The sequence below is a fragment of the Pseudomonas sp. L-22-4S-12 genome, from assembly GCF_009799935.1.
Taxonomy (GTDB): Bacteria; Pseudomonadota; Gammaproteobacteria; order Pseudomonadales; family Pseudomonadaceae; genus Aquipseudomonas.
On sequence record NZ_WELL01000011.1, the window covers coordinates 1 to 57,671 of the forward strand.

43 protein-coding genes and 1 tRNA gene (1 of these 44 running past the window's edge) are annotated in these 57,671 nt (G+C 61.5%); 21 read left to right on the forward strand and 23 right to left on the reverse strand.

Annotated features, from left to right (window positions below; all coding sequences use genetic code 11):
• A partial coding sequence (locus F3I16_RS19400) for a bifunctional aconitate hydratase 2/2-methylisocitrate dehydratase (RefSeq protein ID WP_160495175.1) occupies positions 1-1,660 on the reverse strand: 1,660 nt, incomplete at its 3' end.
• Positions 1,661-1,847: 187 nt separating this feature from the next.
• Positions 1,848-2,732, reverse strand: a complete 885-nt coding sequence (gene prpB, locus F3I16_RS19405) for a methylisocitrate lyase (RefSeq protein WP_160495176.1) — start codon at positions 2,730-2,732, stop codon at positions 1,848-1,850.
• A 511-nt stretch (positions 2,733-3,243) separates the two neighbouring features.
• Between prpB and F3I16_RS19410 the strand changes: the two genes are divergently transcribed.
• From F3I16_RS19410 to pcaD, 8 genes are all read left to right on the forward strand, one after another.
• A complete protein-coding gene (locus F3I16_RS19410) occupies positions 3,244-4,428 on the forward strand; it encodes an acetyl-CoA C-acyltransferase family protein (protein ID WP_160495177.1) in 1,185 nt (394 codons plus the stop codon).
• Between the two features lie 102 nt (positions 4,429-4,530).
• Positions 4,531-6,309 carry an acyl-CoA dehydrogenase C-terminal domain-containing protein gene (locus tag F3I16_RS19415; protein WP_160495178.1) on the forward strand — a complete coding sequence of 593 codons (1,779 nt, stop codon included), beginning with the start codon at positions 4,531-4,533 and terminating at the stop codon, positions 6,307-6,309.
• 41 nt (positions 6,310-6,350) lie between these two features.
• On the forward strand, positions 6,351-8,000 hold the full coding sequence (locus F3I16_RS19420; RefSeq protein WP_160495179.1) for a fatty acid--CoA ligase: 1,650 nt from the start codon (positions 6,351-6,353) through the stop codon (positions 7,998-8,000).
• Positions 8,001-8,152: 152 nt separating this feature from the next.
• Positions 8,153-8,995: an IclR family transcriptional regulator gene (locus tag F3I16_RS19425; RefSeq protein ID WP_160495180.1), complete on the forward strand. Its 843-nt coding sequence runs from the start codon at positions 8,153-8,155 to the stop codon at positions 8,993-8,995.
• 182 nt (positions 8,996-9,177) lie between these two features.
• Positions 9,178-10,041 (forward strand): CoA transferase subunit A, encoded by an 864-nt coding sequence (locus F3I16_RS19430; protein WP_160495181.1) that lies wholly within the window; start codon positions 9,178-9,180, stop codon positions 10,039-10,041.
• Positions 10,041-10,823: a CoA-transferase subunit beta gene (locus tag F3I16_RS19435; protein ID WP_160495182.1), complete on the forward strand. Its 783-nt coding sequence runs from the start codon at positions 10,041-10,043 to the stop codon at positions 10,821-10,823. Before F3I16_RS19430 ends, F3I16_RS19435 begins: the two co-directional genes overlap by 1 nt.
• Positions 10,820-12,025 carry a 3-oxoadipyl-CoA thiolase gene (gene pcaF / locus F3I16_RS19440; RefSeq protein ID WP_160495183.1) on the forward strand — a complete coding sequence of 402 codons (1,206 nt, stop codon included), beginning with the start codon at positions 10,820-10,822 and terminating at the stop codon, positions 12,023-12,025. Before F3I16_RS19435 ends, pcaF begins: the two co-directional genes overlap by 4 nt.
• 13 nt (positions 12,026-12,038) lie before the next feature.
• Positions 12,039-12,827 (forward strand): 3-oxoadipate enol-lactonase, encoded by a 789-nt coding sequence (gene pcaD / locus F3I16_RS19445; protein WP_160495184.1) that lies wholly within the window; start codon positions 12,039-12,041, stop codon positions 12,825-12,827.
• A 223-nt stretch (positions 12,828-13,050) separates the two neighbouring features.
• Here the strand turns inward: pcaD and F3I16_RS19450 are convergent, their stop codons facing one another.
• The 5 genes from F3I16_RS19450 to F3I16_RS19470 form a co-directional block, all read right to left on the reverse strand.
• On the reverse strand, positions 13,051-14,475 hold the full coding sequence (locus tag F3I16_RS19450; RefSeq protein WP_256670238.1) for a mechanosensitive ion channel family protein: 1,425 nt from the start codon (positions 14,473-14,475) through the stop codon (positions 13,051-13,053).
• 192 nt (positions 14,476-14,667) lie between these two features.
• Entirely contained in the window at positions 14,668-15,204 is a 537-nt protein-coding gene (locus tag F3I16_RS19455) for an AraC family transcriptional regulator (protein WP_256670239.1), read from the reverse strand.
• 86 nt (positions 15,205-15,290) lie between these two features.
• Entirely contained in the window at positions 15,291-20,768 is a 5,478-nt protein-coding gene (locus F3I16_RS19460) for an AAA family ATPase (RefSeq protein ID WP_160495185.1), read from the reverse strand.
• A complete protein-coding gene (locus F3I16_RS19465; RefSeq protein ID WP_160495186.1) occupies positions 20,765-21,130 on the reverse strand; it encodes a response regulator transcription factor in 366 nt (121 codons plus the stop codon). The genes F3I16_RS19460 and F3I16_RS19465 overlap by 4 nt, the downstream gene beginning before the upstream one ends.
• 42 nt (positions 21,131-21,172) lie before the next feature.
• Positions 21,173-22,162, reverse strand: coding sequence for a response regulator (locus F3I16_RS19470; RefSeq protein WP_160495187.1), 990 nt, complete (start codon positions 22,160-22,162; stop codon positions 21,173-21,175).
• 186 nt (positions 22,163-22,348) lie between these two features.
• Between F3I16_RS19470 and F3I16_RS19475 the strand changes: the two genes are divergently transcribed.
• From F3I16_RS19475 to ycaC, 3 genes are all read left to right on the forward strand, one after another.
• Positions 22,349-23,257 carry a LysR family transcriptional regulator gene (locus F3I16_RS19475; protein ID WP_160495188.1) on the forward strand — a complete coding sequence of 303 codons (909 nt, stop codon included), beginning with the start codon at positions 22,349-22,351 and terminating at the stop codon, positions 23,255-23,257.
• Between the two features lie 311 nt (positions 23,258-23,568).
• Entirely contained in the window at positions 23,569-25,134 is a 1,566-nt protein-coding gene (locus F3I16_RS19480) for an MFS transporter (protein ID WP_256670240.1), read from the forward strand.
• A 33-nt stretch (positions 25,135-25,167) separates the two neighbouring features.
• Positions 25,168-25,788, forward strand: coding sequence for an isochorismate family cysteine hydrolase YcaC (gene ycaC, locus F3I16_RS19485; RefSeq protein WP_160495189.1), 621 nt, complete (start codon positions 25,168-25,170; stop codon positions 25,786-25,788).
• Between the two features lie 45 nt (positions 25,789-25,833).
• Here the strand turns inward: ycaC and F3I16_RS19490 are convergent, their stop codons facing one another.
• From F3I16_RS19490 to F3I16_RS19520, 7 genes are all read right to left on the reverse strand, one after another.
• The gene (locus tag F3I16_RS19490; RefSeq protein ID WP_160495190.1) at positions 25,834-26,298 is read right to left on the reverse strand and encodes a helix-turn-helix domain-containing protein; all 465 of its coding nucleotides are present in this window, start codon (positions 26,296-26,298) and stop codon (positions 25,834-25,836) included.
• A gap of 228 nt (positions 26,299-26,526) precedes the next feature.
• Complete coding sequence (locus F3I16_RS19495) at positions 26,527-27,477, reverse strand: GlxA family transcriptional regulator (RefSeq protein WP_160495191.1); 951 nt, start codon at positions 27,475-27,477, stop codon at positions 26,527-26,529.
• A 122-nt stretch (positions 27,478-27,599) separates the two neighbouring features.
• The gene (locus tag F3I16_RS19500; RefSeq protein ID WP_160495192.1) at positions 27,600-29,552 is read right to left on the reverse strand and encodes an amidohydrolase; all 1,953 of its coding nucleotides are present in this window, start codon (positions 29,550-29,552) and stop codon (positions 27,600-27,602) included.
• Positions 29,553-29,566: 14 nt separating this feature from the next.
• Positions 29,567-30,130 (reverse strand): antibiotic biosynthesis monooxygenase, encoded by a 564-nt coding sequence (locus F3I16_RS19505; RefSeq protein ID WP_178116695.1) that lies wholly within the window; start codon positions 30,128-30,130, stop codon positions 29,567-29,569.
• Between the two features lie 28 nt (positions 30,131-30,158).
• Positions 30,159-31,175, reverse strand: a complete 1,017-nt coding sequence (locus tag F3I16_RS19510; protein WP_160495193.1) for an alpha/beta hydrolase — start codon at positions 31,173-31,175, stop codon at positions 30,159-30,161.
• A 14-nt stretch (positions 31,176-31,189) separates the two neighbouring features.
• A complete protein-coding gene (locus F3I16_RS19515; protein ID WP_160495194.1) occupies positions 31,190-31,618 on the reverse strand; it encodes an organic hydroperoxide resistance protein in 429 nt (142 codons plus the stop codon).
• A gap of 57 nt (positions 31,619-31,675) precedes the next feature.
• Complete coding sequence (locus F3I16_RS19520; RefSeq protein ID WP_160495195.1) at positions 31,676-32,329, reverse strand: hydrolase; 654 nt, start codon at positions 32,327-32,329, stop codon at positions 31,676-31,678.
• A gap of 559 nt (positions 32,330-32,888) precedes the next feature.
• On the opposite strand from F3I16_RS19520, the gene thrS reads away from it, so the two are divergent.
• The 10 genes from thrS to F3I16_RS21110 all read left to right on the forward strand — a co-directional run bounded on the left by thrS (position 32,889) and on the right by F3I16_RS21110 (position 42,575).
• A complete protein-coding gene (gene thrS, locus F3I16_RS19525) occupies positions 32,889-34,811 on the forward strand; it encodes a threonine--tRNA ligase (RefSeq protein WP_160495196.1) in 1,923 nt (640 codons plus the stop codon).
• Entirely contained in the window at positions 34,811-35,362 is a 552-nt protein-coding gene (gene infC, locus F3I16_RS19530) for a translation initiation factor IF-3 (protein WP_173211658.1), read from the forward strand. The genes thrS and infC overlap by 1 nt, the downstream gene beginning before the upstream one ends.
• Before the next feature lie 60 nt (positions 35,363-35,422).
• Positions 35,423-35,617, forward strand: a complete 195-nt coding sequence (rpmI, locus tag F3I16_RS19535) for a 50S ribosomal protein L35 (protein WP_042552869.1) — start codon at positions 35,423-35,425, stop codon at positions 35,615-35,617.
• A 25-nt stretch (positions 35,618-35,642) separates the two neighbouring features.
• Complete coding sequence (gene rplT / locus F3I16_RS19540) at positions 35,643-35,999, forward strand: 50S ribosomal protein L20 (RefSeq protein ID WP_160080018.1); 357 nt, start codon at positions 35,643-35,645, stop codon at positions 35,997-35,999.
• Between the two features lie 94 nt (positions 36,000-36,093).
• On the forward strand, positions 36,094-37,110 hold the full coding sequence (pheS, locus tag F3I16_RS19545) for a phenylalanine--tRNA ligase subunit alpha (RefSeq protein WP_160495198.1): 1,017 nt from the start codon (positions 36,094-36,096) through the stop codon (positions 37,108-37,110).
• A 42-nt stretch (positions 37,111-37,152) separates the two neighbouring features.
• On the forward strand, positions 37,153-39,531 hold the full coding sequence (gene pheT / locus F3I16_RS19550; protein ID WP_160495199.1) for a phenylalanine--tRNA ligase subunit beta: 2,379 nt from the start codon (positions 37,153-37,155) through the stop codon (positions 39,529-39,531).
• A 3-nt stretch (positions 39,532-39,534) separates the two neighbouring features.
• A complete protein-coding gene (gene ihfA, locus F3I16_RS19555) occupies positions 39,535-39,837 on the forward strand; it encodes an integration host factor subunit alpha (protein ID WP_002553164.1) in 303 nt (100 codons plus the stop codon).
• Positions 39,818-40,174, forward strand: coding sequence for a MerR family transcriptional regulator (locus tag F3I16_RS19560; protein ID WP_160491379.1), 357 nt, complete (start codon positions 39,818-39,820; stop codon positions 40,172-40,174). The genes ihfA and F3I16_RS19560 overlap by 20 nt, the downstream gene beginning before the upstream one ends.
• Positions 40,175-40,257: 83 nt before the next feature.
• Positions 40,258-40,334, forward strand: a tRNA-Pro gene (locus F3I16_RS19565).
• 429 nt (positions 40,335-40,763) lie between these two features.
• Positions 40,764-42,575 (forward strand): hypothetical protein, encoded by a 1,812-nt coding sequence (locus F3I16_RS21110; protein ID WP_218573337.1) that lies wholly within the window; start codon positions 40,764-40,766, stop codon positions 42,573-42,575.
• Between the two features lie 46 nt (positions 42,576-42,621).
• On the opposite strand, the gene F3I16_RS19575 is transcribed toward F3I16_RS21110, so the two are convergent.
• The 9 genes from F3I16_RS19575 to F3I16_RS19615 all read right to left on the reverse strand — a co-directional run.
• A complete protein-coding gene (locus tag F3I16_RS19575) occupies positions 42,622-44,766 on the reverse strand; it encodes a DEAD/DEAH box helicase (protein ID WP_160495200.1) in 2,145 nt (714 codons plus the stop codon).
• A gap of 1 nt (position 44,767) precedes the next feature.
• The gene (locus F3I16_RS19580) at positions 44,768-46,387 is read right to left on the reverse strand and encodes a dsDNA nuclease domain-containing protein (protein WP_160495201.1); all 1,620 of its coding nucleotides are present in this window, start codon (positions 46,385-46,387) and stop codon (positions 44,768-44,770) included.
• 216 nt (positions 46,388-46,603) lie between these two features.
• Positions 46,604-49,624, reverse strand: a complete 3,021-nt coding sequence (locus F3I16_RS19585; RefSeq protein ID WP_160495202.1) for a type III restriction-modification system endonuclease — start codon at positions 49,622-49,624, stop codon at positions 46,604-46,606.
• Between the two features lie 122 nt (positions 49,625-49,746).
• A complete protein-coding gene (locus F3I16_RS19590; protein WP_160495203.1) occupies positions 49,747-50,805 on the reverse strand; it encodes a macro domain-containing protein in 1,059 nt (352 codons plus the stop codon).
• Between the two features lie 14 nt (positions 50,806-50,819).
• The gene (locus F3I16_RS19595; RefSeq protein ID WP_160495204.1) at positions 50,820-51,455 is read right to left on the reverse strand and encodes a DUF4433 domain-containing protein; all 636 of its coding nucleotides are present in this window, start codon (positions 51,453-51,455) and stop codon (positions 50,820-50,822) included.
• Between the two features lies 1 nt (position 51,456).
• The gene (locus tag F3I16_RS19600; protein ID WP_256670241.1) at positions 51,457-53,487 is read right to left on the reverse strand and encodes a site-specific DNA-methyltransferase; all 2,031 of its coding nucleotides are present in this window, start codon (positions 53,485-53,487) and stop codon (positions 51,457-51,459) included.
• Between the two features lie 134 nt (positions 53,488-53,621).
• Positions 53,622-54,374, reverse strand: a complete 753-nt coding sequence (locus tag F3I16_RS19605; RefSeq protein ID WP_160495205.1) for a DUF4391 domain-containing protein — start codon at positions 54,372-54,374, stop codon at positions 53,622-53,624.
• Between the two features lie 3 nt (positions 54,375-54,377).
• Positions 54,378-57,566 carry a helicase-related protein gene (locus tag F3I16_RS19610; RefSeq protein ID WP_160495206.1) on the reverse strand — a complete coding sequence of 1,063 codons (3,189 nt, stop codon included), beginning with the start codon at positions 57,564-57,566 and terminating at the stop codon, positions 54,378-54,380.
• A gap of 104 nt (positions 57,567-57,670) precedes the next feature.
• Position 57,671, reverse strand: a 1-nt sliver of a protein-coding gene (locus F3I16_RS19615; protein ID WP_160495207.1) for a hypothetical protein. 1,145 nt of this gene lie beyond the right edge of the window; just 1 of its 1,146 coding nucleotides falls inside the window; the start codon falls outside the window, past its right edge — the gene reads right to left on this strand; its stop codon straddles the right edge of the window (only 1 of its three bases is visible, at position 57,671).

The window sequence follows — 57,671 nt, forward strand, 5'->3', positions numbered from 1 at the left end:
GGACCAGGTCACGCAGGGTGATGCCCGGTTGCAGCTTGCCCTTGAAGCGCACCAGGACCGACTCCGGCATATCCAGCGGCATGACGCCGGTGGCGGCGGCGAAGGCGACCAGGCCGGAACCGGCCGGGAAGGAGATGCCCAGCGGGAAGCGGGTGTGCGAGTCGCCACCGGTACCCACGGTATCCGGCAGCAGCATGCGGTTCAGCCAGCTGTGGATGATGCCGTCGCCCGGCTTGAGGGAAACCCCACCGCGATTGCGCATGAAGTCGGGCAGGCTGTGGTGGGTCTTCACATCCACCGGCTTGGGGTAGGCGGCGGTGTGGCAGAAGGACTGCATCACCAGGTCGGCGGAGAAGCCCAGGCAGGCCAGGTCCTTCAGCTCGTCGCGGGTCATGGGACCTGTGGTGTCTTGCGAACCCACGGTGGTCATCTTCGGTTCGCAGTAGGTGCCGGGGCGGATGCCTTGGCCTTCCTGCAGGCCGCAGGCGCGGCCGACCATTTTCTGTGCCAGGGTGAAGCCCTTGCCGCTGTCGGCCGGGGCTTGCGGCTTCTTGAACAGGGTGGACGGCGCCAGGCCCAGCTCGGCGCGGGCCTTCTCGGTCAGGCCGCGGCCGATGATCAGTGGAATGCGGCCGCCGGCGCGCACTTCGTCGAGCAAAACCTCGGTTTTCAGTTCGAAGCTGGCCAGCACTTCTTCGCTGCCATGCTTGCAGACCTTGCCGGCGTAAGGGTAGAGGTCGATCACGTCGCCCATGTGCAGGTTGGCCACGTCGAACTCGATCGGCAGGGCGCCGGCGTCTTCCATGGTGTTGTAGAAGATCGGCGCGATTTTGTTGCCGAAGCAGAAACCACCGGCGCGCTTGTTCGGCACATTCGGGATGTCGTCGCCGAAGAACCACTGCACCGAGTTGGTGGCGGACTTGCGCGAGGAGCCGGTGCCGACCACGTCACCGACATAGGCCACCGGGTAGCCCTTGGCCTTGACCGCGGCGATCTGCGCCAGCGGGCCGATGGCGCCGGGTTGCTGCGGCTCGATGCCGTCGCGGGCCATCTTCAGCATGGCCAGGGCGTGCTGCGGGATATCCGGGCGCGACCAGGCTTCGGTGGCCGGCGACAGGTCGTCGGTGTTGGTTTCGCCGGGTACCTTGAATACGGTCAGGGTGATCTTCTCGGCCAGCAGCGGGCGGTTCTGGAACCACTCGCCCTCGGCCCAGGAGGCCAGCACGGCCTTGGCCGCGGCATTGCCGTTCTTGGCGCGTTCGGCGACATCGTGGAAGGCGTCGAACATCAGCAATGTGTGCTTGAGCTGCTCGGCGGCCACATCGGCCAGCTCGGCGTCGTCCAGCAGCTCGACCAGGGTGGTGATGTTGTAGCCGCCCTGCATGGTGCCCAGCAGCTCGACGGCGCGGCTCTTGGACAGCAGCGGCGAGCTGGCTTCGCCCTTGGCCAGGGCAGCGAGGAAACCGGCCTTGACGTAGGCGGCTTCGTCCACGCCGGCCGGTACGCGGTTGCTGATCAGCTCGAGCAGGGTGGCTTCTTCGCCGGCTGCGGGGTTTTGCAGCAGCGCGACCAGGGCGGCGGTCTGTTCGGCGCTCAGCGCCAGGGGCGGCAGGCCCAGCGCGGCGCGCTCGGCTACATGGTTGCGATAGGCTTCAAGCACGGTGTGATTCCTCGGGTCGGAAGGCCCCCGTGGTGAGTTCTCGGGGCCGGTCGATGAGTCGGAGCGCCGGCTGGGTGTGCCGGGCGCCCGGTGCTGCTCTCCCTTCAGAGAGAGGGCTGGGGAGGGGCCGCCTTTCCGAGACAGTGATCCACCCTAACCCGCTCTCGGAAGGGAGAGCGACGGGCAGTTACTTCTTGGCGGCGAACAGCGCGTCGAGGCTCTGCTCGAAGGCGTGGTAGTTGATGCGCTCGTACAGCTCCATGCGGGTCTGCATGGTGTCGATCACGTTCTTCTGCGTGCCGTCGCGGCGCACGGCCATGTAGACGTTCTCGGCCGCCTTGTTCATGGCGCGGAAGGCCGACAGCGGGTAGAGCACCAGGGACACGTCGACCGCGGCCAGCTCCTCGGTGGTGTACAGCGGCGTGGCGCCGAATTCGGTGATGTTGGCCAGGATCGGCGCCTTCACCCGGTCGGCGAAGGTCTTGTACATCGCCAGCTCAGTGATCGCTTCCGGGAAGATCATGTCGGCACCGGCTTCGATGCAGGCGGCCGCGCGATCCAGCGCCGAGTTCAGGCCTTCCACGGCCAGGGCATCGGTACGCGCCATGATCACGAAGCTGTCGTCGGTACGCGCATCCACCGCCGCCTTGATGCGGTCGACCATTTCCTGCTGGGACACGATCTCTTTATTCGGGCGGTGGCCGCAGCGCTTGGCACCGACCTGGTCCTCGATATGGATGGCGGCGGCGCCGAACTTGATCATCGACTTGACGGTGCGCGCCACGTTGAAGGCCGAGGCGCCGAAGCCGGTGTCGACATCCACCAGCAGCGGCAGGTCGCACACATCGGTGATGCGGCGCACGTCGGTGAGCACGTCGTCCAGGCCGGTGATGCCCAGATCCGGCAGGCCCAGGGAGCCGGCGGCCACCCCGCCACCGGAGAGGTAGATGGCCTTGAAGCCGGCACGCTTGGCCAGCAGGGCATGGTTGGCGTTGATCGCGCCGATCACTTGCAGGGGATGTTCGCTGGCGACCGCATCGCGAAAGCGCTGGCCGGGAGTGTTCAAGCTCATGACTCACCTCTGGGTTCGGTTGTCTGCTGTTGAAGACCCGGCGCGCACTGCGTCGTGTCGACACATTCTTGGATTTGCTCGAAAAGTACCCAGCCAGAACCGGTTGGTCAATGGAAATGTTGAAAATTGTCGACAATGTTGATGGGCGGCATGTCACTGCGCGTCGCTCAGTTACTGCCGGAGGCCCTGCGGGCCGCGTGATCACTGAGGCTGGCTGGCAGTGCTGGTTGGTTTTGCGGATGGCGCGCACGGGCCGCGCAAGGTGGTAGTCGGTATTGTCGACAATTCATCGCTGCCAGCACGGTCGTCCGGGCGGCTGTTGCTGCGATTTATCGGGCTATTGGCGCCTAAAGCCTGTGGTCACAGCCTGCGTGTCATGAAATGGCTGATGTTTGTCATTAAATGAAAAGACGCTGGGGCGGGATGCCCCTAGATTGAGGCCGTTTTGCGCAAACGGTTGCGGGAATCTCACCGGACCGGGCGCAGCCACTGAATCTAAACGGAGCTCCCCATGTCTACCCCGGAAGTGTTTATCGTCAGCGCCGCACGAACTGCAATTGGCTCCTTCGGTGGTGCGCTCAAGGACACGCCGCTGGCGCAACTGGCCACCACGGCGGTGAGCGCGGCCCTGCAGCGCAGTGGTTGTGCGGCCGAGCGGGTGGGCCATGTGGTGCTGGGCAACGTCATCCCGACCGAGGCCCGCGACGCCTACCTGTCGCGGGTGGCGGCGATGGACGCCGGCATTGCCAAGGAAACCCCGGCATTCAACGTCAACCGCCTGTGCGGTTCCGGCCTGCAGGCCATCATCTCGGCGGCGCAGGGCCTGCTGCTCGGCGAAACCGAGGTGGCGATTGCCGGCGGTGCCGAATCCATGAGCCGCGGCGCCTACCTGCTGCCCGGTGCGCGCTGGGGCGCTCGCCTCGGTGACATGCAGGCCCAGGACTACATGCTCGGCATCCTGCACGACCCCTTCCAGCGCATCCACATGGGCATCACCGCCGAGAACGTGGCCGAGCAGCATGGCATCAGCCGCGAGGCGCAGGATGAGCTGGCCCTGGAGAGCCAGCGTCGCGCGGCCCGGGCGATTGCCGAAGGGCGCTTCGCCGGGCAGATCGTCCCGGTCGAGCTGAAAAGCCGCAAGGGCGTGCAGCTGTTCGAGGTCGACGAGCATGTGCGCGGCGATGTGTCCCTGGAACAGCTGGCGGCGATGAAGGCCGCCTTCAAGCAGGGTGGCACGGTCACCGCCGGCAACGCCTCGGGCCTCAACGACGGCGCGGCGGCCGTGCTGATGGCCAGTGGCGCGGCGGTCAAGAGCGACAACCTGCGTCCGCTGGCCCGCCTGGTCAGCTATGCCCATGCCGGCGTCGAGCCGCAGCTGATGGGCCTGGGGCCAATCCCGGCTACCCGCCTGGCGCTGCAGCGTGCCGGCCTCTCGGTGGCCGACCTGGATGTGATCGAGTCCAACGAAGCCTTTGCCGCCCAGGCCTGTGCCGTGGCCCGCGAGCTGGATTTCGACCCGGCCCGGCTCAACCCCAACGGTTCGGGCATCTCCCTCGGCCATCCGGTCGGCGCGACCGGGGCGATCATCGTCACCAAGGCCATCCACGAGCTGCAGCGCATCCAGGGCCGCTATGCCCTGGTGACCATGTGCATCGGCGGCGGCCAGGGCATTGCCGCCATTTTCGAGCGCGCCTGACCCGCGCTTGCGGCCTGACTCTCACAGGCGCTGCGCCAGCGCCTTCCTTATATGACCGGGGGCGATTCGTCGCCCCGGCACTCTGTTGTGGGTAATTCCAGCATGGCTGACTACAAAGCTCCCCTGCGCGACATGCGCTTCGTGCTCAATGAGGTCTTCGAGGTGTCCAGGCTCTGGGCCCAGCTGCCGGGCCTGGCCGAGGTGGTGGATGAAGACACCGCCGCCGCCATTCTCGAAGAAGCCGGCAAGGTCAGTGCCGGGGTGATTGCCCCGCTGAACCGCAGCGGCGACGAGGAAGGTTGCTCCTGGGAAGGCGGCGCGGTGACAACCCCGGCCGGCTTCCCCGAGGCCTGGCGCACCTATGCCGAAGGCGGCTGGGTCGGTGTGGTCGGCGCGCCGGAGTTCGGCGGCATGGGCATGCCCAAGGTGATCGGCGCCCAGGTCGAGGAGATGGTCAACTCGGCCAACCTGTCGTTCGGCCTGTACCCGATGCTGACCGCCGGCGCCTGCCTGTCGATCCTCAACCACGCCAGCGACGAGCTGAAGGCGCAGTACCTGCCGGCCATGTACGAAGGCCGCTGGGCTGGCTCCATGTGCCTGACCGAGCCGCATGCCGGCACCGACTTAGGGATAATCCGCACCAAGGCCGAACCGCAGGCCGATGGCAGCTATAGGGTCACCGGCACCAAGATATTCATCACCGGCGGCGAGCAGGATCTCTCCGAGAACATCGTCCACCTGGTGCTGGCCAAGCTGCCGGACGCCCCGGCCGGGCCCAAAGGCATCTCGTTGTTCCTGGTGCCCAAGGTGATGGTGGCTGCCGACGGCTCCCTGGGCGAGCGCAATGCGGTGAGCTGCGGCTCCATCGAGCACAAGATGGGCATCAAGGCCTCGGCTACCTGCGTGATGAACTTCGACGGCGCCACCGGCTGGATAGTCGATGCGCCGAACAAGGGCCTCAACGCCATGTTCACCATGATGAACTACGAGCGCCTGGGCGTTGGCATCCAGGGCCTGGCCCTGGGCGAGCGCAGCTACCAGAACGCCGTGGAATACGCCCGCGACCGCATCCAGAGCCGCGCGCCGAGCGGCCCGCAGGCCAGGGACAAGGCTGCCGACCCGATCATCGTGCACCCGGACGTGCGCCGCATGCTGCTGACCATGAAGGCGCTGAACGAGGGCGGTCGCGCCTTCTCCAGCTACGTCGCCATGCAGCTGGACACCGCCAAGTACAGCGAGGATGCCGCCACCGGCAAGCGCGCCGAAGAGCTGGTGGCCCTGCTCACTCCCGTCGCTAAAGCCTTCCTTACCGACATGGGTCTGGAAACCACCATTCACGGCCAGCAGATCTTCGGCGGCCACGGCTTCGTCCGCGAGTGGGGCCAGGAGCAGCTGATCCGCGACTGCCGCATCACCCAGATCTACGAAGGCACCAATGGCATCCAGTCCCTGGACCTGATGGGCCGCAAGGTCGTCGGCAGCGGCGGCAGCTTCTACAAGCACTTCGCCGACGAGGTCAAAGCCTTTATCGCCGGCGCCGATGCTGGCCTGGCCGAGTTCACCCAGCCGCTGGCTGCCGCCGTGGCCAACCTCGACCAGCTGACCGCCTGGGTCATCGAGCAGGCCAAGAGCAACCCCAACGAAGTGGGCGCCGCCTCGGTCGAGTACCTGCAGGTGTTCGGCTACACCGCCTACGCCTACATGTGGGCGTTGATGGCGCGCGCCGCCCTGGGCAAGGAAGGTCAGGACGAGTTCTACGCCAGCAAGCTGGGCACCGCGCGTTTCTACTTCGCCCGCCTGCTGCCACGCATCCACTCGCTGAGCGCCTCGGTCAAGGCCGGCAGTGCGTCGCTGTTCCTGCTCGATGCCGCGCAGTTCTGATCACCACTGCCCTTAACCGCCAACGCCTGGGAGATACGACCATGCTGAAAACAAAAATAATGCCACCGGCACCGGGTGCTTACAGTTACCCCCTGCTGATCAAGCGCCTGCTGCTGTCCGGCGTGCGCTACCAGCCGGACCAGGAAATCGTCTACGCCGACAAGCTGCGCTACAGCTATCGCACCCTAGGCGAGCGCATCCAGCGCCTGGCCAATGCGCTGACGACTGCCGGGGTGAAGGCCGGCGACACCGTGGCCCTGCTGGACTGGGACAGCCACCGCAGTCTGGAATGCTTCTTCGCCGTGCCGATGCTCGGCGCCGTGCTGCATACGGTGAATATCCGCCTGTCGCCGGAGCAGGTCGCCTACACCATGAACCACGCCGAGGACGACATCGTCCTGGTGCATGACGACTTCCTGCCGCTGATGGAGCAGGTGCATGGCGAGCTGAAAACCGTCAGAGGCTACGTGCAGCTGACCGAGAGCAGCGCCAAGCCGACCGCGCTGCCGCTGCTGGGCGAATACGAGGCGCTGCTGGCCGGCGCCGCCAGCCACTTCGACTTCCCCGATTTCGACGAGAACTCGGTGGCGACCCTGTTCTACACCACCGGCACCACCGGCAATCCCAAGGGCGTGTACTTCAGTCATCGCCAGCTGGTGCTGCACACCCTCAACGAGCTGGGCACCTTCGCCGGCTGGGATGGCCAGCCGCTGCTGCGCTCGAATGATGTGTACATGCCGATCACCCCGATGTTCCACGTACACGCCTGGGGCGTGCCCTACGTGGCCACGGCGATGGGCGTCAAACAGGTCTATCCTGGGCGTTACGAGCCGAACACCCTGGTCCGCCTGTTCCGCGAGGAAGGGGTGAGCTTCTCCCACTGCGTGCCGACCATCCTGCAGATGATGCTGGAGTGCGAGGAGGGCAAGCGCACCGACTTCGCCGGCTGGAAGATGCTCCTCGGCGGCAGCGCCCTGACCCTCGGCCTGGCCCGCCAGGCCAGCGAGCGGGGCATGCGCGTGCACTGTGGCTACGGCATGTCCGAGACCTGCCCGCTGCTGACCCTGACCCACCTGCGCGCCGAAGACCTGGCCCTGCCGATGGACGCGCAGATCCCCGAGCGGATCAAGACCGGCGTGCCGATTCCCCTGGTCGACCTGCGCATCGTCGACGGCAATGGCCAGGATGTGGCCCACGATGGCGTGGCCCTGGGCGAGATCGTGGTGCGCGCGCCCTGGCTGACCCAGGGCTACCTGCATGAGCCGCAGAAGGGCGCCGAGCTGTGGGAGGGCGGCTGGCTGCACACCGGCGACATGGCCTCGATCGACGGCCGCGGCGTGGTGGAGATCAAGGACCGCATCAAGGACGTGATCAAAACCGGCGGCGAGTGGATCAGCTCGCTGGATCTGGAGAACCTGATCAGCCAGCACGGCGCGGTTGCCTCGGTGGCCGTGGTCGGCATCCCCGACGCGCAGTGGGGCGAGCGCCCGCTGGCCCTGGTGGTCTGCGCGCCGGGTACGAACCTCGACCAGGCGGCCATCGAAGTGCATCTGCAGCAGTTCGTCGACAGCGGGCAGATCAACAAGTGGGCGATCCCGCGGCAGATCCGCTTCGTCGCCGATATCCCCAAGACCAGCGTCGGCAAGATCAACAAGAAGCTGATCCGCGAGAACGAACTGGCCGGCCGGTGAGGGTGGAGGGCTTTCCGGCTGCCTGGAAGCGGCCCATGCAGGGGCATCCACGAGGCTAGGGGGGCTTGGGCATGGGGGGGGGCTGGTTGCGATTATCGGACTGTGGTTCGATAATCGCGCAAACTCCGCACCCCATGCACAGGACGACACCCATGAGCGAAGAATCCCGCCTGCCGCTGCCGACCCTGGCCCCCCCCATCGTGGCTTCGCCGGCCAAACGCATCGAAGCGCTGACCGGCGACCCCAACTTCATGACCTCGCTGGCCCGTGGCCTGGCGGTGATCCATGCCTTCCAGGAGCGCAAGCGCCACCTGACCATCGCCCAGATCAGCCACCGCACCGAGATTCCCCGCGCGGCCGTGCGCCGTTGCCTGCACACCCTGATGAAGCTGGGCTACGCCACCACCGACGGACGCACCTATTCGCTGCTGCCCAAGGTACTCACCCTCGGCCATGCCTACCTGTCGTCGACGCCGCTGGCGGTCACCGCCCAGCCGATCCTCGACCGCCTCAGCGAGCAGCTGCACGAGGCCTGCTCCATGGCCACTCTGGAAGGTGACGAGATCCTCTACATCGCCCGTTCGGCCACCCCGCAGCGCCTGATTTCGGTGGACCTCAGCGTCGGCAGCCGGCTGCCGGCCTACTGCACCTCCATGGGCCGCATTCTGCTGGCCGGTCTGGATGACCAGGCCCTGGACGACTACCTGGAGCACGCCGACCTGCAGGTGAAGACCAGCCGCACCATCCACACGGTCGAAGGCCTGCGTGCCAATATCGCCGAGATCCGCCAGCAGGGCTGGGTGATCATCGACCAGGAGCTGGAGGTCGGCCTGCGCTCGGTCGCCGTGCCGCTGAAGGATTCCGCCGGCCAGGTGCTGGCAGCCCTCAACGTCGGCACCCATGTCAGCCGCGTGTCGCGCCAGGAGCTGGAGACGCGCTACCTGCCGGTGCTGCTGGAGGCCAGCCGGGAGCTGAGCACGCGCCTGTTCCACTGAGGCTGTGCTGACCAGCGCCCCGGCCAGTGCCGGGGCGTTGTCGTTTCTGAGGAATGTCGCTCAAGACTGTGTTCGATAATCGCACCTATAGTCGATTATCGGATTGTTTGGTCAGGGGGCTGGCGCTAACGTCTGTTCACCGGCGACTACCGTGCGCCACGCAAACCAGACGAGAACCCCCCATGGCTGAAATCCTCTCCCTGCGCGAAGCCATCCAGCGCTTCGTCCACGACGGCGACAGCGTCGCCCTCGAAGGCTTCACCCACCTGATCCCGACCGCCGCGGCCCATGAAATCATCCGCCAGAGCCGCAAGGACCTGACCCTGATCCGCATGACCCCGGACCTGGTCTATGACCTGCTGATCGGTGCCGGTTGCGCCAGGAAGCTGGTGTTCTCCTGGGGCGGCAACCCCGGCGTAGGCTCGCTGCATCGCCTGCGCGACGCGGTGGAGAAGGGCTGGCCGCACGCTCTGGAAATCGAGGAACACAGCCATGCCGACCTGGCCAACTCCTACGTGGCCGGCGCCTCCGGCCTGCCGTTCGCGGTGCTGCGCGCCTACGCCGGTTCCGACCTGCCCAAGGTCAACCCGCTGATCAAGAGCGTTACCTGCCCGTTCACCGGCGAAGTGCTGGCCGCCGTGCCCAGCGTGCGCCCGGACGTCACCGTGATCCACGCGCAGAAGGCCGACCGCAAGGGCAATGTGCTGATCCAGGGCATCCTCGGCGTGCAGAAGGAAGCCGCCCTGGCCGCCAAGCGCTGCATCGTCACGGTCGAGGAGATCGTCGACGACCTCAATGCGCCAATGAACGCCTGCGTGCTGCCGGGCTGGGCGCTGACCGCCGTGTGCCTAGTGCCGGGTGGCGCGCATCCGTCCTACGCCCACGGCTACTACGAGCGCGACAACCGCTTCTACCAGGCCTGGGACCCGATCGCCCGCGACCGCGAAACCTTCACCGCCTGGATCGACACCTATATCCGCGACACCGCCGATTTCGCCGCCTATAAAGCCGCGATTGCCCACGCCAAGACTGCGGAGGCCAACTGATGAGTACCTACAGCACCAATGAAATGATGACCGTGGCCGCCTCGCGTCGCCTCGGCAACAGCGACGTGACCTTCGTCGGTATCGGCCTGCCGTCCAAGGCCGCCAACCTGGCGCGCCTGACCCATGCCCCCGACGTGACCCTGATCTACGAATCCGGCCCGATCGGCGCCAAGCCCAGCGTGCTGCCGCTGTCCATCGGCGACGGCGAACTGGCCGAGACCGCCGACACCGTGGTGCCCACCGGCGAGATCTTCCGCTACTGGCTGCAGGGCGGGCGTATCGATGTGGGCTTCCTCGGCGCGGCCCAGGTCGACAAGTTTGGCAACATCAACACCACCGTGATCGGCGACTACCACAACCCGAAAGTGCGCCTGCCCGGTGCCGGCGGCGCGCCGGAGATCGCCGGCAGCGCGAAGAAGGTGTTCATCATCCTCAAGCAGGGCCACCGCACCTTCGTCGACAAGCTGGCCTTTATCACCTCGGTCGGCCATGGCGAGGGCGGCGAGCATCGCCAGCAGCTGGGCCTGCCCGGCGCCGGCCCGGTGGCGATCATCACCGACCTGTGCATCATGGAGCCGGAAGCCGGCAGCAAGGAATTCGTGGTCACCTCGATCCATCCGGGCGTGAGCCGCGAGCAGATCATCGCCGCCACCGGCTGGCCGATCCGCTTTGCCGAGCAGGTGGCCGAGACCGCGGCGCCTGAGGCTCATGAGCTGGAAGCGCTGCGCGCCCTGGAAGCGCGCACCGCGGCGGCCCACGGCCAGGCCGGAGGTGAGGAATGAGCCGCGAGGTGTTTATCTGCGACGCCATCCGCACGCCGATCGGCCGTTTCGGCGGTGGCCTTGCCCCGGTACGTGCCGACGACCTGGCGGCCATTCCGCTCAAGGCCCTGCTCGAACGCAATCCGCAGCTCGATCCGCTGGCCATCGACGAAGTCTTTATGGGCTGCGCCAATCAGGCCGGCGAAGACAACCGCAACGTCGCGCGCATGGCTTTGCTGCTGGCCGGCCTGCCGGAGACTATCCCGGGCGTGACCCTCAACCGCCTCTGCGCTTCGGGCATGGATGCGGTGGGCACTGCCTTTCGCGCCATCGCCGCCGGCGAGATGGAGCTGGCCCTGGCCGGTGGCGTCGAGTCGATGTCGCGGGCGCCCTATGTGATGGGCAAGGCCGACGGCGCCTGGAGTCGCAACCAGAAGATCGAAGACACCACCATCGGCTGGCGCTTTATCAACCCGCTGATGAAGGCGCAGTACGGCGTGGACGCCATGCCGCAGACCGCCGATAACGTGGCCGATGATTACCAGATCAGCCGCGCCGACCAGGATGCCTTCGCCCTGCGCAGCCAGCAGCGTGCTGGTCGCGCCCAGGCCGAAGGCTTCTTCGCCGAGGAAATCGTCCCGGTGGTGATCAAGGGCAAGAAGGGTGATGTGGTGATCGAGCAGGACGAACACCTGCGCCCGGACACCACGGCTGAGGCGCTGGCCAAGCTCAAACCGGTCAACGGCGAGGGCAAGACCGTCACCGCCGGCAATGCCTCGGGGGTCAACGACGGCGCCGTGGCGCTGATCCTGGCCTCCGCCGAGGCGGTGCAGAAATACGGACTGACCGCCCGCGCCAAGGTGCTGGGTATGGCCAGCGCCGGCGTGGCGCCGCGGGTGATGGGCATCGGCCCGGTGCCGGCGGTGCGCAAGCTGCTCGACCGCTTGAAGATCAGCATCCACGACTTCGATGTGATCGAGCTCAACGAAGCCTTCGCCGCCCAGGGCCTGGCCGTGACCCGCGAACTGGGCCTGGCCGACGACAGTGCCAAGGTCAACCCGAACGGCGGCGCCATCGCCCTCGGCCACCCGCTGGGTGCCAGCGGTGTGCGCCTGGTGCAGACTGCCCTGCATCAGCTGGAGAAGTCCGGTGGGCGTCTGGGGCTGGCGACCATGTGCGTCGGCGTCGGCCAGGGCCTGGCCCTGGCCATTCAACGTGTTTAAAGAGGAAACCGCTGTGCCTGTGATTGCTCTCGCCGACGGCGACCTGAACTACCGCCTGGACGGCCCGGTGGATGCGCCGGTGCTGGTGCTGTCCAACTCGCTGGGCACCGACCTGCATATGTGGGATGCGCAGATCCCGCTGTGGAGCCAGCACTTGCGCGTGCTGCGCTACGACACCCGCGGCCATGGTGGCTCGCTGGTAACGAGCGGCCCCTACAGCATCGAACAGCTGGGGCGCGATGTGCTGGCCCTGCTCGATGCGCTGCAGATTGAGCGCGCCGCTTTCTGTGGTCTGTCCATGGGTGGGCTGATCGGCCAGTGGCTGGCGATCAACGCGCCGGCGCGCATCCAGCGCCTGGTGCTGTGCAACACCGCGGCGAAGATCGGCAGTCCGGAAGTATGGAACCCGCGCATCGACACCGTGCTGCGTGATGGCCAGGCGGCCATGCAGGCGCTGCGCGATGCCTCCATCGCCCGCTGGTTCACTCCGGAGTTCGCCGCGGCCGAGCCGGCGCTGGTCGAGCCGGTGGTCGGCATGCTGGCCGCCACCTCGCCCCAGGGTTACGCCGCCAACTGCGCGGCGGTGCGTGATGCCGACTTCCGCGAGCAGGTCGCCGCGATCACGGCGCCGACCCTGATCGTCTGCGGCACGGCCGATGCAGTGACTACGCCCGAGCATGGTCGCTTCCTGCAGGAACGCATTCGCGGCGCCGAGCTGGTCGAGTTTCGCGCCGCGCACCTGTCCAACGTCGAGGTCGGTGAGCGGTTCAGCCGTCGCGTGCTGGATTTCCTGCGCGCCTGAGACCGCCACGCCGCGTCCGTAGGACGTGCCTGGCGCACTAAGCCTGCAGCCGGACTACCAGCAGTTATGCTGACTGGCATTAGCTGCGAAGGCGTATTGTGCTTGCGAGGGCATCAGGTTCTGCGCCAGGGGTAAGCGCATTCGCTAGTCCATGGATTTTTAAATGTGGACGGCAAAGCGTGGGAGAGCCCAGAGCATGCCTGTCAGCGCGAAACGTCTTACCCTAGCGCTTTAACCAACCCAGGAATCCACCTTTCTTAAGCGTGACGGGTTTAGGCGACAGGACGCTGGCACTGTTCTGCTGCCTTACCCGCTGCAGTTTGGTCAGTGCGGTTCCGACTTCGCTGCTTTCGCTCAGGCATGTCTGCAGCATATCTTTTTCGATGCGGTAGATGAGGCCCGAGGTGAGGGCGGTAAAGCGTGCTTGCGAAGGGGTGCCCAGAGCGATGCCTTCTTCGCCCATGACTTCTCCCGGCCCCATGCGGCCGGCCTCGACCACGTCACCAGCGTCTTTTAGCGAGGCCGATACCACCCCGGTCGCGATGACCAACAGGCTGTCGGCTAGCTCGTCGAAGTCCAGCAGAACCTGACCTGCCGTGATGCTTTGCGCGAGCATGTGCTGGCTGAGTTGGTCTTTCTCGTCAGCCCCGAGGGACCTGAATATTTTCACGTCCTCCAGCAGGCTCCGTGCGTCGTCCCGGCGTTGCTCCGCAAGGCTACCGCCCAGCTGGATGCCGGCAGCTTTCAGGTGTCGGTAGGCCAGGTCGACCAGCAGGTTGCGCACTTCGCCTTTATTGCTGTCGCTGCCGACAAAACCGCTGATCTCGTATTCAGCCACCGTCAGGTCGGCGCTCTTGAATGAGGCCTTGGCGGCGGGGCTGGGTAGCAGGGCGCTGACGCCCTGGGTGGTCCTGTGCAGTGCATCGAGCACGAGGCGTGGGCGAATATGCGTCGGTACGCTGATGCTAATGGCGACGTGCTGGATGTCGGTCGTGCGGTTCAGGTTGAGTATCTTGGCCTTGGCCGCGACCGAGTTGGGGATCACGGCCGTGCCGCCCTGAGTGGTCATCAGGTGAGTGGCACGCCAGTCGATCTCCATTACCTTGCCTTCGGTGCCGTCGATGGAGATCCAGTCACCCAGGCGATAGGGCTTGGTGGTGTTCAGGACGATGCCTGAAAACACGTCGCTCAAGGTGTTTTGCAGCGCCAAGCCCAGCACGATCGCCACTACCCCGGAGGTGGCGAGCAGTCCCTTGACTGGAAGCTGCATGACGTAAGCCGCCGCCGCGACGATGGCCACCAGGAAAACCATGGCCCCCAGCACGTCATTCAGTAGGCGCCCCTTGTGTCCGCTGCGTGGCAGCAGCATCAGGTCCATCACCACCGTCAGGGTGCGGGCGCACAGCAGCCACCAGGCAATGCCCAGGATTGAGCCCAGCATGTTCAGCGCGGCGCTGCTCCACGGTGGCGGCTGCAGGGGACTCATGCCGGCATCGATGATCGTCAGGCTGTAGGCGAGGAAGAAACCCAGGCGCAGCAGCACCCGCCATGCCTTGGCGTTTTCCGGGAGCAGACGCCAGCAGGCAAGATCCGCAATCAGCAGCAGGGCGGCAAAGGTCAGCGCATGGTTCTGGAACATTGCGAACATGAAGAACTCCGTGGCAGGGATGGGCTGGTGGTTGCAGGCCGACCCAAGGCGCTCATTAAATCAGGCGGCGGAGTATTCGTATTGCTCCTTTCCGGGCTCATCACTATCGCTGCCCAGTGCCGAGCGTTGATTCAACAGACTTCGTGATTCAGTTATCCCGGCGGACATATCCCTGCGGATAACTGCGCGGGCTCAGGCCGATTGTGCCAGTGACGAATTCAGGCGCTGCCAGCGCTTGGGTGTGACGCCGACCAGCTTGCTGAACATGCGGCTGAAGTGCGATTGATCGGCGAAGCCGCATTCCAGGCTAATCTGCGAGATGGACAGCGAACCCGCGGCGAGGAAGTCCTTGGCCCGGCGGATGCGCAGATCCAGCGACCACTCCTGGGGCGACATCCCCGTGGCCTTCTTGAACGCCCGGGAGAAGTGGCTGCGCGACATGGCGCACTGCTCCGCCACGTCGGCGATCAACAGTCTGGCATTAAGGCTGCGCTCGAGGATCTGCTTGGCCTTGCGCTCCTGCCAGGGGGCGAGGGCCAGGCGTTCGGTCGTGTTGGCGGTGGGCTGCTGGTAGCGCTCCAGCAGGTGTTCGCAGAGCTGCCGACTGACGCGGCACAGCGCGTCTTTCTCCGCGTGCTGGGCGGCGGCAAGTGCTTCCTCCAGCGAGAGGATGAGACTGTAGGTCTGAGTGTCGAGGGTGGCCGCAGCCGGCATGGCTAAAGTGGTCATGGCGCTCTCCTGCTTCATTGGAAGCAGACTGCGCCAGTGCCGATGAGCAAGTCCTTTGTCAATCCTGAAAAGTTCTGAATCCGTACTTAAGCCGGGTGATGAGCCGGCAGGGTAAAGAAGAACAGGCTCTGCTCTTTACGCCCGCGGGTAGCGCCGATCGTGCCGCCGTGTGCCGAGATGATCGAACAGCAGATGGCCAGACCCATCCCCATGCCTGAGACCTTGGTGCTGTAGAACGCCTGGAAGATCTTGCCCAACTTCTCGGGGACGACGCCGGGGCCGCTGTCCTCGACCAGCACCAGTACCTCCTGACCCAACGGGTGGGTTTCGATCAGCAGCCGCCGGCTGCTGGGTGGCAGTGTGCGCATGGCTTCCAGTGCATTGATGATGAGGTTGCGTAGCACTTGCTGCAGCTGGATCGAGTCGCCTTCAATCAGCGGGGTCGGTGCAAACTTCATGCTGACGCTCACATGCTTGTCTTCGAGGTCGGCCCGGGTGATGGCCAGCACCTGGCGAATCACCCGTTCCAGGGCAATCGGCTTGCGCGCTGGTGGCGTCTGGCGGGCCAGGGCACGGATGGCACTGACGATGTCGGCGGCGCGTTGCCCTTCGTCGAGGATGTCGCGAATCCCTTCGATGGCGTCGGCGACCTCCGGTTGCGGCCGCTCCAGCCAGCGGATGCTGGCCTCGGCATTGGACAGAATCGAGGCCAGCGGCTGGTTGATCTCGTGGGCGATCGAGGCCGTCAGTTCGCCGAGGATGGTGGCCTGGGAGGTGCGGTCCAGCTCGCTGCGGGCGGCGCGCAGGGCGGTTTCCGTCTGCCGGCGTTCGGTTATGTCGCACACCACGCCGATGAAGGCGTCGGTGCCATCGGGGGCGCCGGCCAGTTCGAGGTAACGCGCCGTACCGTCGAGCGATACGGTGCGAAACTCCAGACGAAAGGCCGCGAAACCTGCTCTGGCATCTTCCAGGCAACGGGCCACCCGCTGGCGATCGTCGGCGTGAACCAGCAGGGTTGGGTCCGCTTGGTAGTCATCATGCGCCGGCAGGCTCAGCCCCAGCTCGGCGATCAGGCGGGGCGACCAGAATGAGCGCTCACTCTGGTAGCGCCAGACGAAGGTGCCGTAATGGCTGACTTCCTGGCCGATGGCCAGCAGTGCCTGGGTGCGGCGCAGGGTGCTTTCGCTTTCACGTCGCCTCTGGTTTTCCTCCAGCAGGTTCGCGTACAGCCTGGCGGTGTTCAGGGAAATCGCGGCTTGCGCGGCGAGCAGTTGCAGCACGCTGACCTGCGACGCCTCGAAGGCATCCGGAGTCAGGGCGTTTTCCAGGTAGAGCACGCCAATCACTTCATTTTGCTTGAGCAGCGGCAGGCAGATGATCGAACCGTTATCGAGTCGGGTCAGGTAGGGGTCTTCACCGAAGCGGCGCAGGGCCTCGTAGACGTTTGTCACCAGTGCCTGATGTTCGCGCTTCACCTGCAGGATCAGGCTAAGCGGCACATTGTCGGCACTCGGCGGGGCGCTTGTGCGTCGAATCTCGATGCCGCCGTTGTGGCTGTGGCCGGTGGCCTCGACATGCAACCCGTCTGCGTCCTCCAGCATTAGTGCAGCATAGGTGGCGCCGGCATGCGTGACCGCATTGGCCAGCAGGGTCTGGACCAAGGCGTCGGGCTCGATCTCGCGCGACAGTGCCTGGCAGGCCCGTGTGATGGACAGCATGTCCAGCTGCTGGCTGGCGGGGAGGGCGCCGTCTCCTGCTGGGGCGGCGGGGTTCTCGCGCAGGAACGGGTGCTGCGCCTCCAGCTGTTCGGCCAGGGCAATGGCTCCCCAGCGCCGCCAGGCCTGCCAAGCCTTGCGCACGTGGATGCGCTGGCTGCTCTGCAGGCCGAGCTCTTCGTGGCAGCGGCTGGCCAGCGTGTGGGCCAGGCCCTGCAGGTGAATGGCGCCGCAACCGCGGGCCTTGTCGATCGCATCCTCGTAGCGCTTTAACGCCGCCAAGCTCTGTCCTTGCAGTCGCAATACTTCGGCCTCGGCCAGCGCCAGGCGGTCGGCGAAATAGCGGGGATTCAGTTCGGCCCACAGGCGCAGGCGCTGCATGGGTTGTTCGATGTCCTGGGCTAGGCCCGTAGTCGTTTGCAGAGCGGCCCGGTTGAGCACGCTGAACATCGCCAGATCGATCAGATGAATATGCGCCGGTGCCGACCAGGCCAGCGCCCAGGCGGCGTCGAGGTGCACGGCGGCCTGTTCACAGGCGCCAGCGAGGAAGGACAGCAGGCCTTCGAACAGCTCCCACCAGAAATGCAGCGGGCCCATGCTGCTGTGACGGACCCGTTGCGCCAGCTCCCTGCTGTCCGGGATGGGGATCGTGCTCGCGGCTGCTCCAGCCAGATGGCGGATATAGCGGGCCTGGGCATAGAGAATGCTTTGGGCATCGACGAATTCGAGGTTCCTGGCCTGCGCCAGGCCGGCATCGATCTGCCGCAGCATGCGCTCGATGGGGGCGCCCAGAACCAGCAGGTCGGAGACGATATGGTTGTTGGCATAGCAGGCTAAGCTCGGTGAGCCCTGTGCGATGCTCTCGCGGTAGGCCGATTCGGCGCACTCCAGCGAGAAGGGCAGCGGCCGGGTCCACACGCTGACCTGGTCCAGGGCCACCAGTACCGACACTTTGCTGCTGAGGTAGCGGGGCTGTTCGACCAGTTTGTGAGCCGTGGCGGCGTAGTCGAAACCGCGCGAATAGGCATCGAAGCGATGGGCGGTGGCCACACCCAGCCAGGCGATGGCATGCACGGCGGCGGCGCTCATGCCGTGCTGCAGGGTCAGGGTGGCGATCTGGCAGGTGGTCACCAGCATCAGGTTGGGTTGGATGAGCGAACCGGGAATCACCAGTGCGGCGAGCAGTTCGATGACGGCCTGCACCCCGGTTTCCTGTATGTCCGCCAGGGTGGCAAATACCGCCGGCGGACGCCCAGCGAGAGCTTCCTGCAGCGCCTGCCAGGCCTGTTCGGCTTGTGCGTCCGTGGGGGCGGCCGGCAGTACGAAGTCGAGCAGCGCGAGGCCGTCGATCGCCGTGCGAACAGCGGCGGCATAGTCGCCGCGCAGGCAACAGATTTCGCACCTGAGCCGATAGAGTTCGGCCCGTGCCAGTGGCTCTACGGTGTCCGCGAGCAAGGTGGAGACCTGGCCGTCGGCGGTGGCGTAGTCGGCATTCAGGATCAGGGCATGTGCGTGCAGCAGGGCGACGGTACGCGCGAGCCCGTCATCGCCGCGTGGCATGCCCGTGAGCAGCTTACCGGCCTGAGCCAGGTAGTCGAGGGCGGTGGAGGCAGCGGCAGAAGCCATGGCCAGGCGCGTGGCGCGTAGCAGCAGCTCGACGAAGGCGCGGCGCTGCGATGAGGCGAGTCGTGCCGCGTCGACCCGCACCACTTGAGCCGCGACACGGAATACCGCCTCGGGCTCGGCATCCTCGTCCAGCCTGGCCAGCAGTAAGGTGGCGAATGCGGTGCGCATGGCTGCCTGGTGCGGAGCCGCGATCTGCGCCCGGGTCGACTCCCATACCGTGTCATGGCTGAATGACAGGCCTTCGCGGTACTCGCTGACCAGGCCGGCCTTGAAGGCCGGACGCAGCAGATTGAGCAGTTGCGGCACGCTGATGTCGCGCATTGCCGCCAGGCTGTCCAGCGGCGTGTGGTTGCCCAGGATCGCCAGCGCATGCAGGGCGTCACGGGTCTGCTGCGGCAGTCGCTCCAGGCGCGACTGCATCAGTGCGGCGATGTCTTCGAGCAGTGGCGGAAATTCGCCGGCCTGGATGGCGTGCGCCGAGTCGCGCAGCAGGGCGACGAACTGGGCGACATACAGCGGGTTGCCGTGCCCCTGCTGATTCAGGCGACTGGCCAGCAGGGCCTGTTCGTGCGGCGGCAGATCGAGCTCGGCATGCAGCATGTCGCCGATGTCGCCGACCGCCAGCGGTCGCAGGGCAATGTCCACGCTGCGGCTATCCAGCTGTCGGCAGTCGTCCAGCAGCGGCTTGAGGTTGGCGCTGGGCAGCTCCTCGTCGTCGCGGTAGGCCGCGATGAGCAGCAGGTGGTCGAAGCTGGACGGCACCAGCTCGCTGATAAAGGCCTGGCTCTCCTCATCGATCCACTGCACATCGTCGAGGAACAGGATCAGCGGGTGTTCGGCGCTGGCGATCACTTCCAGCAGGCGCTGGAGCATGCCATGCAGGTTTCGGCGTGCCTCGCTCACCGGCGGCGGGTTGCTGTCGGCAGGCAGCGGGCCGGTCAGGTATTCCAGCTCTGGAATGATCCGCACGAGCATGTTGCCGTTCTCGCCGACTGCCCGGCGCAGTTGTTGCCCCCAGCGCTTGACGTCCTCGGGGGCTTCGCCGGTCAGGCGCACGAACAGCGACGCCAGCGTGCCTGCCAGCGCAGCATAGGGCAACTGGTGGCGCGACAGCTCGCATTTGCCATTGGCGAACAGCAGTGTGTCGTTGTGCTGGCTGCGGCGTAGCTGGTGGATCAGCGAGGTCTTGCCGATACCGGCTTCGCCACCGATCAATACGGCGCCGCCCATACCCCGCTCGAGGCGGGCCAGGGCGTCATGCAGAATGCCCAACTCCAATGCTCTGCCCACCAGTGCCGCGCGACCCTTGCGCGATGCCTGTGACCAGGCCCCGCGGATACTGCCGAGCTCGCGCCATTCATTGAGACAGCAGCGCAGTTCCACCTCGAGCAGGTGTGCCGACTCCGGACGCTGCTCCGGCTGCTTGGCCAGCAGCCAAGCGAGCAGCTCGTCGAGTGCGGGTGGCAGGCCGGAGCGCCATTGCGCCGCCGCCGGGGCGGCAACGGCCACATGCTGGTGCAGCCATTGCACGGGGTCATCGGCGCTGAAGGGGAGGTGTCCGGTCAGCAACTGGTAGAAGGTGACGCCCAGGGCATACAGGTCGCTGCGTGGCGAGGCACTGTGGTTCTGCCGGCCGGCCAATTCGGGTGCCAGGTATGCCAGGCTGCTATCGGCCAGCGGCAGGGCGTTGTCGGTCGAGTCGCCGGCGAGCGTGGCGAAGGCGAAGCCGGTCAGGCGGATATCGCCGCCTTTGCCCAGCATCAGATTGTCCGGGCGGATGTCGCGGTGGACGATGCCATGCTCATGGGCCAGAGACAGCGCCCTGATCGCGGCGATGGCCAGATGCAGGAAGCGCTCTACCGAAAGCGGCACTGCCGCCAGGCTGGACAGCGGCCTAGCGCCATCCTCGTTGAGTATCAGCAGTGGCCCGCTGGCGGTGCTCAGGCGCGCCAGGGGCATTACCGCCCAGGCCTCGTCGAGACTGGGGCCTATGGCATATTCGCGGTCGAGCCTGGCTAGTTCCCAGAGGGACGCCTGCAGGCTGGCCCGTACGATCAGCCATTTGCGTTCGCTACAGGGATCGCGCACCCGCCAGCGGCTCAGTTCGCCGGAGCGGCCGAGGCCATACCACTCGATGCGGTCGAGCCAGGGCTCATCGAAGCAGGGTAGGCCGTCGCTACCATCAAGATACGTGTTCGGTGTCGGATGAGGGGGCGGACTCATCGGCGCTCCAGTAAGGTTGTGGCCAGCGCCTGCAACAGTGCTTCGGCTGTGAAGGGCTTGACCAGGAACTGCGCGGCACCATCGCGCAGGGACTGTGCGATTAGCTGCTCGCTGGCATGGGCCGACATGCAGATCACCGGTAGCGTATTGCCCTGGGCTTTCAGGCTGCGTTGCACGTCACTACCCGGCATGCCGTCCAGGCACAGATCCAGCAGCACGCAGCTGGCCTGGGCCTTCCAGGGCGAGGCCAGAAAACTCGTCCCCGAGTCGAAGCAGACGGATTGATAACCTGCGGACTTCAGCAGATTGGCGATGCCTTTCCGGATGGAGGGCTCGTCGTCGATGATGCACACGACCGGCATGCGGGGCCCTCGGCAAAGTGGGCGAAAGGGTAGCTTGAGCGTTCAAGCCGGCTGAGCTTGCTGGTGGATGTCCGGGAGCATGCCCAGAGTTCGTCCCACCAACAGCAGGTCTACCAGCGTACGGGTGCCGAGTTTTGTCATTACGTGCTTTTTGTGCACCTTGACCGTCACTTCCTGCAGGCCCAGCTCGCTGGCGATCTCCTTGCTCAGTTTGCCGCGCAACAGGCGTTCGAAGATCTGCTGCTCACGCTCCGTCAATTCGGCATAACGCGCGTGCAGGCAGGTGCGCAGGGCGCATTCGGCGTGGCGCGCCTGGGCCAGTTCCATGGCCCCGCGAATGGCTACAAACAGTTGCTGCTCGTTGACCGGCTTGGTCAGGAAGCCTTCGGCGCCGGCCTTCATTGCACGCACCGACATATCGATGGTGCCGAAACCGGTCAGGAACAGGATTGGGAAGGGCGCCTGGCGGCGCGCGAGTTCGTCCTGCAGGTCGAAGCCGCTGCCCTCGTTCAGTCTGACGTCCAGCAGCAGGCAGCCCGGTTTGCCGAAGTCGCAACTGGCGAGGAAGGCGGTGGCGGACTCGTAGCTCAGTGCGGCGATACCGGCCGAGCGCAGCTGGCGCACCAGGGCGGCGCGCACCGCAGGTTCGTCATCCACTACATGCACAGTGGCCAGCAGCTTCCAGTGGTTGCAGTCAGGCTCGATACGCGCTTGTACGATGTCGAGCAATGCCTGGTCTGTGCTGTGCTGCAGGTTGAGGCGATAGCCGCGTCTGGGGATGGTTTCCAGCATGCTGCGGTCAAGCTCCAGCGCCTTGCGCAGCGCCGAGATATGTACCTGCAGGTTGTTCTCCTCGACGACCGTGTCCGGCCAGATCGCAGCGAACAGTTCGTCTTTGGTTACCAGGCGATTGGGTGAGGCCAGCAGCACCTGCAGAATGTCGAATGCACGACTTCCGAGGCGAACCGGAGTGCCTTGTCTGAAGGCCTCGCGTCGCTCCAGCGAGACCCATGCATCGCCCAGCCGAATCATGCCGTTACTCGTTATTTTCCAAAGGTTTACAGTGCCACTTCGGGGCCGCGTTTTTCTACCCTAGTGGATAAGAATTACTCTCTCAAGCGCGACATGCGGATAGCGTAAATACGCACAAATGTTCATGGCGGCGGATTGCTTGCGTGCTGAAATCACAGGTGTGACCGCATATTCGGATGAGGGTTAATGAACAGAAACGACCTCCGCCGTCTCGACATGAACCTGCTGGTGGTCTTCGAGGCCCTGATGATCGAGCGCAACCTGACCCGGGTGGGCGAGAAGCTGTTCATCACCCAGTCCACCGTGAGTGCGGCACTGGCGCGCCTGCGTGATCTGTTCGATGACCCGCTGCTGATCCGCAACGGCCGGCAGATGGAACCGACCCTGCGTGCCACGCATATCTTCGCCGAGCTGCGCCCGGCCATGGATGTGATCTCCGCCGCGGTCAGTCGCGCCAAGGCCTTCGAGCCGGCGAGCAGTACCAGCGTATTTCGCCTGGGGCTTTCCGATGATGCCGAGTTCGGCCTGTTTCCCGCGCTGCTCAATACCTTGCAACAGGAGGCGCCGAATACCGTGGTGGTAGTGCGGCGGGCCAATTACCTGCTGATGCCGGCCTTGCTCGCATCCGGCGAGGTATCGGTCGGCGTCAGCTACACCACCGATCTGCCGGCCAACGCCAAGCGCAAGAAACTGCGCGATATCGGCGTCAAGGTACTGCGCGGCGATCAGCGTCCCGGGTCGCTGAGCCTGGACGAATACTGTGCGCGCCCGCATGTGATGGTGTCGTTCTCCGGCGATCTGTCCGGCAATATCGACATCGACCTGGCCCGCATCGGCCGCTGTCGCAAGGTGGTACTGGCGGTTCCGCAGTTTGGCAGCCTGCGCGCGCTGCTGCGCAACACCGAGATGATCGCCACGGTGCCGGATTATGCCGCCTGCATCCTGGCGGACGATGGCTGCCTGCGTGCGGAAGAGGCGCCTTTCAGCATTGCCCCCGCCGAGCTGTCGATGGTCTGGGGTGGTGCCTACGACAGCGACCCCGCTGAGTCCTGGCTGCGCGAGCGCATCCAGCAGTGCATGGCGATTGTCTGCTGAGCCCGGCGCCGCGGCTCGCCGGCCATGCCGGCTGGCCCGCACAAATGAGCACATCCGTGCAATTTGCCCTGCGCTGATCCGGCGATAGTGCTGCTCTTGTCGTCTTTCTTGGCATGCCTGCCACGCCGTCGCGGCTGCAGGCCGAGAGTCGCCTGCGCGTCCGCCCCGATATGGTGCTGCGGATTCTTGCCGCCGGGTGCAGTGCGTGCCGGCATGGTCGTGCCAGGCCGTCGTGGAGCAGCTATGACTATGAGTGACTTTTTCCAGCTGATTGAGCGCTGAGCATGGGCAGTGTGCAGAAGAGTGCGGCTATGTCGCCCTGGCAACCTTTGCGGGTGCGGGTCTTCCGCTGGCTCTGGCTGGCCAGCATCGTCTCCAATATCGGCACCTGGATGCATGAGGTGGGCGCCGGCTGGCTGATGACCTCGCTGTCTGCCAGCCCGTTGGCCGTGGCCCTGGTGCAGGTCGCCGGGGCGCTGCCGATCTTCCTGCTGGCCCTGCCGGCCGGCGCCCTGGCCGATATCGTCGACAAGCGCCGCTACCTGTTGCTGGTGCAGCTGTGGATGGCCTGTACGGCGCTGCTGCTGGCACTCCTGAGCCTGGGCGGGTACATGTCGGTAACCTTGCTGCTGGTGCTGACCTTCGCCATGGGCATCGGCACGGCCCTGATGATGCCGGCTTGGTCGGCGCTGGCTCCGGAAATGGTCGAGCGTGCTGAGCTGCCGGCAGCAGTGGCGCTGTCGAGCCTGGGCATCAACGTGGCCCGGGCGATCGGCCCGGCGCTGGCCGGGATTCTGGTGAGCATCAGCGGGCCCTGGCTGACCTTTGCCCTCAACGCGGTCTCCTTCCTGGCGGTAATCATTGCCTTGCTGTTCTGGCGGCGCACGCCGCAGGAGTCGGTGCTACCGGCGGAGCGCCTGTTCGGTGCGCTGCGCGCCGGGGTGCGCTATACGCGCAGCGCGCGGCCGCTGCAGGCAGTGCTGGTGCGCACGGCAGCATTCTTTCTGGGCGCATCGGCCGGCATGGCCCTGCTGCCGGCACTGGTGCGCCAGGATTTGGGTGGCACCGCCCTGCATTACGGGGTACTACTCGGTTGCGTCGGCTTGGGGGCGATCCTCGGCGCCATGCTGTTGCCACGGCTGCGGGCGCGCTACAGCAGCGACACGCTGATGGTGGTCGCCAGCCTGGCCTATGCCGCCACTCTGCTGGGGCTGGCCTGGCTGCGCGCCTTCGCCTGGCTGGCGCCGCTGATGCTGCTCAGTGGTGCGGCCTGGCTGGCGGTGCTGTCCAGCCTGCAGTTGGCCGCGCAGACCGCCGTACCGGCCTGGGTGCGGGCGCGGGCCCTGTCGGTGTACATCCTGGTGTTCTTCGGCAGTTCGGCGGTGGGCGGCGTCCTCTGGGGCGCCGTGGCTAGTCACCTGTCGCTGAGCGCGGCGTTCAGCGGCGGCGCTTTATTGCTGGTGCTGGGCATTGCCATGCGCTGGCCCTTTCCCCTGCCGGCGACCCATGCCGATGACCTGATGCCTGCTCTGCACTGGCCGACGCCGCAGCTCGACGAGACGCTGGATCGCGAGCGCGGCCCGCTGCTGGTTACCGTCGAGTACCGGATTGCCGCTGAGCATGCCGCGGCATTCCGCGAGGCGATGCAGGTGGTCTGCCGGATGCGCAAGCGCAATGGCGCGTTTTCCTGGGGCCTGATGCAGGACAGCGAAGACCCCTGCACCTGGCTGGAGTTCTTCTTCGAGGAATCCTGGCTCGAACATCTGCGTCACCACGGCCGGGTCACCCGTGCCGAGCAGCGCATCGAGGCCAGCGTACGCCGCTACCAGGATCCGCAGGTGCCGATCCGTATTCGCCACCTGCTGTCGAGTATCTGATCCGTACTACCACCGAGAAAAGGAGTGTCTGCAATGCCTACCTACAACCGCCTGAACAAAGACGATGCCGTTGTCCTGCTGGTCGATCACCAGTCCGGTCTGATTTCCCTGGTCCAGGACTTCACCCCTAGCGACTTCAAGAACAACGTTCTGGCGCTGGCTGCCGTGGCCAAGTTCTTCAACCTGCCGACCATTCTCACCACCAGCTTCGAGCAGGGGCCGAACGGTCCGCTGGTGCCGGAGCTCAAGGAGATGTTTGCCGATGCGCCTTACATCGCCCGCCCGGGGCAGATCAATGCCTGGGATAACGAGGACTTCGTCGCCGCGATCAAGAAGACCGGGCGCAAGCAGCTGATCATCGCGGGGGTGGTGACCGACGTGTGCGTGGCCTTCCCGACGCTGTCGGCACTTGCCGAAGGCTTCGAGGTGTTTGTCGTCACCGATGCTTCCGGCACGTTCGACAAGACCGTGCAACAGGCCGCCTGGGCGCGGATGAATGCGGCGGGCGCGCAGCTGATGAACTGGTTCAGTGTGGCCTGTGAGCTGCATCGCGACTGGCGCAACGACATCGAGGGGTTGGGCAGCCTGCTGTCCAACCATATCCCCAACTACCGTAACCTGATGACCAGCTACTTCACTCTGATCGGCAAGTAATGCTGCCGGCGAACGTAGGTGGCTTTACCGCCACCTGCGCGCGCCTCATGCACGTTGCTCACCCGGCAGCCCCAGGCGCCAGAGGCTGGGGGGCAGGCCTACCAGGCGGGTGAAGACTCGCGAGAAGTGCGCCTGATCGGCGAAGCCGCAGTCCTGGGCGATGGCGGTGATCGTACGCTCGCTCTGCAGCAATCGTTGAGCGTGGATGATGCGTTGCTGGGTCAGCCACTGGTGTGGCGACATGCCGAAGCTGCCATGAAAGGCGCGCGAGAAGTGGCTGCGCGACAGGCTGCATTCGCGCGCCAGATGAGTCATGGTCAGGCTGAAGCCTAGGTTGGCCGCGATCAGGGCCTTGGCGCGCCGCTCCTGCCAGGGGGCGAGGCGTACCAGCGCCTGGCCGGTATCGGTTGGCTTCTCAGAACAAGTGCTGGTCGTCCAGCACTCGAGCAGCTCCTGCTCATCAGTGAATCCATAGTCTGCCTGGCGCTGCGTCGAGTCGTAGCTGCCCATTCGCTCTTCTCCCTGATGCTGAGACTGCGCTACGGGACTTCTTATCTGTTACCTGGCAGGTAATCCTCGGCTCGGCCCGTTTTCTGGGGCGTGGCGCAACAGGGTCAACCTGCCGAACAGTCGGCTTGGCGACTCCGCAGCATGGGCAGAATCATCGCGTCGTTGCGCCTGGTCGCATACATATCGATGGGGGTGTGGACGGCCAATCAGGGGCCGGCAACGGACATCTCAGCCGAACTGGTGGCGGTACTGTGCCGGGGTCAGGCCGAGGCGTTCGCTGAACAGCACACGCATGCAGCGCTCGCTGCGAAAGCCGCTGCGGTAGGCCACGGTTTTCAGGGGCAGGTTGGTGGTTTCCAGCAGCCCGCGAGCGCGATCGACCCGTGCGCTGTGGACGAAGTCCATGGGTGTCATGCCGACATCCTTGGCGAAGGTGCGCGCAAAGTGGCGCAGGCTCATGCCAGCCACGCTGGCCAGGCTCTCCACGCAGAGATCCTGTTCGAGGTTGTCGAGTACATGCTGCTGGGCGCGGGCGATCGGCGAGTCTTCCTTGGCCACTTCGGCCAGCAACGGGCTGAACTGGGATTGGCCGCCCTGGCGCTTCATGGCCACCAGCAGGACTTTGGCCACGGCCACTGCGACCTTCTTGCCATGGTCGGCGGCGAGTATGCCCAGGGCCATGTCGATTCCAGCGGTGATGCCGCCCGAGGTAAGCAGTTCGCCATCCTGGATGTAGATCTGATCGGTGCTGACCAGCGCCGCAGGAAAGCGCTGCGCCAGGCGTTCGGTGTAGTTCCAGTGGGTGGTTACCTGGCGTCCGTCGAGCAGGCCAAGTTCGCCGAGGATGAAGGCACCGGTGCAGATCGAGCCATAGCGGCAGGATGCCTGGATTGCCTGGCGCAGCCAGGGTTGCAGTTCTTCGTGCTTGTCGTTGTAGGCGCCTGGGCCGCCGGGGATCAGCAGCAGATCGAATGTGCTTGGCGCATCCTCCAGTACATGGTCGGCCAGCAGGCGCAGACCGTTGGATGCGCGCACGTTGTGTTCGGCCGAGCTGATGGTGCAGAGGCGGTAGTGATCTTCGGGTGCGAGGTAGCGGTTGGCGATGGAGAACACTTCAGCCGGCCCAGCCACGTCCAGCATCAGCACATCGGGAAACACAAGGATGGCTACGGTCTTCATGATTGACGGCTGACTCGCTGCGCTCTAGCTAGCGAGCAAGAATAGCAACTCTTATTCAGGCTGTGGGCCACCAGTTAGAGCCTGCGCGCCAGGTTTTACCGGGCACGCAGGCTCGCTTCACATCAGAAGGCGAAACAGGAGCAGCCGAAGGCCCCCCAGAAGCCCTGAAAGTCACTGACGGGCACGTTGGCATGGCGTACCCGGTCATGGCTGTGGGCATGTACCGCACAGGCGCCCACGCACTGGTGCACCTGTGCCACCAGTGGCGAAGTCGGCCGCCAGTGCCCGGGCACCTTGGCCACCGGCGACCAGTCCGGCAACACCGGTGCCGGCGGCGGCGCCAGCTTGTCGAACTCGCCGGCGCCATACACCACCTTGCCGTCGACCACGGTAAGCACCGACTCGATCCACTTGATCGCATCGATCTCGACGCTGAAGAAGTCCGCCGACAGGGCGATCAGGTCCGCCAGTTGGCCGACCTTGATCTGGCCCTTCTTGCCCTGTTCGCTGGAGAACCAGGCGCTGCCATGGGTGAACAGCTCCAGTGCGGTGGCGCGCGGCAGGCCTTGTGGATAAAGCTCCAGACCGCCGACGGTACGTCCGCTGACCATCCAGTAGAGTGAGGTCCAGGGGTTGTAACTGGATACCCGGGTGGCATCGGTGCCGGCACCGACCGGCACGCCTTCGGCCAGCATGCGCTGGATCGGCGGGGTCTTCTCGGCAGCTTGCTTGCCATAGCGGTCGACGAAGTACTCGCCCTGGAAGGCCATGCGATCCTGGATGGCGATGCCGCCGCCGAGGGCGCGCACGCGCTCGATGTTCTTCGGGCTGATGGTCTCGGCATGGTCGAAGAACCACGGCAGGCCGTTGAACGGAATGTCGCGGTTGACCTTCTCGAACACGTCGAGCATGCGTGAGATGGATTCGTCGTAGGTGGCGTGCAGGCGGAACGGCCAGCGCTGCTCGACCAGATGTCGTACCACTGGCTCCAGGTCGCTTTCCATGTTCGGCGCCAGGTCCGGGCGCGGCTCGAGGAAGTCCTCGAAATCGGCGGCGGAAAACACCAGCATCTCGCCGGCGCCGTTGTGGCGGAAGAAGTCGTTGCCCTGGCCGTACTGCACTGAGCCGGTCCAGCGCTTGAAGTCGTCCAGTTCTTCCTTGGGCTTCTGGGTGAACAGGTTGTAGGCGATGCGGATGGTCAACTGGTCGTCCTTGGCCAACTGCTCGATCACCTGGTAGTCGTCGGGATAGTTCTGGTAGCCACCACCGGCGTCGATGGCGCTGGTCACGCCCAGGCGGTTGAGCTCGCGCATGAACTGGCGGGTCGAATTGACCTGGTACTCCAGCGGCAGCTTCGGCCCCTTGCTCAGGGTCGAGTAGAGAATCATCGCGTTGGGTCGTGCCACCAGCATGCCGGTGGGCTCGCCATTGCTGTCGCGGACGATCTCGCCACCCGGCGGGTTGGGCGTGTTGCGGTCATAGCCGACCACGCGCAACGCGGCGCGGTTGAGCAGTGCGCGGTCGTACAGGTGGAGGACAAACACCGGGGTGTCCGGCGCCGCCTTGTTCAGCTCGTCGAGGGTCGGCAGGCGCTTTTCGGCGAACTGGAATTCGTTCCAGCCGCCGACCACCCGTACCCACTGGGGCGTGGGCGTGCGCTCGGCCTGTTCCTTGAGCATGCGTAGGGCATCGGCCAGCGACGGCACGCCCTCCCAGCGCAGTTCCAGGTTGTAGTTGAGACCACCGCGGATCAGGTGCAGGTGCGAGTCGTTGAGGCCCGGCACCACGGTACGCCGCTGCAGGTCGATGACCTGGGTGGCGCTGCCGCGCAGGGCCATGACCTCGGCATCGCTGCCGACGGCGAGGAAGCGACCATCGAGGATGGCCACTGCGCTGGCACTGGGTTGCTCGCGATCGACCGTGTGGATGCGGCCGTTGTGCAGAATCAGATCGGGATACATGGAAGCTCCTTTGGCATCGCCTGCGAAAATCGGCAGGGCCGGCCACAGCGCACCAGCGGCGCCGATAACGGATGAGGCGGCGAGGAAGCGCCGCCGGCTGTTGTTGGTTGGCATGGATAACCTCCGTATCAGGGGGCGTTGAGCCAGCGGGCCAGCCAGCGAGTCACGTGCGGCATGCACAGGTAGACCACCAGCAGGACGATGGTCAGGGTGATCAGCGCATTACTGGCCAGGTGGCCGCCCAGCCAGGGCAACCGGGCGAAGACCGGCTGCCACAGCCACGGCACCAGCAGGCTCAGCGGCAGAATCACCAGGAAGGTGACGCAGGCCTGCTTCCAGCGCGGTGGTTGGCCTGTATCACCCGCTGGGGTGAACCAGAACTCGCGCGTCTGGCTCACCTCCTGGGCATCGCCGCTGGCCAGCAACGGGCTGACTTCTTCAATCAGCTGTTGCCGATCCGTAGAACTCAGCCAGACCTGTAGCTGGCTGGTACTGGCGAAGCGCAGCACGCTGGTGAACAGCGGCAGGCCGCCGTCCTGGCTGCGGATCACGTCGATCCCCAGATGGCCCGGATAGCCCTGGGCGACCCGGACGATGCGCCGCAACCAGTGTTCGTAACGCTCGGCTTGATCGGGGCGAACATGGTGACGGATCAGCAGGGTGATCACTTCGTCGGGGGCTTGCAGTGCCATCGGGCGCTCCTCGTCTGGCTGTGCCGTGCTACTTCTGCAGGTGCTTGTTCAGCTCGAGGCCGGCCTGGCGCATTGCCGCATGGACCGCAGGCACGTGTGCCAGCGGGTTGAGCAGGCCGTAGTCGTGGATCATGCCGTTGTAGCGCACCGCCGTGACGGTGACTCCGGCAGCGCCGAGCTTACGGGCGTAGGCCTCGCCCTCATCGCGCAACACGTCCATCTCGGCGGTCTGCACCAGGGCCGGCGGCAGGCCCTTGAGCTGCTCCGGCGAGGCCAGCAGCGGCGAGGCATAGATCTCCGTGCGCTGCTTGGCGTCGGTGGTGTAGCTGTCCCAGAACCACTTCATCATGTTACGGGTGAGGAAATGCCCGTCGGCGAACTGGTTGTACGAGGCGTTCTCGAAGTGCGCGTCGGTGACCGGCCACAGCAGCAGCTGGAAGCGCAGCTTGGGCGTGCCTTTGTCCTTGGCCATCAGGGCCACCACGGCTGCCATGTTGCCGCCCACGCTGTTGCCGGCCACGGCCAGGCGCGAAGCGTCTACCTTGAGTTCCTTGCCGTGCTCGGCCACCCACTGGGTCGCGGCATAGGCCTGGTTGATCGCGGTCGGGTACTTGGCTTCTGGCGACGGTGTGTAGTCGACGTAGACAGCCACGGCGCCGGAGTTCACCACCAAGTCGCGGATCAGGCGGGCATGGGTCGGATAGTCGCCCAGCACCCAGCCGCCACCGTGGAAGAACATGAACACCGGCAGTTCACCCTTGACGCCCTCGGGGCGCACGATGGTGAGCTTGAGCGACTGGCCGTCGACCTTGATGGTCTTGTCTTCGACCGTGGTTCCGGAGAGGTCGACCTTGACCGAGGCCTGGGCGCCGACCAGTACAGCGCGGGCGTCTTGCGGGCTTAGGGCCTCCAGCGGCTTGCCGCCACCGGCTTCGAGGGCGCTGAGGAAGGCCTGGGTGTTGGCTTCGATACCGGGGCTGCCGGCGGCCAGGGCCTGGCCGGCGGCCAGGGTGAGCAGTGCACTTAGCAAGGCGAAACGAGACATGGCGGGTAGCTCCTTCAGTCGACCAGGGTCAGGGTCACGTCGATGTTGTTGCGCGTGGCGTTGGAGTAGGGGCAGACGATGTGGGCGCGCTCAATCAGCGTCTGCGCCGCATCCCGGGGCAGCCCCGGCAGGCTGATACGCAGCTCCACCTCGATGGCGAAGCCGGTAGGCACGGCACCGATGCCGACCACACCTTCGATGGAGGGCTCGCTCGCTATGGCGAGCTTGTCGCGGGCGGCGACGAACTTCATGGCGCCAAGGAAGCACGCCGAGTAGCCGGCGGCGAACAACTGTTCGGGGTTGCTGCCGTCACCGCCGGCGCCGCCCAGTTCCTTGGGCGTGGTGAGGGCGACGTCGAGCACGCCGTCGGAGGACACGGCGCGGCCGTCACGACCGCCGTAGGCCTCGGCATAGGCGCGGTAAAGCACTTTTTCGATGGACATCAGGGTTCTCCCGATAAGGCGCCGGCGCCGCCGTGGCGGCTGGCCGGCGCGGCGTGATCAATGGCCTTCGGAGGCGTTGAACATGCTCTTGGCGTAGATCAGGCCGAGGCCATAGGCGCCGCCATGTTCGATGGAGGTTTTCACGGTCTGCTCGTAGGTCTCGCCACGGGCCCAGTCGCGTTGCAGCTCCAGTAGGTACTGCAGCGAAGTCATGGGCCGCGCGCCGAGCTGGATCATGCGCTGCATGGCCATCTCATGGGCCTCGTCGGACACGTCGCCACAGGCGTCGGCGATCACGTAGACCTCGAAACCCTGGTCCAGGGCGGAGAGCGCCGGGCCGACGATGCACACCGAGGTCCACAGGCCGGCGAGGACGATCTTGTTCTTGCCGAACTTGTTGACCTCCACGGCGATGCGCGGGTCTTCCCAGGTGTTCATGGTGGTGCGGTCGATCACCTGGTGATCCGGGAATACCGACTTGATCTCGTCGAAGATCGGCCCGGAGAAACTCTTTTCGGCAACGGTGGTGAGGATGGTGGATACGCCGAACTCGCAGGCGGACTTGGATACCAGCGCGGCGTTGTTGCGCAGGGTGACGGCATCGATCGACTTGGTGGCGAAAGACATCTGCGACTGGTGGTCGATCATGATCAGGGTGTGATCGAGCGGGTTCAGCAGGGTCTTGCCGGGGGCTGCAGATGCAGTTGCCATGGTATTGCTCCTAACGGGGATGAATGGACTCCCAGCTTCGGCTTTGGCCAGGCTGCTGACTTGAAGGGGCGTGCTGTAGTTGAACGGATGTGCGCTTTTGTTGGTATGGGGCTTCTGACCTTTCTTCATAAGGCAGCAAACGGAGCTTGAACTTGCAGCTGGAATAGCCGCTAAACATTTGTCTCCTTGATCGTCTGTACGGACTCGCCAGGCTGAGCTGTTCGTACTGAAATGCAACGCTAAATCATCGAAATTTCATGGTAGACTTCGCCCTCCATGATAAAAAATTTGTATTGTTTATCCTTATTTATCAGTTAGTTAGGCATACCTCACGCACTCCTGAAAGGGCGGGGCGTCGGTGTGCTTGCTTTTAATTGGTTGCTTGTCAGCGCTCCGGCTTTCTGAAAACATCCGCTTTTTACTTCCAGTGACTCTGGTCCGTTCTGGTTTGCCCGCAAGGCTCCTGTCACTGTTAGGCAGGTATACCGCCGGATCGCTTCCTGGCTCATCCCAACCCACGTGACCTTTGGTAGGGGTCACCACTAGGAGAGGAGGCGCCATGCCCATCATTACTCTTCCCGACGGCAGTCAGCGTTCGTTCGATCACCCCGTTTCCGTGCTTGAGGTCGCCCAGTCCATTGGTGCAGGCCTGGCCAAGGCCACCCTGGCCGGCAAGGTCAATGGCAAGCAGGTGGATGCCTGTGATGTGATCGACAGCGATGCAACCCTGCAAATCATCACGCCCAAAGACGAAGAGGGGCTGGAGATCATCCGCCACTCCTGTGCGCACCTGGTCGGCCATGCGGTCAAGCAGTTGTACCCGGAGGCCAAGATGGTGATCGGGCCGGTCATTGAAGAAGGCTTCTATTACGACATTGCCATCGGTCGGCCTTTTACGCCGGAAGACATGGCGGTGATCGAGAAGCGCATGGCCGAGCTGATCGACAAAGACTACGACGTCATCAAGAAGATGACCCCGCGCGCCGAAGTCATCGAGCTGTTCCAGGCGCGTGGCGAGGAATACAAGCTGCGCCTGATCGAGGACATGCCGGACGAGCAGGCCATGGGCCTGTACTTCCACGAAGAATACGTCGACATGTGCCGCGGCCCGCACGTGCCGAACACGCGCTTCCTCAAGTCCTTCAAGCTGACCAAGATTTCCGGCGCCTACTGGCGCGGCGACTCGAAGAACGAGCAGCTGCAGCGCGTGTACGGCACCGCCTGGGCGGACAAGAAGCAGCTGGCGGCCTACATCCAGCGCATCGAGGAAGCCGAGAAGCGCGACCACCGCCGCATCGGCAAGCAGCTGGACCTGTTCCACCTGCAGGAAGAGGCGCCGGGCATGGTGTTCTGGCACCCGAATGGCTGGACCCTGTACCAGGTGCTGGAGCAGTACATGCGCCAGGTGCAGCGCGAGCACGGCTACGTCGAGGTGCGCACGCCGCAGGTGGTCGATCGCATCCTCTGGGAGCGTTCGGGGCATTGGTCCAACTACGCCGAGAACATGTTCACCACCAACTCGGAAAACCGCGACTATGCAGTTAAGCCGATGAACTGCCCATGCCACGTACAGATCTTCAACCAGGGCCTGAAGTCCTATCGCGACCTGCCGCTGCGTCTGGCCGAGTTCGGTGCCTGCCACCGCAACGAGCCGTCCGGCGCGCTGCACGGCATCATGCGTGTGCGTGGCTTCACTCAGGACGACGCGCACATCTTCTGCACCGAGGATCAGGTGAAGAAGGAGGCGGCCGACTTCATCAAGCTGACTCTGCAGGTCTATGCCGACTTCGGTTTCTCCGATATCGCGATGAAACTGTCGACTCGCCCGGCCAAGCGCGTAGGTTCCGACGAGCTGTGGGATCGCGCCGAAACGGCCCTGGCCGATGCGCTGAACGAGTCCGGCCTGGCATGGGAATACCAGCCGGGCGAGGGTGCCTTCTACGGTCCAAAGATCGAGTTCACCCTCAAGGATTGCCTCGGTCGTAACTGGCAGTGCGGTACCCTGCAGTACGATCCGAACCTTCCGGAGCGCCTGGATGCCAGCTATATCGCCGAAGATAACAACCGTAAGCGCCCGGTGATGCTGCATCGCGCGATCCTCGGTTCCTTCGAGCGCTTCGTCGGCATGCTGATCGAGCATTATGCCGGCGCCTTCCCGGCCTGGCTGGCGCCGACCCAGGCAGTGGTGATGAATATCACCGACAAGCAGGCCGATTTTGCCCTCGAAGTCGAAAAAACGCTCAATCAAAGCGGATTTCGTGCCAAGTCCGACTTGAGAAACGAGAAGATCGGCTTTAAAATCCGCGAGCATACTTTGCTCAAGGTTCCCTATCTCCTGGTTATTGGAGACCGGGAGGTTGAGACACGATCCGTTGCTGTGCGCACCCGCGAAGGCGTCGATCTGGGCTCTATGCCCCTCGAGCAGTTCGCCGATCAGCTCAAGCAAGCGGTTTCCCGGCGTGGTCGCCAAGATTCGGAGTAATCATTATTAAGCGTGAAATGAGACAAGATAAACGAGCTGCACCTAAAGCACCGATCAACGAGAATATCTCGGCCCGCGAGGTTCGGTTAATTGGTGCTGATGGCGAGCAGATTGGCATCGTCTCGATTGATGAAGCGTTGCGAGTGGCTGATGAGGCCAAGCTCGATCTGGTTGAAATTTCTGCCGACGCGGTTCCGCCGGTTTGCCGAGTGATGGACTACGGCAAGTCGATCTTCGAGAAGAAGAAGCAGGTTGCCGCGGCGAAGAAAAACCAGAAGCAGATTCAGGTTAAAGAAATCAAGTTTCGTCCAGGGACGGAAGAAGGGGATTACCAGGTAAAACTACGCAACCTGGTACGTTTCCTTAGTGATGGGGATAAGGCCAAGGTATCGCTTCGATTCCGCGGCCGAGAGATGGCCCACCAGGAGCTGGGCATGGAGCTGTTGAAGCGGGTTGAAAATGACCTGCTTGAATACGGCGCCGTTGAGCAGCATCCAAAGATGGAAGGACGCCAACTGATCATGGTCATCGCCCCCAAAAAGAAGAAGTAACCACCAGGGCACGGCAGGCCTTGCGGTTATGTTTATCAACTGAATGCGGAGTATCCGAACATGCCAAAGATGAAAACTAAGAGTGGTGCAGCCAAGCGTTTTCTCAAAACCGCTACTGGCTTCAAGCACAAGCACGCTTTCAAGAGTCACATCCTGACCAAGATGTCCACTAAGCGTAAGCGTCACCTGCGCGGTAGCACCATGGTGCATCCGTCCGACGTTGCAAAAGTGGCGCGCATGCTGCGCGTTCGTTAATCGGTCAAGATAGAGGAAATTACTCATGGCTCGTGTTAAGCGTGGCGTTATCGCTCGTGCTCGTCACAAAAAAATTCTGAAACTCGCTAAAGGCTACTACGGCGCTCGTTCGCGCGTGTTCCGTGTTGCCAAGCAGGCTGTGATCAAGGCAGGCCAATACGCCTACCGCGACCGCCGTCAGCGGAAGCGTCAGTTCCGCGCTCTGTGGATCGCTCGTATCAACGCCGGTGCTCGTGTTAACGGTCTGTCCTACAGCCGTTTCATCGCTGGCCTGAAAAAAGCGTCCATCGAGATCGACCGCAAGGTTCTGGCCGATCTGGCAGTGAACGAAAAAGCGGCGTTTGCTGCGATTGTCGAGAAAGCTAAGGCCGTTCTGGCTTAAGTCCCCGACAATCACCGGGCTCGCCCGGTGCCAACGTCACCAATAGGGGAAGAGCCTTAAAGCTCTTCCCCTATTTTGTATCTGGAGTCCGTACATGGAAAACCTGGATGCATTGGTCTCGCAAGCGCTTGAGGCCGTGCAACACACTGAAGACGTCAACGCCCTGGAGCAGCTCCGGGTTCACTATCTTGGCAAGAAAGGCGAGCTGACCGCCCTGATGCAGACCCTCGGCAAGCTTTCCGCCGAAGAGCGTCCACAGGCCGGTGCGCTGATCAATGCTGCCAAGAGCCAGGTTCAGGACGCCCTCAACGCCCGCAAATCCGTGCTTGAGCAGGCTGCGCTGAGCGCCAAGCTCGCCGCCGAAAAAATCGACGTGACCCTGCCGGGCCGCGGTCAGGCCTCTGGTGGCCTGCACCCGGTGACTCGCACGCTGGAGCGTGTCGAACAGTTCTTCACCCATATCGGCTACAACGTGGCCGAGGGACCGGAAGTCGAAGACGACTACCACAACTTCGAGGCGCTCAACATCCCCGGCCACCACCCGGCGCGGGCGATGCACGATACCTTCTATTTCAATGCCAACATGCTGCTGCGCACTCACACCTCGCCGGTACAGGTGCGCACCATGGAATCGCAGCAGCCGCCGATCCGCATCGTCTGCCCCGGCCGCGTCTATCGCTGCGACTCCGATATCACCCACTCGCCGATGTTCCATCAGGTCGAAGGCCTGCTGATCGACGAGGGCATCAGCTTCGCCGACCTCAAGGGCACCATCGAGGAGTTCCTCCGGGTGTTCTTCGAGAAGCCGCTGGGCGTGCGCTTCCGTCCGTCCTTCTTCCCCTTCACCGAGCCATCGGCGGAAGTCGACATGCAGTGCGTGATGTGCAGTGGCAACGGTTGCCGCGTGTGCAAGCAAACCGGTTGGCTGGAAGTCATGGGTTGCGGCATGGTGCACCCGAACGTGCTGCGTATGTCCGGCATCGATCCGGAAAAATACCAGGGCTTCGCCTTCGGCATGGGCGTCGAGCGCCTGGCCATGCTGCGTTACGGCGTCAATGACTTGCGCCTGTTCTTCGATAACGACCTGCGGTTCCTGGCGCAATTCCGCTAGGCCACATGACCCGTATCGAATGCGTTCAGGAGAACAGACAGTATGAAATTCAGTGAACAGTGGCTGCGCAGCTGGGTCAATCCGCCGGTCTCGCGTGACGAGCTGGTGGCCCGCCTATCCATGGTCGGCCTCGAAGTAGACAGCGTTACCCCGGCTGCCGGCGAGTTCAGCGGCATCGTGATCGGCGAAATCCTCAGCACCGAACAGCATCCGGATGCCGACAAGCTGCGCGTGTGCCAGGTCAGCAATGGCAGCGAGAGCTTCCAGGTGGTCTGCGGTGCGCCGAATGCGCGCCCGGGCATCAAGATTCCGTTCGCCATGATCGGCGCCGAGCTGCCGGGTGACTTCAAGATCAAGAAGGCCAAGCTGCGCGGCGTCGAGTCCAACGGTATGCTCTGCTCGGCTTCCGAGCTGCAGATCAGCGATGACAACAGTGGTCTGATGGAGCTGGCGGCCGATTCGCCGGTGGGCGGCAATATCCGTGACTATCTGGGTCTGGATGATGCCAGCATCGAGCTGGGCCTGACGCCCAACCGGGGTGACTGCCTATCCCTGGCCGGTCTGGCCCGCGAAGTCGGGGCCATCTACGCCGCTCAGGTGTCGCCGGTGGAGATTTCCCCGGTTGCTCCGGCGCATGACGAAGTGCGTCCGGTCGAAGTGCTGGCGCCCAAGGCCTGCCCGCGTTACCTGGGCCGCGTCATTCGCAATGTCGACCTGTCCAGGCCGACCCCGCTGTGGATGGTCGAACGTCTGCGTCGTTCCGATATCCGCAGCATCGATGCGGCCGTCGACATCACCAACTACGTGATGCTCGAACTCGGCCAGCCTATGCATGCCTTCGATCTCGCCGAGATCAACGGTGGCATTCGCGTGCGCATGGCGGAAGAGGGTGAGAAGCTGGTTCTGCTGGATGGTCAGGAAGTCAGCCTGCGTGCCGATACTCTGGTGATCGCCGACCACCAGCGCGCCCTGGCCATCGCCGGCGTGATGGGGGGCGAGCACAGTGGCGTGAGCGACAAGACTCGCGATCTGTTCCTCGAAAGCGCGTTCTTCGACACCATCGCCCTGGCCGGCAAGGCCCGCTCCTATGGGCTGCACACCGACTCCTCGCACCGCTTCGAGCGTGGCGTGGATTCGCAGCTGGCGCGCCAGGCCATTGAGCGCGCTACGACCCTGCTGCTGGAGATCGTCGGCGGCGAAGCCGGTCCTGTCATCGAAGCCGTGAGCCAGGTCGATCTGCCACAAATCGCGCCGATCACCCTGCGTGCCGAGCGCATCGACCAGATGCTGGGCATGCAGATGGATGCCGCGGAAGTCGAGCGTCTGCTCACTGCTCTGGGCCTTGCCGTGTCCGTGCAGGACGCTGGCGTCTGGCAGGTTGGCGTGCCCAGCCATCGCTTCGATATCAGCCTGGAAGTCGATCTGATCGAAGAGCTGGGTCGCCTGTACGGTTACAACCGTCTGCCGGTGCGCTACCCGCAGGCGCGCCTGGCGCCGCAGGCCAAGAGCGAAGCGCGCGCCGAGCTGGCGACCCTGCGCCGTCTGCTGGTGGCGCGTGGTTATCAGGAAGCGATCACCTACAGCTTCATCGATCCCAAGCTGTTCGCCCTGTTCAATCCGGGCGTCGAGCCGCTGCAACTGGCCAATCCGATTTCCGCCGATATGGCGGCCATGCGTTCCTCGCTGTGGCCGGGGCTGGTCAAGGCGCTGCAGCACAACCTCAATCGTCAGCAGTCGCGCGTACGCCTGTTCGAGAGCGGCCTGCGCTTCGTCGGTCAGCTCGAAGGGTTGAAGCAGGAAGCCATGCTGGCCGGTGTGCTCACTGGCAGCCGCTTGCCGGAAGGTTGGGCGCATGGTCGTGATGACGTCGACTTCTATGACCTGAAGGCTGATGTCGAGGCGCTGCTGGGTTCTGCAGGTTCTGCACAAGAGTTCAGTTTCGCTCCCGGCGAACATGCAGCGCTGCATCCGGGGCAGACTGCGCGCATCGAGCGCGACGGACGTCTGATCGGCTTCATCGGTGCGCTGCATCCGGAGCTGGCCAAGACCCTCGGCATCGATCAGCCGGTCTACCTGTTCGAATTGGTATTGGCCGAAGTGGCCCAGGGACGCATGCCGAAGTTCAGCGAACTGTCGCGCTTCCCCGAGGTGCGTCGTGACCTGGCTTTGCTGGCCGATCGTGAACTGCCGGCCGAGTCGGTACTGGCTTGCATTCGTGAGGCGGCAGGCGAGTACCTGACGGATCTCAGGCTGTTTGACGTGTATCACGGTAAAGGTATTGATCCGCATAGAAAAAGCCTGGCCGTCGGCTTGACCTGGCAGCATCCATCGCGCACTCTTAATGACGATGAGGTGAATACCACAACGCAAAATATCCTCACCTCGCTGGAAGAAAGGTTCAACGCCACGTTAAGGAAGTAGCGTATGGGGGCTCTGACGAAAGCTGAGATGGCGGAACGTCTGTATGAAGAGCTTGGCCTGAATAAACGGGAAGCCAAGGAACTGGTCGAACTGTTTTTTGAAGAGATCCGCCACGCGCTGGAGGATAACGAGCAGGTCAAGCTGTCCGGTTTCGGCAACTTTGACCTGCGCGACAAGCGCCAGCGTCCGGGTCGCAATCCGAAAACAGGCGAAGAAATCCCAATCACGGCTCGCCGTGTTGTCACCTTTCGTCCGGGCCAGAAACTGAAGGCCAGAGTTGAGGCATATGCTGGAACCAAGTCATAACGACGAGCTGCCGCCCATCCCTGGCAAACGCTACTTCACCATCGGTGAGGTAAGTGATCTGTGCGCGGTAAAACCGCATGTACTGCGTTATTGGGAGCAGGAATTTCCCCAACTCAATCCGGTAAAGCGCCGTGGAAATCGTCGTTATTATCAGCGCCAGGATGTGCTGATGATTCGGCAGATCCGCGCCTTGTTGTATGACCAGGGTTTCACTATCGGCGGTGCGCGTCAGCGCTTGTCGGGCGATGAAGCCAAGGATGATACGACGCAGTACAAGCAGATGATTCGGCAGATGATCGTCGAGCTGGAAGATGTCTTGCAGGTCTTGCGTAAATAACCTGCTAAAGAAAAAGCTTCCGGAATTCAAAAGCTTAATGTAAGATCTGTCCGCTTTCGAAATTCGGGAGCTGCTGTAAAATTCGGGGCGTAGCGCAGCCCGGTAGCGCACTTGCATGGGGTGCAAGGGGTCGAGTGTTCGAATCACTCCGTCCCGACCAAAAAACCCTAGAAAATCCAGTCACTTAACGGTGACTGGATTTTTTTATGGGCGAGTGTTTTTAATCTTCTCCTGGAAAAGGGCTTTCTGGTTGCCAATTGGTTGCCAATTGAGATTGGCTTAAGGGTTGGGGCTGTCCAGGCTCAATCGCATAGCCCCAGCGGTAAGCCGGTTTTTCCGGAACCGGGATGGTTAGCGAAAGCCAAATCGGCACTTGTTAGCAGGATGGTTGCCCGGTAGAAGCGCCCTAAGAGGGGCTGGTTGCGTCACGCCTTAAGCAAAATGTGCGCTCACAACCCAAGATAGACTGGCGTTTCTTCTACGTGGTTACTGAGGGTTCGTTGCATGGACGTCAGTTATGACTTTGGGCTACCTTTGTGACGGAGTATTCGGGCTGGGGCTCGGTGGATAAGTACGTACGGATACAGCCATGATCAATGAGCTTCAAGTCAGCAAATCCTGTTATTTCTACAAACAACAAAACCCCATCACCGCCACTGCGATTAATGCCTTGTTTCGGGCAGTTCGCGCCGGACAGATTGCGCCTTCAAACAATCATTTCTGCTACATCCGTGAGCCGTATGGCGCTGCTTGCTGGTCTGCAATCTGCTTCCAGTTTGACCGGCGTCCTGCGTTCCTTGCAGACACAACATCGTTGACTGAAAGGGTGGCCGGCTATCTGTTGATCGTCGAATATGATGGCCATGTTGCTGTGTTCAAGTCTCAGTTGGACGTGCCGTCGGAGTTTGCTAAGAGACACCTGGTGCGAATCAGTGCCCAAGAGATAGGCAACGGACTAACAACCGAAAGCGCTGTATTTGATCGCGTCCGCTTGCGTCACATGAATACGTCTCGACTAGCGCTACGAACCAAAACTCTCGAAGCCGCGGATCTACGTAACGCAGTGGGGCCGGGATCGTCTGGTCGTTTCGCCCCGCTGGGGTATAGCTTTCGGCTTGACGATGAGCACTACACGACAACGCCCCGTACTGGGCGTATCTCACAGCGTTCAGACCGTTCTGGGTACGAGCAACTAGTGGACTTTGGATGTGAGATTATCGACCAAATCAGGCTCAAAGGCGGGGCGGCAGCGAACGGGTTTTTGAGCACATTTGCCCGTCCTATGGAGCTACAGGATCTCAAGGCGTTGCCTAGTCAGTTTGTTGTGGATACGGCGCTTCTTCAAGATGCGGTTTTTGAGCTGAAGGAAATTAGACTCGTCAAGCCTGACGGCGCGAACTATCTCGAGCTCACCAAGCTGGAAGCTGAAGCTATTTTTCGAGAGATTGAGACTGCGCTGCTGGTGGAAAAGAACAAGACCAAGCTTCTCCTCAAGCACCCAGTGACCAATGCGGTGATTGGTGAGATTGCCGTTAGTAAATCCAGGATTTCGCTCAAACAGCTGAATTTGCCCATTCTCGATGGTGTTGCAGTGGAAAGGGCGGATCTGCCTGTCGGCCAAGATCCAGACCGTATGCACTTCAGGCGTTTCATCGACCGTACCGATTCATTTATCGTGCTTTTTGACGAGCCTCAATACGCATACATCGACGGTAGCCTTTATCAAGACGACTCACTTATTAGTGGTGGAGCGTCGTTCCTCGGATATTTATTCGAAGAGAAGGCGCTTGCGGCTGTAACTGGGGAAAAGGGGGATTTCAGAGCGGGTCAGGTTGCCTTTGATGCTGACTCTACGTTTGGCGTACTTTTGGCTACTGCGGCTGCTCAGGATGATGTCGTAGTTTGCGATGATCTGGGCAATGAATGGGCCGACTTCATTGGGCTACGGGCGGATCCGGCTGCGCCACAGATTACTTTCTATCATGCCAAACACGGAGCACTCTCGCTCGGTGCTAGCCCGTTTCATATTTCGGTCAGCCAGGCTATCAAGAATCTTGGAAATCTAGGCTTGCCCAATGCGGCGATGAAATCGAAATATCGCAAATGGCGTAAGCCCTATGAAAACGAGGGTACTGTTACGGCGATCAGTCGCTTCTGCAAGGGCAATGCGGTCACCGGCCTGGTTGCGGCCAATTTATGCCGAGCTGCACCGCACACTAGAAAGAGGGTCGCCATAGTCACATCATCGTTAAGCAAAGGTGCAGTGAAGGACGCTTTCGAAGCGATCAAACTTGGCGGAAATGCCAATCCCCATTTCGTGCAACTGTACTGGCTACTCTCGTCCTTTTTTGCTTCGTGTGCTGAGGTGGGAGCATTTGGTTGCGTAATCTGCCAAGAATAGAGAAATAGGTATGTGGGGCATCTTGCGGCAAACGGTGCCGTGAATATCACATCTCCTCAATTGCCCAGCGCATGATGTCTTTTTCGAAGCTACCCAGCTGTGATGCCTCGATCCTTGGGGCAAGCTTCTGAAGCTTCTTGAGCATCTCATTCAGGTTCTCGGAAGGCAGTATTTCCCCTTTGAATTTCGTCGAGATCTGGACCGGTATGCCGTATTCATCCAGAGCTGTCAGCAACGGGTCATGAAAGAGATTCTCCAGTTGTTCGGAAAAGAACGTAAAGTCGCCATGCTCAAGATCACGCCGACCAAACACATCCTCTTGGATTCGGTTAATAGCCATGAAATCCCTGGGTAGCCGATAACATATGAGGTTTCTGATGAGCTTCAATCTTTGCCCAATCGATTCGCTCGGTGTTCGGTCAGCTCGATCATCATCTATGGCCTGCTGCAGGTAATCAGTGAAGTTCTTCTGGGCCCGCAGGGCATTGATGTGCCACGCCAGTTGGGCGCCTGAGTGAATGCCGTAGTCGAGTAGTTTGGTGGGCAGATGGTCGTAGACCAGATGACATAGGTACTCAAGCTGGCTTGGCTCGGGATTGCCCTTCCAGCCAAGCAAGTCGCGGCTGTAAGGTAGCTCTCTAATGATTCTGTCTGCGACTTCGACTTGGCGCTCAATGGGTAGGTGACGATTCTCGATTAACGTTGCGGCAGACAGCAGGGGTGTGGCGTAGGCGCGCTCAAGACGTTGACGTGAGAGATCGGTTAAATACTCCGGTTCAAGCTTGAGCAGCAGACCCATCGGTGACGCTTCATTCTGAGCGCCGATTGGATATTCGACGTTCAAGTCCTCCTCCAGGGGCGGGGCTTCAAGCATGTACACCTTGCCAATGAAGTAGCGATTCATGCGGCCGGCGCGACCAGAAATATTCTTGAACGTAAAGAAATCGAACGGGGTGTTATTAACCCTGCGGTCGTAGATGATTACGTTCTCGGCGGAGGTGTTAACGCCCTCGATCATCGTCGAGGTACAGATGATGTGCCTGATCGTCCCTTCGTTGAACAGCTTTACAAAGTACTGTTGCAGTGCACGAGGCACGCCGCCGTGGTGTATGCCTATTCCCAATGAAATGGCCTTGGCTACGTTCCACTCCGGATGGTAGTGCTCGGCGATCCATGCAGCGACGGGGTTAGTAGCCTCTACCGAGGGAAGTCCGGCTTCATCGATGAGGAACTGAGCTACCCGATTCGCACTGGCAGGTGATTGGCAGTATATAAGGGTCGGGCTGTTGATTTGAGCGCATAGTTCAAGGAGCTTCTCCTTGCGCGCATCACCTTTGGAGGAAAGGTTGAAATGATGTACGTCTACCGCCACCGTTGAGAAGGTGGATGGGATGAAATTGTACTCGTAGGCCTCCAGTCCCTGGATATTTTGAATGTGCGGGCCAAGCAGATAGAACTGTGCGCCTTGCTTCGCCAGTTTGTGGAAAGCGAGGCTCAGGTCCACGGCGCGATTTTTCTCATCGTTGTCATTTGCCAGATCCAGCTTGTAGAACTCATCGATGACAAAAAAGTCAACGTCCTCTAGATCGTCGCGCTGGAGTACCCGCTCCTGAGTAAGCAGGTAGACGTTGATGAGCTCTGGAGCCGCTTCTTGGCTCGGGTGTGTGATTACATTGCAGCGGTATCGAAATCGCTTGGCCAGCCTGCGTCGCGTTTCGTCGATCAGTGCGATGGTGGGTACGATTACTACGACTTTGTGGAAAATGCCTTGAGCGAGTACAGCATCAATGACAAGGCTTTTGCCGACGCTGGTCGATGCGCTCAATACAACATTGCGGCGCTGCATGAGTAGGTTGAATACATGGGCCTGGAGCCGATGGAATACCATCCCTTGCTCAACACCATCGACCCGGTGCATCTCAAAGGCCAGCCGATCGGCGTGCGATACCCCGTCCAAATGCGGCGAAATGTAAGGGAAAAGCCCAACGGTACGTACCATGCTGAGCAGCAGTGACTGCTCCACCTCGTCAAAAAGGGAGAATTTGTCGAGGGCGCGGATTACAAGATCACGCCCCTCCCATTCAGGATCGCTTTTATTGACGATTTGACTCATCGCCAAAAGTACATCAGTGGATGACCCGCTTTCCTGGGCCAGCAGCTGCAGGCGGTTTTTGATCTTCTCGTAATTCATATCAGCTAGCCGCCTTGCAGATCGAGTTGAATTCGGCGACCAGTTTCTGAATGCTCTCGATCGGTACCAGGAACACCGCGACCCTGACCTGCGCAACTTTTGGGGTCAACTGACCCTTGAGTGCTTCGTAGTGCTCGGTGATTTCCCGTTGCAGGTTGGTGAGGTAATCCGAGAGATAGCCTCCTTCCAGCGCTGTGCTGTCATAGGCAAGCAGGACGGGGAAGCAGAGCACGTTGAGCATGTCTTGCGCCGGCGCATTCCGATTCAGCGCCTGATTGAACGCTTCTGCTGTGGGGCGATGGTGCTGAGGCTCCCGTAGCGAAATGATGATTTCCCGCTCTTCGGTCAGTGCAGCCTTGGAGATAGTGGCATCGAGTACTGCACATATTTCCTTGATGGTCTCGTCCATCGTCCCAGTGAATATCATCCTGGAGAGCCCAAGCCATAGCTGATCGGGCTGACCGTTCTGGTGTACGACATGGGCGTTGCCGAACTCGGACAGCTTTCCATTGACTGTGTAGAAGACCTTGCACGCGATAGGTTCGCTGCCTTGTTTGCTCCGCAGAATGGTGTGAAGGATGAGCTCCGCAATCAGCCTGTCGCGAGGCATCGACGCCTGGTTGAAGGTGCCTATAGACTTGGCCAGTACTCCCTTGCAGTGGTGCACCTGGAAGTTGGCAATCTCGCTGGCCCGCAGACAGAACTCTGGAAGCCAGTCAACAAGGTGCTCGGCGAGCTCTCGGCATCGCCATTGCTCGAAATCGTATTTAACGTCAAAGCCTGAAAGCGACCTCAATACGCCCTCTTCGGTAGTAGCATGAAACTCAACCAGGAAGGGGGCTGGCTTTGTCCTGTAGGGTTTGGCAAACGTTGCTGAGGCCTTCTCTGCCGCATCCCATAAAAGCTGAAGTCGATCGAGTGCCGTCTGTCGATCGATAATCTTCTTGTGTGGCTCTGTTTTGACGTTTGCAGTCGCGGCATCATCTGCCCATTCCAAGAACTCGTCATAGATGTCCTTGTACTGTCGATGGCTGGGAGCCACGCCGTAGCGCTCGGCGAGCTCAGAGAGCCTGCGCAGGTTCATTGCCTCAAGCCAATCCACATCACCGCAAACCTGCCAGACGAAGTTGTCAGCCCAATAGGCAAAGCCTCTCTGCTGATCCGAGATGGTCTTTGAAAACGTCTTGGCGAGCTTCGCCCCGCGATCAGAGGCTGCATCAGGGAAAACACGCTTCTCCAGCTCGACCTGGAAGCATTGCAATGCTTTAGCAATGTCCCGCTTGGACACGATTCTGAAGCGGGCCACGCCCGGACGCGTGTCACATTTCAGAGACTTTTGGAAAAGAGAGCTGTCCGGTTTCCCGCTGTCCAAAGTGGTACTTTCTGTCAGGTTCCACTTGGTGTCGCTTTCAGTGGTTTTGACCTGGATGTATTCATTGACCAGTGCACCGCCTGCGTGAAATACCGCCACGATGTCGTCTGCTGTCTCGCACTCGACCTGGACGTACGCACTATCGTGCAACATTTTCAGAATGAACGTTACAGCAACGTGATCCTGATACTTGAAGCCTTGCCTCGCTGCAGGCCCGCCTTTGTTCGATGGGCTGGAACTACTTGCCATAACGTCCCTGTTTGTTGGTTTCGGTAGGATGGGGAGGCCACCACTGCCCGCTGGCTTGCCTGCTTACAAGTTGTGGGCGAAATACTATGACGTCAAGCCCATCTGCAGGTGCCTATTGGTATCACGCGAAAGGCTGGATTGCCCGAAAGTGGATGCCCGCAAGAGTCAGTTTTCGCCTGCAACGCTCAGCCATTTTGTTTTCTTGATCCGATTTATCTAATTCAGCACGCCCGCAATCACATCATCCACGCTGCTAGCCCGGCCAAAGCGCAGGCTGGCTTCATCGGTTGCGAGCAACTCGAAATGTGCGGTACCGCAGTCGATCTTCGCCTGCTCAATTGGGCGCAGGTCATCATTGAACAGGCTGCTCTTGGTTTCTACAACGAAGTAGAGGCGTTCTGCGCTATCTTGCTCAACCAGTATTGCCCAGTCGGGGTTATAGCTGCCGAGTGGGGTGGGAATGCGGAACCAGCCTGGCAGCTTTGCGTACACCTTCACTGCATCGTTGTGTTCGAGCGCTTGTGCGAAGTCACGTTCGATTGCTGAGTCGTAGACCACGTGCTCGTAGACGGATTTCTCGGTATTGAGCAGCATGTTTTTCAGGTAGCCAGTCAGCTCCTGTTTCTCGAATAGCTCCTGAGCGTAGAAGTTGTCGTCGCCCAGTTTCACGTACTTGATGCCTTCGACCAGCGCGAGGCGCTTGCAGCGGTTGATGATTTCGCCCGCCAGTTCAATGAACTGCTGGGGGTTACGCTTGAAGTCGTCCAGGCGCTTGCTTTCCGTGAGGATGCGTACCAGGGTGCGGCGAGTGAGCTGCGTGCGATCCTGCAGGTCGGTCAGAATATCCGGAAGTTCGATATCGCTCTCGTCCAGCGTAACGGTGTAGGCACCTTTCTTCTCGTTAGCCTCCACGCCCGACTTGCCGATGGCCAGATCCGCTTTGCGCCACTGCAGGCGAGGGCGGAACACTGCCGGGGCTTTCTGCAGGTTGCTGATGCAGTCGGCAATCAGCTGCTCGTTGTTGAAGTTAACGCGATAGGTTGTCTGGTGTTTGATCCGGTCCCAGAGCGCCTTGAACTCTTCGCTGTGCAATACGGCCTGGCGGGTCGGGATGGCACGCCGCTCATCAGCGTTCTTGATCTCCAGGCGACCGGAGACCTTCTTCAGTAGCTCGACGATTTGTGAGCGCTGAGCCTCGAACTCGGGCGGTAGTTGCAGCAAGCCATCCTTGAGCGCCTGTTTCAGTGAGTCTTGCACCTTGCCCTTGGCATCCACATATTGCTGGGCTTTCAGGAAGTCCCAGAGCACCTTCGATTGCTCGAAACCAAGTGGCTTGGTCTCGCCATCTGCGTCCTTGATAGCAACTGCTGCGAACTGGTGCTGCTCGACGATGCCGAAGCGGATGCCGGTGTCTTCCTCGATTTCCTTCTGCAGGTTCTCGGCGAAGGCTTCGTAGTTCTCTGTGGCAATGACCGTCAGAGTGTTCACCTCGAAGCCACGAACCCGATCGCCGTTTTGGTTGACGCACAGGCGCAGGCCGCGGCCAATGGTCTGCCGGCGCTCACGCTCGGATTGAATGTCACGCAGCGTGCAGATCTGGAATACGTTGGGGTTGTCCCAGCCTTCCTTGAGCGCCGAGTGGGAAAAGATGAACTTCAGCGGTGTGCTGAAGCTGAGCAGCTTTTCCTTGTCCTTCATGATCAGGTTGTAGGCGCGCTCAGCGTTTTCTCGGTTACCGGCGTTGTTCTCAGCGGTGTCGGACCATCCGCCTTTCTTGTCGATGGAGAAGTAGCCGTTGTGCACCTCTTCAGCGCTGTGGTTGAGGTCGACCTCGCTGAATAGGCTTTGATAGTCCGGGTGCTTGGCGAAACGTTTGTATTCTTCTTCGAAGATGGTCGCGTACACGCCTTTCACCGGATTGCCATCCGCATCGTACTGGCGATAGCGCTCGACTGTGTCGATGAAGAACAACGATAGCACCTTGATGCCCATGGGGCGGAAGCGCTTTTCCTTGTCGAGGTGCTCCTTGATCGTGCGGCGGATCATTTCGCGCTGAATGGCCAGGGGCTCTACACCGCCATGGACCTCGCCAATGCGCAGGTACTTTTCGCCACCTGGGTAGCGCAGCTCGACGAACTCCTCACCTTTGGCGGTATTGATCTCGCCAATGCGAATGTCCTGATAAACCGCGCGCTTGGTTGTCTGCTGCAGATCGTCACTGTCGTAGACCGTGACCTCTTGGGTGACTACGCCACCAGAGGTTGTGCCCATATCCAGTTCGACCTTAGCGGAAATGGTGCCGCGCTTGTTGCTCACCGCCACCAGACGCACGAACGGCTTGTTGTGAGCATCCTCGACCGTTGCCGAGGCCACCTCGATCTGCTTGACCAGGCGGCGCTCGTAGGCGTCCACGGCGTCCAGCCGATAGACCATGTGGTGCTTGTCCGCGTGGGTTGCAGAATAGCGCAATGTGCACAATGGGTTCATCGCGTCCAGCGCACTTTTGCCGGCCCCTTTTAGACCGCCATCGACGCTCTGCGGCTCGTCGACAATCAGGATCGGGCGGGTCGCCTTGATCAGGTCGATGGGCTTCTCACCGCCGGTTTTTTCGCTGTCCTTGTAGAGGTTGTTGACGTCCTTCTTGTTGATCGCACCTACGGTCACCACCATGATCTGGATAGTCGAGCTGGTGGCAAAATTGCGCACCTCGCCGAGCTTGTTCGAGTCGTATAGGAAGTAGTCGTAGGGCACGCCGGCATAAAGCCCTTTGAAGTGCTCCTCGGTAATCTGCAGCGACTTGTAGACGCCTTCCTTGATCGCCACCGAGGGCACCACGATCACGAACTTGGTAAAGTCGTAGCGTTTGTTCAGCTCGAAGATGGTCCGCAGGTAGACATACGTCTTGCCCGTGCCAGTTTCCATCTCGACGGTAAAGTCGCCGGAGGCGAGTAGGCCGGATGGCGGTAGCCCGCCACGCAGCTGGATATCACTGAGGTTCTTGTGCAGCTCATCGTCGAGCAGTGTCAGGCGGTTGCCAACGCCCAGGTCGGACTCAGCAATGCCCAGAGCAAACTGCTGCGGGGCGCTTCCAGGGAAAAGATCATTGTCTGCCGGGGCAGGGGCCTTCATGGTTACCGTGAATTCCGTACGGCACGCCTCCTGGCCACGGAACAGATCGCATACCGCTTCGATGGCCTGTAATTGGTAGTCGAGATCCGGCTCGAAGTGCAGTTTCATGTTCAATCCATTTTCAAGCTTGCCTTCAGGCAGAGGCGAGAAATTCTGTCAATTAACTCATCGACTCCCACCATGCAGCGCTGGCTGCATGGTGGGAGTCGATTTAGTCTTATGGTGTTGGTTTAGGCGCTCAGCGCTATCGGCTCAATCCAGCCTTTGCTTGCCAGTACCTCTACGGCGATACCAATCTGGCGCGGCGTAAACTGCTTCTTGCGAGCGTTCCAGTCATAGGTGCGTGCAATCACTTCATTAACGCTGGAGACAGGGTCACCCTGTTTGACGATCCAGTGCACGGTAGCCAGCAGCTCCAGACCGAAGGGGGTCTCGAAGCCTTCCACTAGCTCACCGACTCGGTCGAATCTAGCGCGTGTTTCGGCATTCGCGGCCAGGAAGGCATTGGCCTCCTCGACTGCGCCAGGCACCAGCGTTAAGGGCTTATCGGGGGCATCACCGCCATCGGCATAGCCCGCCACCAGGTGACCTTCAATCGTGCGCAATACATGCCGCAGGTTCTCGGCATAGGGACCGTAGGCGGCTTGCACATATTTGAGGCGCAGCGGCTCGCCTGCGACCTGCATGAAGTACATCAGTTTGTGCACTTCCAGCAGGCTAATTGTCGGGTCAAGCAGGCCGCGTACATAGCGGTTCATCAGCTCCACCAATGCAGCACGTCCAGCGGTCATGCTTGGCACTTCACGGCTGTGGTGCATAGTGTCAGCCGCAGGTGCGCCCTTGGGTTCGTAGACGCGCACGCGCACGTTCGGCAGGTCAGCCATGGCGGCTTCGATACGCGGGCGCACCTCGGTCCAATCGAGCCCGCCCAAACCGCTGCCCAACGGTGGAATGGCGATGGAGCGGATGCCGCGGCTGTGAATCTCGGCCACCAAAGCGCTGAGGCCTGTGTCTATGTCCTGCAGGCGGCTCTTGCCGCGCCAGTGACGTTTGGTGGGGAAGTTGATGATGTAGCGTGGCGACGTGAGCTGGTTGGTGTCGAACACGAACATCCGGCCCGGCTGCACCTCTTCGCGCTTGCATGCTGCCTCGTAAGCCTTGAAGTTCTCCGGCCACATGTTCTTGAACTGCAAGGCAATGCCACGGCCCATCACACCGACACAGTTCACGGTGTTGATGATGGCTTCAGAGTCATCCCGCAGGATGTCGCCGCTGGTAAATTCGATCATGACTGGCTCTTCACTCAGTAGTACCACTCAGGGCGTAGCTCGACTGTAGGTCTGTGCCCTTGTGCAGGCAGCACATTAGCTACCTGCGTATAGATTTGCCTGGATTGCACACCGATTCGCTCGATCAGGTGCCAGGGGAAGCTCTGCTCAAGCAGAAACTCGGCTTGCTTCTGCTCTTTACAGCTGCTCCAAATCCGAGCTGCCACGGCATCCCAGTTGATTTCATGCAGCCGTGCCACATCCGCTCGGTCTTCAAAGTAGTAGGAGCCAGCATTGGAGAGCGTGAAAGCCCAGCGTCTGGCCTGGGCATTGGCCCACTGCACTGTCGCGTGCAGATCCGCTTCCAAATGTACGATAGGCCCTTGCCCGCCCTTGTAGGCGAGATCCTGATGTTGCCGGCTGATCAGGAACAGCATTACCGAGCGCGGACAGAAGTAGAACGGCACGCATTCGCCGACATGCAGGCCCGGATGGCTATCCAGCCCTAGTTGCAAGCGGCGCTGCTTGATGTGGTTCATGCCAATGGTCGTACCTGGCAACGCCTGATTCAACAGTACTGCATCGGACAGCAAGCCAGCGCTGGCGATGATGGACGGCAAACGGTCCACATGGCAGATATGATAAATCTTGGGCTGCGCTGGCACGGCCATTTTACAGGCTCCGCACGTTCTTGATGCCGGCCTGGTTGAGGATGGCGGCCAGATTGGTTTTGGCAATGTCGTCGACAAAGGCGCTGTCGCGGAACACGCAGGTGCTATCGCTGGCGGGGGCTTGCGCCTTGTGCCAGGAAATAATGCCCTGAGCCAGGTCTTCCACTTGGCCGCGGGTAATTTGCTCTGCCAGGCAGGCCAACAGAACCCCCCCCCCGATGCTGTACACCGTTTTGCCGTCGATTTGCTGCTGCTCGTTGGGGACGCATAGATCTAGACCTAACTTAAGCAGTAGCTCGTAGAGAATGTCAGTCTCAGTCCGCCCAGGAACTAGATGATCCTGATGAGTGAAGAGGGTTTGATCAAGATTTTCTGGCTTAGGGTTCCAGGCTTGTATATTCGATGTGTTGAGCTTGAAAACTCGGAAGCCTGTGTCTCCAGAAAACATCGAGTTTTCTGCTTTGACTTTTTCGGCGGCTCGACGAATCCGTTCTTTGGTCAACTCTGCAATATTTTCGGCAACACCTAGTTTTCTACAGACAGCGGCAGCTTCCTTTTGGGTTTTCTCTGATGCGTCAAGGGGCTCTGGGAGCTGGACACAAATAAAGCGGCGAGAGTGCCCATCGATCGCGTTTTGCTGCATCACTGCCTGGGCGGTAGATCCCGAGCCTGAGAATAGATCGAGAATTATTTCATTCCCACTTGTTCCCAGCAAAAAGCAGGTCCGTAGAAAGTCAATAGACTTAGGGAAGTCAAAAGACTCACCCGGTAGGAGTTCTTTTAGAGCTCGCTTGCCGCTATCAGTTGAGAACTCTCCGCCAATCCAGATGGATTTTGGCTTTGATGTTCTTTCAACTGCGCCTTCGTCGTCTTCATCATCTTCATCAAGATCGTCTACTGCAATTGAAGGATCGAGATACACTCGATGCTCGACGTCTAATCTACCGTTGCGGTCTGAGCGCTTGGGGTGCATCCAGGAAAGATGCTTTTTAACTCTGTCCTGACCCCAGCGCCAACGACCTTCGCTCCCGTCTCCTCGCATGGGGAATATTTCAAGATCTTTGGCTGTTAAACGCTCAAGTGATACACGGCCAGATTCTTCGTCCCAATAGATAGGAAAGAACATATTAGGGCGGTCTTGTCTTTTATCCGGGCCGCCACGTTTGCGAAGGTCGCGTAGGGCATATTTGAAACCATTCTCGTCTGTGTGTTTAAACGCTGCTCGCTGCTCATCTGTGAGTGGTAAGCCGTTAGATTTAAAGTTGGCTCCGGCGTAAACGACAACGTACTCGTGACAGGCTGCTACGTGTTTCTTGTCGTTGCGACCTTTGAGATTGTTGACGACCGTTATTGTTGCGACGAAATTTTCTTCGCCAAATATTTCGTTTGCTAGTGTCCGTAGATTATTGAGTTCTCTGTCGTCAATTGAGATAAAAACGACGCCGTCATTTTTGAGTAGCGAGTGTGCTAGCTTCAGGCGGGGGTAAATCATGTTTAGCCAGTCAGTATGAAAGCGCCCACTGCTTTCAGTGTTGCTACTAATTCGGTGCCCGCTTTCGATCTGTCCCGTCAATTCCAAGTAGTTGTTTATATTGTCTTGGAAATTGTCAGGGTAAACAAAGTCTTTGCCAGTGTTGTAGGGGGGGTCGAGATAAATTAGCTTGACCTTGCCCGCATAGCTCTTTTGCAGCAGTTTGAGTACTTCGAGGTTATCGCCCTCAATCATCAGGTTTTGCGTACTGTCCCAGTCCACGCTTTCGTCTAGGCAGGGCAGCAGGGTGCCGGTGCTAGGTGTCAGTGCCAGTTGGCGAGCTGCGCGTTTGCCATGCCAGTTCAGGCCGTACTTTTCGTCGGCGTCCGTTACGGTGGCATCACCCACGAGCTGTTTGAGCACGTCCTGGTTGATGGCCACGCCATTGAGGCCTTCGGTGATCAATTCAGGGAACAAGGCTTTGAGTTTGTCGATGTTTTCTGCCTTGAGGTCGGCGCTATGCGCTTCCGGCGACTGTGCGTCGATTTTTTGCATGGTCATTTGCTATTTCCTTCACGGTCTACCTGCACGTACTAGCTTGCAGGCACGGTGTAATGCTGGCTGGCATGGTATTCCATTTCGACAGCCTTTTAATGCTTGTTGGCTAGGTTTTGGTACTTGCTGAAACCATCACCCTACAGTCTTGCTTGGGCTTCACTCAGCGCTTGCTGTAGCTGTTTCAGTTGCAGGTTTAGCTCTACCTGACGAGCAATCTGCTGAGCCTTTTGTGCCTGTGCGCGCAGCGTGACGATCTGCGCTTCCAGCTCGGCGCAGGCTTGCAGGGCTTGGTGACGGGCCTTCGCATCGAGTGGGCTTTTCGCCGCACGAAAACTACCAGTGTGCTGTGCTACCTGAAGGGCCAGCAGGGTATCCAACCAGCCCTGATAAAAGACGCTCAGGTCACTACGCGGCTGGCGCTCTAGGCTTATCGCATCGAGAAAGGCTGCAGTGACCTGAGGGGTGCTTGACACAGTGACGGCGGTGACTTCGCCATCGAGCACGGTCTTGTCGGCCTCGTTCTGTGCCCAACGCTTGTGGCTGATGGAGAGCTGTAACGACTCTGGCGTGCTAATCAACAGCAGGGTTGGATGAGGTACAGCGCGGTGCAGCAGCTCAATGAGTCGGCTGGGGCGAGCTGAAGAGCGCAGGGTGAGGTGCAATACGGCGACTTCCACGTATTCGCGTTGTGCATCGCGATAGGCGGGGATGCCGCAATTGTCGGGCTTCAGCGCGGCAATCCACTGGACCTCTTCAATGCCTTCATGGATTTGCTGCCGATCCACAGCTGTAGGGGCCAGATTCTCGATCAGCAGCTTCTTGGATACGCGCTGATTGACCCGTGCCTGCTCAGGCAGTTGCAGGGCTGCAATGATGTCCTCGGCAACCACGGCTCACTCCTGGGGTAGCACGACCATAAAGGCAATTACTTCGAAGTCGTTGCTGCCGGCGAACGCGCCCTTCATCGCATGGCTACCGGCTGGGTTGAATAGGCTGGCAACGGCCCGCTCTTCGCTCTTGCCAGCCACTGAAGACACTGCAGCTGCCAGCAGACTTTGGGCATCGTGCATATCCTCACCTTGTTTGGTGAGTTCATCGAATCGGTTGCCTGCGGTGGCGTCAGGTAGTTCACGCCCAAGGGCCAGGCGCTTGAGTCGATCCAGAATGCGTTTGGCTTGAGTGAAGGGCAGCAGCACGGTTTCATCCTCTGCCACGTGAACGAGGTAGTGGGGCGCAAGCGGGTAGCCGTCGCTGATCTTGTCAGCGGCCTCGCCCTCAGCACGCAGGCAAAAAATAATACCGGGTGGGATGTCCGCGTCGCGGGTTGTGGTGATGGAACAGGCCCCCAGCGGCATGTTCTCCAGCACGCCAGGATGAGTTTTGAGGTACTGGGCGAGGTCGATACGGAAGTCGGTTAGGGTGAGGTCGGTGATTGAAACGCCGCTAGAAAGGTCTTCCAGATCGATGACAGCATCCTGCAGCTTGAGTAGTTGCTTACGGCGGTACTCCAGATCGTTCATGGAGTCGCCGGACTGCGCTTCGATCAGGTTCTCCTCCCCGGTGGCGGATACGTCTAGCAGGACCATGCGGCCACTGACTCGCTGCTCCAGGTTGATGTATTCCTCCAGCTCCATGTTGGGCCAGAAGTTGACCAACTGGATGTGCTGGTTGGGTGAACCAATACGGTCGATACGACCAAAGCGCTGGATGATTCGCACCGGGTTCCAGTGGATGTCGTAGTTGATCAGCCAGTCGCAGTCCTGCAGGTTTTGGCCTTCGGAGATACAGTCGGTGGCAATCAGTAAATCCAGCTCGCCTTCCTCTGCTAGGTCGGCAGGGCGCTCTTTCGACCGCGGGGAGAAGGTCGTCAGTATCGAGGTCAGGTCGGTGCGCAGGCCGGGAATCGTGGTTTGGTTGCGGCCGGAGCCGGTCACCAAGGCTGTTTGCACGCCTAAGGTTTCGCTGGCCCATGAGGCGAGCTGTTCGTAGAGGTAGCGCGCCGTATCAGCAAAGGCAGTGAAGATGATGACTTTGCGATTACCTGGGTTTATCGGGTTTTGGCACTTTTTGGCAAGCATGCTGCGCAGCTCCGCCAGTTTGGCGTCGCGTTGAGGTTGTACTTGCTGTGCTGCCGATAGCAGGGTGGCCAGGCGATTACGATCTTCCAGCAGATCCTGCTTCCAGCGCACCAGATCGACGTCACTCAGCAGCACCTTGACCTTGCGCCCGACCAGCAGCGCCTCAAACGCCGGATCATCGATGTCGACATCGGCGATATCGATCTCTTCAATTTCGTGTGCGTGCTGCTCAATACGTTCGAGCGTGCGTTCGACATCCTTGAGCTGTCGTTCAAGGGTCAGCGCAAACGAATACACCGCGCTTTCCATGCGCTTGAGTACATTGATGCGCAGCAGGTGGATCAGGCTCTCTTCGCGGTCCGCTTGGCGGAAGAAGCTCTCGCCGCCACGGATCTCGGTGCTGTATTTGGCGTCGTAAGCCGCTTGCTTGTGCTGCAGGACGTAGCGCAGCGGTGCATAGCTGGCGAGGTTGAGGCGGCGAATCTCATGGTTGATCTCGCGAATGGCGCGAAATTGCCCGGCAGCATCCACATCGGCTTTGATGTTTATCGGGCGTAGACGACTGGGGAAACGGCCGGTTTCGGTGGTGCCGTAGTACTTCTCGATATGCCGGCGTGAGCGGGCGATGGTCAGCAGGTCGAGGAGGGTGAAATAGTCGAAGCCGAGCATTTCGACCAGGCGCTCTGGGGTCTTCTCACGCTCATCCAGATCCAGCCAGCGATTGAACTGCAATTGGGCTTTGCGGGTGGTGGCTTCGATGCTGGTGATGCCGTGCTCAAACAGTGCGTTGTCATTGCCCTCGGTCACGAAGGCGATCTGGTTGCGCAGATCAGCCAGGCGGTTGTTGACCGGGGTGGCGGACAGCATCAGGACACGGGTTTTCACACCTTCGCGGATGATCCTGCGCATGAGGCGGTCGTAACGTGTTTCTTGGCCTTGGCGCGGCGCTTTCTTGTTGCGGAAGTTGTGCGATTCGTCGATTACGACCAGGTCATAGTTGCCCCAGTTGATGTGCGACAGATCGAGGTCGCCGGAGAGCCCGGCCTCGCGTGAAAGATCGGTGTGATTGAGTACGTCGTAGTTGAAGCGATCTGACGCCAGCACGTTGCGCCGGTCATTTGCTTTGTAGAGCGTCCAGTTATCACGCAGGCGCTTCGGGCACAGCACCAGCACGCGGTCATTGCGTAGTTCGTGGTACTTGATGACAGCGAGCGCTTCGAAGGTTTTCCCCAAACCTACACTGTCGGCAATGATGCAGCCGCCAAAGCGGTTGAGCTTGTCGATGGCGCCGACGACGCCATCGCGTTGGAACTTGAAGAGCTTGTTCCAAACCACCGTGTTGCGGATGCCGGTGGCGGATTTCACCACGCGTTCTTCATCCAGTCCGTCGTCCTTCTCTTTGAAGAGCTGATGGAGAACCAGGTTGTACAGGGTGGCCGGTGAACGCTGCTCGGCAATTTCGCGCAGAGCATTCAGTAGCTCGGTTTTGTCGCTGGGACGGGATGTCAGAGTTTGCCATTGGTTATCAAACCAAGGCGCAAACATGGCCGCCTCCTGGGACGACTCGCTGGCCTGGATCAGGCTCATGGGGTTGCCTGGCGTTAAGCCGAGGCCATCTGTGGTCAGGGCAAAAGAGCCCATGACCACTTGATCAGGAGTGCCAGCTGCATCTCTCAGTAAACCGATACCTTGCGGAATGATAGAGCTCGCGCGCTTCAGCTCAACTTTGGCGTTCAGCCACTGGTGGCAGCGCCGGGCAAGGCTGCGGGCAATGAGGCGATTGCGTGCCGCGCGGTCTGCCTCACCGCCAAGCAGCTCCAGGCTCTCGCTGCCGGATGGCAGGATCAGTTGAACTTTGCGCAGCTGGGCAAGAGATTTGGCCAGCTCAGAGAAGGCGAACAAGGAGAGCGCTGGGGATGCACAGGCCAGCTGGTGATCCGGTTTCATCCGCTCGTTGAGCAAATCGATAACTCGGTCTTGGCCAGCGTTCTGAATCAACCTCATTGCGTGCTCCCTTGCGCAGTGATTCACAGTTTGCCAGGCATCATAAACGCGTTTACTGGCGTGGCGCAGCGTCTATGTGGCACCGCGCTAGCTGTCGCTAGTGAC

What these genes read in the sequence shown, in the direction of transcription:
- F3I16_RS19425 (WP_160495180.1), top strand. Translation starts at nt 8,153, where the DNA reads ATGAGCGAAGAATCCCGCCTGCCGCTGCCGACCCTGGCCCCCCCCATC.
- F3I16_RS19560 (WP_160491379.1), top strand. Translation starts at nt 39,818, where the DNA reads ATGCTGGAACCAAGTCATAACGACGAGCTGCCGCCCATCCCTGGCAAA.
- prpB (WP_160495176.1), bottom strand. Translation starts at nt 2,732, where the DNA reads ATGAGCTTGAACACTCCCGGCCAGCGCTTTCGCGATGCGGTCGCCAGC.
- F3I16_RS19600 (WP_256670241.1), bottom strand. Translation starts at nt 53,487, where the DNA reads ATGACCATGCAAAAAATCGACGCACAGTCGCCGGAAGCGCATAGCGCC.
- F3I16_RS19465 (WP_160495186.1), bottom strand. Translation starts at nt 21,130, where the DNA reads ATGCCGGTCGTGTGCATCATCGACGACGAGCCCTCCATCCGGAAAGGC.
- F3I16_RS19590 (WP_160495203.1), bottom strand. Translation starts at nt 50,805, where the DNA reads ATGATCGAATTTACCAGCGGCGACATCCTGCGGGATGACTCTGAAGCC.
- F3I16_RS19515 (WP_160495194.1), bottom strand. Translation starts at nt 31,618, where the DNA reads ATGTCCATCGAAAAAGTGCTTTACCGCGCCTATGCCGAGGCCTACGGC.
- F3I16_RS19490 (WP_160495190.1), bottom strand. Translation starts at nt 26,298, where the DNA reads ATGGGCAGCTACGACTCGACGCAGCGCCAGGCAGACTATGGATTCACT.
- F3I16_RS19475 (WP_160495188.1), top strand. Translation starts at nt 22,349, where the DNA reads ATGAACAGAAACGACCTCCGCCGTCTCGACATGAACCTGCTGGTGGTC.
- ihfA (WP_002553164.1), top strand. Translation starts at nt 39,535, where the DNA reads ATGGGGGCTCTGACGAAAGCTGAGATGGCGGAACGTCTGTATGAAGAG.
- F3I16_RS19585 (WP_160495202.1), bottom strand. Translation starts at nt 49,624, where the DNA reads ATGAAACTGCACTTCGAGCCGGATCTCGACTACCAATTACAGGCCATC.
- F3I16_RS19520 (WP_160495195.1), bottom strand. Translation starts at nt 32,329, where the DNA reads ATGGCAACTGCATCTGCAGCCCCCGGCAAGACCCTGCTGAACCCGCTC.
- thrS (WP_160495196.1), top strand. Translation starts at nt 32,889, where the DNA reads ATGCCCATCATTACTCTTCCCGACGGCAGTCAGCGTTCGTTCGATCAC.
- F3I16_RS19415 (WP_160495178.1), top strand. Translation starts at nt 4,531, where the DNA reads ATGGCTGACTACAAAGCTCCCCTGCGCGACATGCGCTTCGTGCTCAAT.
- F3I16_RS19575 (WP_160495200.1), bottom strand. Translation starts at nt 44,766, where the DNA reads ATGAATTACGAGAAGATCAAAAACCGCCTGCAGCTGCTGGCCCAGGAA.
- F3I16_RS19430 (WP_160495181.1), top strand. Translation starts at nt 9,178, where the DNA reads ATGGCTGAAATCCTCTCCCTGCGCGAAGCCATCCAGCGCTTCGTCCAC.
- F3I16_RS19460 (WP_160495185.1), bottom strand. Translation starts at nt 20,768, where the DNA reads ATGAGTCCGCCCCCTCATCCGACACCGAACACGTATCTTGATGGTAGC.
- F3I16_RS19435 (WP_160495182.1), top strand. Translation starts at nt 10,041, where the DNA reads ATGAGTACCTACAGCACCAATGAAATGATGACCGTGGCCGCCTCGCGT.
- ycaC (WP_160495189.1), top strand. Translation starts at nt 25,168, where the DNA reads ATGCCTACCTACAACCGCCTGAACAAAGACGATGCCGTTGTCCTGCTG.
- F3I16_RS19595 (WP_160495204.1), bottom strand. Translation starts at nt 51,455, where the DNA reads ATGGCCGTGCCAGCGCAGCCCAAGATTTATCATATCTGCCATGTGGAC.
- rplT (WP_160080018.1), top strand. Translation starts at nt 35,643, where the DNA reads ATGGCTCGTGTTAAGCGTGGCGTTATCGCTCGTGCTCGTCACAAAAAA.
- F3I16_RS19495 (WP_160495191.1), bottom strand. Translation starts at nt 27,477, where the DNA reads ATGAAGACCGTAGCCATCCTTGTGTTTCCCGATGTGCTGATGCTGGAC.
- F3I16_RS19510 (WP_160495193.1), bottom strand. Translation starts at nt 31,175, where the DNA reads ATGTCTCGTTTCGCCTTGCTAAGTGCACTGCTCACCCTGGCCGCCGGC.
- F3I16_RS19410 (WP_160495177.1), top strand. Translation starts at nt 3,244, where the DNA reads ATGTCTACCCCGGAAGTGTTTATCGTCAGCGCCGCACGAACTGCAATT.
- pcaF (WP_160495183.1), top strand. Translation starts at nt 10,820, where the DNA reads ATGAGCCGCGAGGTGTTTATCTGCGACGCCATCCGCACGCCGATCGGC.
- F3I16_RS19420 (WP_160495179.1), top strand. Translation starts at nt 6,351, where the DNA reads ATGCTGAAAACAAAAATAATGCCACCGGCACCGGGTGCTTACAGTTAC.
- F3I16_RS19470 (WP_160495187.1), bottom strand. Translation starts at nt 22,162, where the DNA reads ATGATTCGGCTGGGCGATGCATGGGTCTCGCTGGAGCGACGCGAGGCC.
- pheT (WP_160495199.1), top strand. Translation starts at nt 37,153, where the DNA reads ATGAAATTCAGTGAACAGTGGCTGCGCAGCTGGGTCAATCCGCCGGTC.
- F3I16_RS19500 (WP_160495192.1), bottom strand. Translation starts at nt 29,552, where the DNA reads ATGCCAACCAACAACAGCCGGCGGCGCTTCCTCGCCGCCTCATCCGTT.
- F3I16_RS19580 (WP_160495201.1), bottom strand. Translation starts at nt 46,387, where the DNA reads ATGGCAAGTAGTTCCAGCCCATCGAACAAAGGCGGGCCTGCAGCGAGG.
- F3I16_RS21110 (WP_218573337.1), top strand. Translation starts at nt 40,764, where the DNA reads ATGATCAATGAGCTTCAAGTCAGCAAATCCTGTTATTTCTACAAACAA.
- F3I16_RS19505 (WP_178116695.1), bottom strand. Translation starts at nt 30,130, where the DNA reads ATGGCACTGCAAGCCCCCGACGAAGTGATCACCCTGCTGATCCGTCAC.
- F3I16_RS19610 (WP_160495206.1), bottom strand. Translation starts at nt 57,566, where the DNA reads ATGAGGTTGATTCAGAACGCTGGCCAAGACCGAGTTATCGATTTGCTC.
- rpmI (WP_042552869.1), top strand. Translation starts at nt 35,423, where the DNA reads ATGCCAAAGATGAAAACTAAGAGTGGTGCAGCCAAGCGTTTTCTCAAA.
- F3I16_RS19455 (WP_256670239.1), bottom strand. Translation starts at nt 15,204, where the DNA reads ATGACCACTTTAGCCATGCCGGCTGCGGCCACCCTCGACACTCAGACC.
- F3I16_RS19450 (WP_256670238.1), bottom strand. Translation starts at nt 14,475, where the DNA reads ATGTTCGCAATGTTCCAGAACCATGCGCTGACCTTTGCCGCCCTGCTG.
- pheS (WP_160495198.1), top strand. Translation starts at nt 36,094, where the DNA reads ATGGAAAACCTGGATGCATTGGTCTCGCAAGCGCTTGAGGCCGTGCAA.
- F3I16_RS19480 (WP_256670240.1), top strand. Translation starts at nt 23,569, where the DNA reads ATGTCGCCCTGGCAACCTTTGCGGGTGCGGGTCTTCCGCTGGCTCTGG.